Here is a 57,671-nt window from a genome sequence, read left to right on the forward strand (position 1 = left end):
ATGCTGAATGCCGCAGGTCTGGTACCGAGGCGAGCGCGCTTCAGCCCGCACGACGCGTCATACGACCTTCCGCGCCCTTGTCACCAGCGAGGCAACGCGCTCATTACTCGTTTGGCCCGATGCCAACCTGCTCCTCGCCGCATAGTGGGGCCGGGTCACGGTTCTGAACAGGCCCAAGCCTGCACTGGCACATTTCACCAGCCGCTTCGGTTGGCCGATGGAGTCTGCGAACCGTCGTCTTGATCGCGGCGCAGGTGTCTTGCCTGTGCAGGTTTGGTCCCAGCGGCAAGAGTGACCTGAGCACAGCACGGCGCGAAAGCCCGGCCGCCTGCCCCCGCTCACACGTCGGATCCGGCCGGGGCTGTGATGCGGCAAGATCACCGTTGTGACGCTGACGATTCCCTGTGTCTGTTGCGGCCATCTGACCCTGAGCGAGCCGCCCGGCTCGTACGAGATCTGTCCGGTGTGCTTCTGGGAGGACGATCGTGTGCAGCTGCGCTGGCCAGACTGGACTGGCGGAGCGAACAGGCCATCCTTGATCGAGGCCCAGGTGAACTTCACAGACTTCGGGGCCTGCTAGGAACGGTTCGTGACCAGGGTCCGGCTGCCTCAGGACGACGAGCCGCTGGATCCCAACTGGCGCCCCATCGCTCCGGGGCGAGACCGCTTCGAACCCCATGGCAGACAGGAGGCACCCTGGCCAGACGACTGCGCGGTCCTGTACTGGTGGCGCTATCGAGACGCTGGATCTTGGCGGCGCAGCAGCTGAGATGGCCAGCCGGCTTCGCCAACCAACCGTCTGAGGAATCCGTCGAGGATCTGCTCGCGCGACCTGTTTCCTTGGCCGCCGCGTCGTCTCGCTCGCGGCCGGGGGTGCGCTGGAATTCGATCCTGGTGACGAAAAACGTGCATCACTCACAGATCCACTCGACGCGGCAGTCCATCTCAACGGGATGAGCACGGTAGCCGCGGCTCACATCGGCTAACGCTGGCTGGCGTCCCTGCTCACGGCCTGAGCCGGTTGTGCTGCGGGTCGAAGCAGATCAGCCCCATGGATTCCGCTACGGCTGCCGCGTAGGCCGACGCTTCTGCGGCCATGTTCCACCGTATGGGGAAGTAGATCAGCGGGCCACTGGCTTCGCTGATCAACGGCCCAGTCGACCAAGGCGAGGTGTCTTCCTCGTCCTCGATGAGTTCGCACCACCGCTCAAGCAGCGCGGCAACATAGGCCGCTATACGTTCGGACGGAGGCTCATCCACCTCGCCGCCTATGTAACGGTCGTACAGGTCGTTGAAGAATCGGGCGGCGGCCCTGTCGTCCGCCGGCCTCTCGCCTTCCCAGACGGCCAGGTCGTAGCTCATGCCCCGGACATTCTCACACCGCACTGACACCCATCTGCCCGGTCATCGGCACAACCTCCAACCACAGGAAACGACCTATTAGGTCCAACGGTCGGCCGTCTCAGGACTGCGGATCTTGTCAAAGTCGTTCGGTGTTCGCCTCGGTGCCTGACGACTACACCAGACCGGCTTCGGGTTGGCTCCGCTGGGAAGGTGCTCGACGTCCGGGTGGACTGTCCCTTGATGATGGGAAGTGGCGTCGGCTGCGGCTCAGAACGAGCGGTGGGTGACCTTGAGGTGCAGCCGCTCCCAAGGACCGGGTGGTGGCAGTGCCATAGAAGCGTTTATCGGCTGCGCCGCCCGGCGGGTGCTTCGGGTGCTGGGCTGTCCGAAGACGAAGGTGCCGCCGTGGCTGCGGTAGACGGCCCCCGGTCTGAGGCTGCCGCGAGGGTACAAACCTGTGCAGGACGCGGTCCAAGCGGCTGGCTAGCACCTGCACCGGCAAGTCCCGCAGAACGTGAGCCAGCCGGTGCGCGTCGTGCCCAGCGTCCGCGATGACAAAGCCGCCAAGCTCTCCGGTCTGCCCCCTGACCTAGAGTGATCAGCCGCCAGACCAGCGCGCCCAACTCTCGGGCGATGACGTAGTGGTGCGTTCCCCGAGTACCAGGCGAAGCACGTCCAGAGGTGGGGCCGTGCCCGAGCGCACAGACGGATGTGTCACCAGATCCGCTGCAGTGACACGTGAACGTCCGGCCACAGTGAGCACGTGACATAGCCGGCCAGGAGCAGCCAGCTGTCCGCCGACCGGGGCACGGGCGGGCCAGGGCTCGCCGCAGCCGGTCTGTGTCGAGCCGGCCTTAGGCGACCGTGAGCAGAGGCCCCTCTGCGCGCGGCGCTGTTCGCCCACCAGTGACAGCGCGGCCAGTGATCTCACCGATCCTGTACAGAACTGCGAGCGCGAGGCAGAGCGTTCGAACGCGTGGTGAGGGAGGAGAAGTCTGCGCCGCAGGCCATCGGACATCGGACGTGGATGCCTTTGTTGACCCAGAGCGGTAGTCAATCGCGCATGTAGCTCTAGGGACTGGGCCCCTCCAGCAGAGATGGCTGGTGCTGGGGCAGCTCCCGTACCCACTGCTGAACCATCGAGGGATCGGCCACACGTCCATTGGCCATCCCTAGTCGCTGCGATGGCAAATGTCAGTGATGGCGCAGTGCGCAAGGCAATAGGGGGCTGAGCCTCGACTGACAAGCTCACCGCCTGGCTGTCCCAGAAGGAATCCGTTGTCACCTCACGCCGCTTACATTCGCTGAATCGTTCCACAAAGCAAATCGACGATACAGGCTATGCCTTCAGCTCCGTTCCTGCAGCTTCCAGTGAGCGGCCAGTGAACTCGGTACGTTTAGGAACGTGTTGGCGATGAGTCGGGCAGACATAGGAGGGTGCGGCCACGTTCGGCTGCGGGATCCTAAAATGTCGAATCGTACCCATCCTGCAAGCACGCGGTCGTGTGGGCTTCAAGGAGATGCGCCAACATGAGCTGGATCGACGACCTCCGACATTCTGATCCGGACGGACAGCCCGCGTACTCAGAACCAGATGACGGCGATCCGCGCATGCAACGCCCGCCGCGACCTGCGGCACGGATCGTACCAACAGGGGGCAGGGGAATCTCTCTCGACCGATTGCGAGTAGCCACTTCTTATGGCACGCGCTACGCGTCATCTAGGAGCATCGCGACTGCCGCGCTTGAGTCCGGGCGGCTGGGGAACGGATTGCAAAATAGCCGTGATACGCGTTTCAGTATCACGTCAGACTTGGCGAGTCTGCATCTGTACTTGACCGGAGAGTGGCAATGGCTCGACGCTGCAATGTCGGAAGGGAAGGAGGGCGCGCATATTTCGCTCGCCCGGTGTGTGGCCTCAGGGCTCTGCAGACTTCCTCAATTTCGCGGCCTCGCTGTGGTCCCCACTCCGACTGCGCAAGTGGCGGACTGGTACAAGAAGCATCGATACGTGACTGAGCGTGGATTTTGGTCAGCGTCTGCGTCTGCCGTCAGCAATATTGCATCCGGATTCCTCATATGGTCGCTCACTGCGCGAAACACATCAGCGGTTGACCCGAGTTCCCCGGACCGGGTGGTTTTTATGCCAGGCACTCGATTTAAAGTGCTGCAAGTAGGACGCGGGCGCCATCCCGTTGTTCTTATCCGTGAACTCTTTCCACAGGAGGCGCACGATACCTTCGACCGTGACAATACCGCACTCACCGCGCTGGATGATGGTATCGCAACCGAGATAGCCAGCAGAATAGGTGGGGTGAATGTCGCTGCCTCAGAAACTGTGGCACAAGGCGGCCCTCCCGCGCGAGCTCCCGGGATGAAAGTGGCACTTGCTCCTGCGGACCCCATTTAGCGAGTGGGGCCGTAGTGTCACCATGGCCATCAAGGGAATCCCGGTATTGCTGCCCCTCACGGCAAGTCAGCACCCTGTATGCGTCCGGAGCGGTGAACGTCAGTGCTGTCAAGCAGCACTGAAGAGAGGGTCCGCGTATAACGGTGAGCCTCGCCGAAGTCGCATATCACCTGAAATGTAAAAATACAAATTTTCATGCGAAAAATCCATTTTGGGTCATTTATACTCTTTCGATCCGATTGAGTGCGGCTGTCAAGAACCTGAATCGCAGCCCAACGAGCCCGGCCGACTAAGCGGGCACCAAACGGACATTCGTGAGAGAGATTCGGGCGGTGCGATTTCTCGCGAACCCACCTAAGGTTTCTCTGACGCAGACCCCTGTCAGGGCCTGCGGATGGAAACCACCGTCTCTGGATGAGGATCTGGTTTCCAACGTCACACCCTCGCCATGATCTGGCGTCGGGGTGACACAGATGGCTGGACACTGCCCGCACTGGATGCAAGGCGGCAGTTGCCCCAGCCTTGCACTGGGCGTGGGGGCCCGTGTGCGAGTGGTCTCCCGGGCCGGCACGTGATGCGACGTCCGGCCCGGGAGCTGCCGCAGAACGCGCGCTTAGGTGATCTCGCTTACAAAAGGGTGTTAGGCGTTCAAAGGAAGCCTCGGCAGTCCCGCGTCCCTCGCTGTAAGGCAGCCCTTTGCCGCAAACAGGCGATGAAAATGCGGTGCTTGTGCTAATCGAGAAGCGATTGGCTTTCTTGTGGACACGGTTTCCCTGTGTTGATGCTTTGAGTTCATAAGGGACGAGTGTAGAGCGCGATCGGTCATTGGAGCTGTATGTCGGAAGCAAATTCTTCGGCGCCTGATTGGTCGAACGAAAAGCGGCTGACTAGCGGGGACTCGATGAAATCGTCCATGCAATCGGCAGAAGATGCAGATTCGAAGGATGTAATTGCGTCTGAAGAGTCCGCTACCCGACGTCGATGGAGCGCCGGTCTGCCCAGAGTGGCCACTGTTCATGTTCGTGGCGAGGATGCCCTGACACGGGCAGGCTTGTCGCGCCATCTCGTGCTGCTGCCGTGGCTGATGGAGATAGAAGCGGACGTAACACAAGCTGCTGATGTCTGCGTCTTCGGAGTGCGCGGAACTGGAGAATCTCTTCCTACTTCATTGAAGCGGATTTCGTGCGGTCCAAAATGCCGCTTTGTGCTCCTTGTTGATGATGCGTGGGAAACGGATATATCTTCTGTCGTCCACCTAGGAGTGCGTGCAGTGCTGTGGCGGTCTAAGTTTTCGCCAAGAGGCTTCGAATCGGCGATAAGGTCAGCCGTAGAAATGTCAGACCTCACCGATTCTTCCCGCGATGCTCTTGTGCGTAAAATATCGCAAACGCGGCGCCAAATGCTAAGTCCCGGCGATGGCGTCACTGGGTTTACCGCTCGAGAGATTGATGTCCTTCGATTCCTTGCTGCGGGCATGGATCTGGAAAAGATATCCGCAGCGATGTCGTACTCGGAGCGAACTATAAAGAACATACTCTACGGGGCCATGAAAAGGCACAAGCTGCAGAATCGAACGCATCTTGTCTCTTATGCTATTCGGGCGGGTCTTATATGACTCTCGACGCATGAAAGCAAGGTGCATAGTTGCGCCTTGCTTAGACCGTGTGCTATGTGGTGAGGCGTCGTTGAACTCGACATGGCGCGGGGTACGTGGAGTTGGATCCGGACTGCCTGTGGGAGATCGCGAAGCCGCTGATCCCACCGTCGAAGGTGCGGCCGCAGGGCGGCGGAACGCAGGGCACCCCTGATGAGACGCTGTTCGCCGCCGTCATCTACGTCCTGGTGTCCGGCTGCGCCTGGCGGGCGTTGCCACCCTGCTTCGGGATATCGAAGCCGACCGCCCACCGGCGGTTCCTGATCTGCTCGCGAGCCGGTGTCTGGGGCCGCCTGCACGAGGCCGTGCTGCACCGGCTCGACGACGTCGGCCTCCTCGACGTCACCCGCGTCGTCCTCGACACCGCCCACGTCAGGGCAAGAGAAGGGGTGAACACACAGGTCCGAGCCCCGTGGACCGGGGCAAGCCGGGTTCCAAGATGCACGTCCTGTCGGACGCGAACGGACTGTCCCTCCTCGTCGGCGTCTCCGCCGGCAAAACCCACGACAGCGAAGGACTGAAGCCGATGGTGGAGGGTCACCAAACGAGACACGACCCCCACCGCGGCTGCTACTTCAAGCCCCGGCGCCTGCACGTCTACAAAGCCTACGACCGTGCCGACCTGCGCAGATGGCTCCGCGGGAAGCCCATCGGCGTGCGCATCGCCCGCAAAGGCGTTGAGTCCGGCGAGCGATTGGGGCGCCGCAGATGGGTCATCGAGCGGACGATGTCCTGGCCGTCCGGCTACCGCCGCTTGAGCCCTCGCTACGAACGCGATCCCCGCAACTACCTGGCCTTTCTCGGCCTTGCCGCCACCCTGTGCTGCTACAAGCGACTCATCCGCCTCACCACGTAGGACACGGTCTAGGACCGGTCCCGTCCGGCAGAAGCTCTGCCGGGCGGTCGAGCCCGAGATGTGGCTGATCGACGACGTGTCGTATCCCAAGTGGGGTACGGCTTCGGCCGGCGTGGCCCGGCAGTACTGCGGGGCGCTCGGGAAGCGGGCGAGCCAGGTCGCGGTCAGTGTCCATGCCGCCACCGACAAGGCATCGTGCCCGCTGGACTGGCAGTTGTACTTGCCGCGGGAAGGGCGGACGAGCCGGACCGCTCCCGCCCGGCGGGGGTGCCGGAGGAAGCCGCGTTGGCCACCGGGAGAAGTGGCGCCTGACTCTCGGCGCCCCCTGGACACGCTCATATGGGCTTCACCACGGCGACTACCTGTGGGCTCTCAGCGACGTCTACCCGATGCCAAAGCCCACTACTGGTGGCGACGTGACGACCACCTGGACTGGCACGCCGCTGGCCAGCGCAGTCCGTTCAACCGGACGCTAGGCCAACTCCACCGCTGCCTCAGGACGCCGCCTGTTCGATCAGCACACCGTGTTCCCGGCGCGGCGCGCCCCAGCACCGGCAGGGGCGTAGGCGCTCTCGCTCACGACTCACCGCTACAGAAGGTTGCTTTGCAGAGTGCATCAATCACAGGATGATCGGCTGGTCCGCACTCCACGACGCCTACGGTCCGGAACTTGAAATTCCCGGGCTGCTGGACAGAGCCATCGGTCGTGACCAGGAGGCCGTTGAAGGGCTTTGGGGGCGCTTGTGCCACCAGGGGGCGATTTACCCCGGCGAGCATCGTCGCGCTACCGCACCTGGCGGGTATAGCCAAGACCGAGGACGCCGGAGACTCGGCGCTCGATCTGGCTGGAGCCATAGCGGGTGGCCTCCTTCAATCCCACGGCGCCGACGAAGAAGTCGCCCGCTGTGCGACGGCCTTGGCCGAGCTGAGCGCCACGGCCGCCGCGCGGCTGCGGACTGGACTTGACGGGAAGACTTACCTGAGCCGGCTGCGAACCATCCTTGCGTTCGACGGCCAGCCCTTGTGGTTCGAGGGCCTGGATGACTTCACAGATTCCTTCGTCTGCGTCGCTTGTCCGCATTGCGACGCACTGGTGACGATCGCGGTCGGCGACTACGGCTGCTACTCCTCGATTCGGGACTGGAATCTCGGGGATGTCCATCAGGACCCGCTCCGGCCAGCCGTCCCGCGCGAGCTCACCGGCACCGGGAGGATGTTGCATGAGTCGGCCGTACGGGATGGCCAGCAACGGCTCGCCTGGGGCCTGACGCACCTGTTCGGTCGGGCGGAATGCCCAGGATGCGGGAGTGCCTTCGGCATCGCAGACGAGTACGCAGCCGCCAATGCACTCGCCCTAGGGGACTTCGCCCGAGACCACATCAAAGACGCATTCTGATGACCACTTGCGGGAGTCTTGGCATGGAAATGTGAGCTCGGGCCGCTGTACCAACTTGACGGCTCGGCGCCGTGAGGTGTCTGAATGCCCCGCTTCCCTGGTTCAACCAGGACAGTTCGGCAATCTGGTGACCCTTCCGCGGCGCGGGGGCGCGGAAGCGCTCCGCAAGAGTCGCCCCTGGAGCCGGCCGCTGGGGGACTGTGCACTGTTGGTCGCGACGTACAGACCCGCGAACCTGACCATGCGACGGCTCAAGCCACTGTTCAGGGTGTCAACCGCGGTTGACCGCATGATCGACCACCCCGGGCAAGTGCTTACGCTCCCGCCTCGCAAGCGGTTCACCAGAGACACGGGGCTTCATCGTGAAGGGCAGCCTGCCACCACCACACCGCTGCACAGTCAAGGTTCTACCGATTTCCATCAACCTTCAGGGCGCCATCGACGTCGACATCGCCTGGTCGTCTGGCCGCTCGCCGGGAAGCGTCGTGGCTGCGAGGTATGGGAGGGCTCCGGCGCAAGGCCGCGATCTGCCAATCCTCACGATCGCCGACGGAAGCTACCCGGGCACCGAACTCATCGTTGAGCACCGTTGATACCGCGGCCAGACCGAACTCCTGGACCGGAAAGGGTACGCAACACGTCCCCACAAGCAGGTCGGGACCGTGTCGAGCACGTCTTCGCCTGCATGAAGATCTGCCGCGAGTGCCGTTTCAGAGGCGATGACCTCCACCACGTCATTTCACATGTTCAGCCGAAGGCCGGCGACACACCGCAGTTGCCGATCCGAGTGACCAGGTGCGCCCGGGCGTTCGGACCCACTGCTCATCCGTCAGGTCCGACGGATATCCACCCCAGGGCCATGCAGGCGGAGCCGGACGACCGGATCAGCTATGGGACACGGCAGATCTCAAGATCAATCTGAGGGAGCTGTGGGATCGGGCTTGCGGGGAATCAATCAGTCCGCTTGGGGACGTGCCTATCTCGGAGCTCTTTCGCTCAAGTGGCCCTCAGATCTAGATAACGAAAGCATAAACGCTGAAGTCGTGATCACCCCACTATGTCCGCTAGAGGGTGATTTTCATGTGGCCCAGGACACACTTTTTCCGGAACGCCGACTGATCGGCCCTGGTAAATCAAATCCTCACAGCGACCCGGGGGAGCACTCTCTTCCTGTCATCCGGGAGCCATCTGATTCCGGCGGGATTGCGTCGGGTTACATCCAGCCAAAATCCGAAAGTGAATCCCGCAGCGTCTCTAGATCGGACGCTGGTCGGCAAGGAGCAGGAGGGTACGGGACGTGACATCAACGCTAACGGGTCACAATCATGACGAGGGGAAAGGGAAAAGTTCCCCCATGCCTGACGAGGGCTATGAACGCGGACTGAGTAGTCGGCAGGTCCAGATGATCGCCATAGGCGGTGCCATTGGTGTCGGGCTCTTTCTGGGGGCGGGTGCAAATATCGCCAAGGCCGGACCGAGCCTCATTCTCATGTACGCTCTTGCCGGCGTGATTGTGTTCTTCATCATGAGGGCACTTGGTGAACTTCTGCTGTACCGTCCCGTATCTGGCTCGTTTGCTGAATACGCGCGTGAATTCATGGGTCCGTTCTTCGGGTTCGTGACCGGCTGGACCTACTGGATGTTGTGGGTCGTAACCGGAATGGCAGAGCTGACTGCCGCGGCGATATATGTGAATTTCTGGTTCCCTCAGGTTCCACAATGGGTTACGGCGCTCGTTTTCCTGGCGACCTTGTACCTCGCGAATCTGATCTCTGTGAAGCTCTTCGGTGAGATCGAATTTTGGTTCTCGATGGTGAAGGTCACCGCCTTGATAGGCATGATCGTGATCGGCCTTGGGGTTGTCACTTTCGGATTCAGTCAGGCCGGAGAAACTGCAGCAGTCTCCAATATCTGGGGGCACGGAGGGATCTTCCCCAACGGAATCGGTTCAAGCTTGATGACGCTGCAGGGTGTGATGTTCGCTTACCTTGCGGTTGAACTGGTTGGTGTGACTGCTGGTGAGTCAGAAGATCCCGAGAAAACTCTTCCCAAGGCGATCAACACGCTGCCCTGGCGAATCATTGTCTTCTACGTCGGTGCACTCAGCGTGATCCTCATGGTCGTGAAGTGGACCGAATTTCAGCCGGGAGTGAGTCCGTTCGTGGCCGCCTTCGCGAAGATCGGGATCCCGGCGGGAGCTGCCGTCGTTAACTTTGTTGTGCTCACGGCCGCACTTTCGTCGTGCAACTCAGGAATGTACTCGACGGGGCGCATGCTCCGTGGACTTGCAGAGAGCTCTGAAGCACCCAAGATGCTCGGCAAACTCAATGCCGCTAAGAGTCCGGCGCTTGGTATTACCTTCTCTGCAGCGCTGATGGGAATCGGCGTGGTTCTCAACTACGTCGTCCCGGAGAAGGCATTCGGCTACGTGACATCAGTCGCGACGGCAGCCGGAATCTGGACTTGGCTCATGATTCTGATCAGCCATATCTTGTATCGGCGCGCGGTAGACGCTGGTCGGCTGCACGCATCTTCCTTCCCTGCTCCAGGTGGCACCATCTGCAGCTGGATTGCCGTCGCCTTCCTCCTGATGGTCACGCTGCTGATTGCCCTTGACGACGACAGTCGAATTTCCCTGTACGTGGGAGCCGGATGGGCAGTGTGCCTGACTATCGGATGGACAATCCTTAAGAGGCGCAACGCTCAGCTTGTTGATTGAGCAACGCGAAAGTGGGATCCGGCGCGATGGCGAGTGTCCGTTTGGTCGCAGCGTAGTGCCGGAACGATAAGCGAGCGACGGTGGGGCACCCGATTGTGAATTGGGTGCCCCACCTGACAATTTTCTGCCAGCCGCATCGAAAATCGGTAACGTCTGGAAGGTGCCTATTATGAAATCTCTTCTGGGGCTGCAGGTTCCGAGTTTCTCGCCTGGATAGGAAAGCCTCCTTCAGCGAGGAGGGCGGGCGCGGCCGCCTACGGCAAGGGAGACGTGATCACTGATGACAGGGCCGGCTTGCCTCGTTCTGGCACGCGCGGCTTGACGTGTCCGCCAGCCACGAGAAGTGGTGCGAGGAACGTCATGGGGCAGTCGCGTGACGTCCTCGGTGCCATTCAGCAATCATCCCCCCGCGAGGTTCCCTGGATCTTCATTCGGCTGCCACTGTGTGCAGAGATGCGTGTACGGCCATGCAACGTGCGGCCACAACACAGTGCGGCGACGCCATGATTGGATTCCCGATCCATAGCACCCGGATGACTCCTCTTGTACGGACGCACCGGGTCCCGAAACGTCGCGACGCAATTTTCTCCTGACGGTGCGGATTTTGGAAACACTGCCCTAGAGAGGGAGCCGTGATCGAAATTTCAGATCAGGAGCCAAACGGCAAAGAGAGACCAGACGAAGAATTCATGCAGAGTCTGTATCGAGAGCATGCAGGGCCGCTGCAAAGCTACGTCATGGGTCTAGTGGATGGCGACCGTCACCGAGCAGAAGATGTTGTGCAGGAGACGCTCGTAAGGGCCTGGCGCAATGCTGGCCAGTTGGACCCTGCGAACCGCTCCGTCCGGCCGTGGCTCATAACCGTTGCCCGTCGCATCGTCATAGACGGCTACCGAAACCGCCAAGCACGCCCCCAAGAGGTCGACTCCTCACCCTTGGAACTCATGCCAGCAGAGGATGAGATGGACAGGGCGCTGTCCATCATGGTGATCACTGAGGCCATGAGTGCTCTCAGCGAGGCACACCGAGAGGCTCTAGTAGAAACGTATATCAAGGGACGCACGTTGAACGAAGCCGCCGATATTCTGGGTATTCCCAGTGGGACGATCAAATCGCGCATATTTTACGGCCTGCGCTCCTTGAAGCTTGCGCTTGAGGAAAGAGGGGTGAAGCAGTGACGGCGCGAGAGGTTTCTTCGGCGCACGAGGCTGTGGGGGCGTATGCCCTGGGTGTGCTGGATGTGGTGGAGGCAGCGGCTTTTGAGCAGCATATGGCTGGGTGCGATGCCTGCGCGGAGCAGTTGGAGGAGTTTATGCGGCTTGAGCCTCTGCTTGGCATGATGGTGGAGGCTGCTCCGGCTTCGGACTGGGAATCTTCCAGGTTGTATGCGCAGCCGGATGCGCGCGTGCTGGACCGGCTGGTCGATGTGGTGGTGACGGAGCGTCGGACCAAGCGCCGGCGTGGTCTCTATCTCGTTGCTGCTGCGGCGGCGCTGATCGTCGGTGGGCCGTTGGCCGCCACTGCCATTACTTCTGAGGATGCGGGTAGCAGCGTGGCTCTGCCGCATGCTCACTCGACGAGTCCGGCTGAGGACGCTTTCTTCAATCACATGGATCGCAAGACGGCGGCTACCGACCCGGTGAGCAAGGCCGTCGCGACGGTGGGCACCGAGACCAAGTCCTGGGGAACGCATGCCGTTCTGGAGCTGAAGAACGTCAAGGGGCCCCTGAAGTGCAGTTTGATTGCTGTCTCCAAGACCGGTAGCGAGGAGGTGGTGACCTCTTGGTCCGTTCCGAAGTGGGGCTACGGGTTGCCGGCCAGCACAGACGAGAGGGGCAAGAACCCGCTCTACGTGCACGGCGGCACGGGCATGGCACCCAACGACATCGACCACTTCGAGGTACGAACCTCCGACGGCAAGCAACTCGTCAGGGTCGATGCTTAAGACCGTGTCCTACGTGGTGAGGCGGATGAGTCGCTTGTAGCAGCACAGGGTGGTGGCAAGGCCGAGAAGGGCCAGGTAGTTGCGGGGTTCGCGTTCGTAGCGAGGGCTCAAGCGGCGGTAGCCGGACGGCCAGGACATCGTCCGCTCGATGACCCATCTGCGGCGCCCTAATCGCTCGCCGGACTCAATGCCTTTGCGGGCGATGCGCACGCCGATGGGCTTCCCGCGGAGCCATCTGCGCAGGTCGGCACTGTCGTAGGCTTTGTAGGCGTGCAGGCGCCGGGGCTTGAAGTAGCGGCCGCGGTGGGGGTCGTGTCTCGTTTGGTGACCCTCCACCATCGGCTTCAGTCCTTCGCTGTCGTGGGTTTTGCCGGCGGAGACGCCGACGAGGAGGGACAGTCCGTTCGCGTCCGACAGGACGTGCATCTTGGAACCCGGCTTGCCCCGGTCCACGGGGCTCGGACCTGTGTGTTCGCCCCTTCTCTTGCCCTGACGTGGGCGGTGTCGAGGACGACGCGGGTGACGTCGAGGAGGCCGACGTCGTCGAGCCGGTGCAGCACGGCCTCGTGCAGGCGGCCCCAGACACCGGCTCGCGAGCAGATCAGGAACCGTCGGTGGGCGGTCGGCTTCGATATCCCGAAGCAGGGTGGCAACGCCCGCCAGGCGCAGCCGGACACCAGGACGTAGATGACGGCGGCGAACAGCGTCTCATCAGGGGTGCCCTGCGTTCCGCCGCCCTGCGGCCGCACCTTCGACGGTGGGATCAGCGGCTTCGCGATCTCCCACAGGCAGTCCGGATCCAACTCCACGTACCCCGCGCCATGTCGAGTTCAACGACGCCTCACCACATAGCACACGGTCTCAGACTTTGGTGACCGCACGCGTTGACGGACGTGGACCGGCTTGTTGAGCAGTTGGTGCCAGACGAACTGGGAGAGCTTGTTCGGCGGGTGGTACCGCCGACGGTGGTGCATCGGCCGCAGAGTGGGGGACGTCAGCGCGCCGGGGACCGTGAGGTGCTGGCCGCGATCGTGTTCGGGGCAACGTCGGGCTGTACCTGGCGGCAGCTTCCGCCGGTCTTCGGGGCTTGCTGGCAAACGGTGTACAAGCGGCTCGCGCGTTGGAGCCGCGCGTGTGGGCCCGTCCCAACCGTGTCATCCTGGACCAACTCGGCTCACGCGGGCAGCTCGACTGGTCCAGGCGCGCGATCGACTCGGTGGAATCCGAGCCCTCAAAGGGGGCATCTGACGGGACCGAATCCGGTCGATCGCGGCAAGAAGGGATCGAAGATCCATGTTTCTGCGATCGCACGAGCTGGCCGATCTCACTTGCGATCTCGGGCGCCGACATCTACGACAGCCAGGCGTTGGAGCCCTTGGTTCGCGGCATCCACCCATCCGCTCGCGCCGTGGACCGCGTCGGCGTCCCCCGGCCAAACTGCACGGTGACAAGGGCTACGACTACGACCATCTGCGGCGGTGGCTGCGCAAGCGCGGCCTCGTGCCACGGATTGCCCGCCGCGGCATCGAGTCCTACCAACGCCTGAGCAGCCATTGCTGGGTCGTGGAAAGCACGATGTCCTGGCTGGCCGGCTGCCGTCGCCTGCACCGGCGATAGGAGCGCAAGGCCGAGCCCTTCCGCGCATTCTCGGGTATCTCCGCGGCCCTCATTTTCCACCGCCGTCTCGTCCGTGCGGACACGTAGGGCGGGTCAGCGTGAGGCGGCTCAAGCGGTGCTTGCCCAGACCCGGATGGGCACCGCCTCTCGCTCGGCCGCAGTCAGCTCCGAGTGGTTCTGCACGCCTTCCAGGCACGACCAGCCCGTGACACCCGGTTCGCTATCGGCCAGAAACCCCTCGATGATTGGACCGAGGTCGTCGGAAAGTTCGTAGGCGCCGCCGAACGGCAATGCCTCCGCGGACACCGATCCCGTCGAGCACCGCAGCTGACCGGCCTGTCATGCCACACGTAGAAGGTCGCCACCCCGGGAAAGCCCAGCTCGCGGATTCGGACCTGTATGGCTGAGGCAGTCCGGTCGAATGCGGCGACCACTGCGGAGACGGACAACGACCTTCTGTCCTCGTTCTCCGCGCTCAGCCACCAGGTGTTGGTCTCCCACTCCACCCGACGGTTGGTCGGCTCCAGCACCAGGGGCTCGTCCGCCACCTCAGAGATCCATGTCAACAGCACCACAGCAGTATCCCTGCATGGCCTGTGGCCCCGGGAACCGCCATGAGAAGCGACGTCTAGAATCCTGGCAGCTTCTCCGCGGATCCCGGGTCAATTCCAACCGCATGACCGCCGAGGGCCTGTGACGGCAACTCATGTACAAGGGAGCGGTCATCGGTCCCCGCCTCGAGGACGGCGACGGAACCTCCCCGTACCTGGTGGTCGACGGCCGCCTCCCGCTCGTCGCGCGCGCCCCCTGCATCACGGCGCCCGACAGACGCGAGCGGCTGTGCCGCCCCCTGCCGTTCCCCTGATCCGACACTCGCGCGAGCGGAGGCCGTCGCCGCCGCGCACCTGCGGTCAGGCAGTCCATCGATCGCAGGCGCCGCATGCCTCGCCAAGTCCCGCGCGCGCCGACAGACCGGCACGAGTCGGCCCAGAAGCCTGCGGCAGACCCTTCGAAATGAACGAGGGCATCCGGTGGAGCCGTGACAGGATGTCGAGTTTTCACCGTTCCGCTAGATGTGGTTAACTTAGTGGAAATATAGGAAACATGACGATATTTCCGCGGCATGCAGCCTCTCAAATCCGCGATCGTGCCGAGCAGGCGATCCAGGAGTACCGGACGGCCTACGAACGAGGGCTCGCCGCCGAGCAGAGTCAGGAGCCGGCACAGGCGCTGGCCGAGTTCACGCGGGCGCAGCACGCTCTGGACCGTTTGGACGCCGCCTCCCCGGACCTGCCTGAGATTCCCCAGGCCAGAGCGGGGCTGCTCTACGCCATGGGACGGGCCAGGACCGATGTCGGAGACGTGGCCGGTGCGGTCGCGGCCCTGGACCAGGCCGAGAAGCTGTACCAGCGGATGGAGTCGGAGCAGCTCGCCATCCGGAAGGAGGTTGAGCAGCAGGGGGGCCGGCAGGAGACGGGTCCCGTCCCGGCGGTCCTGCTGACGGCCGATGTCGGGCTGCGAAGGGCCCGGGCCTATGCCGAGTGGGGCCGTCCCTTCAGCGCCCTGAGCGATCTGGACATGGCGATCGGTGGGTACATGCGGGCGGGAGCCTTCACTCCCCTCTCGGACCGGTGCGGGGACGCGGCCCGGATCCTCGCCGTCGGGGCGGGGATTCAACTGCGGGCAGGGGACCATGAACTGGCCCTGGAATGCGGCCAGGCATCCCTCGCGCGATACCGGGAGATGGGCGGGGTCGGCCCCGAGGCGATCCCGTACGCGATCGGTTTCGCCGCCCCGGTCGTCTCCATGCTGGAGGCCGCGCGTGGGCAGTGGGACGCGGCGCTGGCCGTGGACGGCCTGATTCTGGAGGCCGCAGAACTCGGCCGAGACGGGAGTTCCGGGGCTCATGCCCGGATCGGTGTCCACCTGCGAGAGGCCGGGCGGGACGCGGAGGCGGCCGGACATCTGGCCATGGCCGCCCGTGGGTCGCATGATCGGATCGCGGAGATGGAGCGGGAGTTCGGGTCGGTGCCGGCGCCGAGCCTGCGGGAGGCACTGCTGGAAGCGGAGCGGACGGAATCCACCAGGCTCGCAGGCGGTGTGCGGGCCGATTTCTTGGATCCGCTGGAGATCCGGACGCTGCGACTTTCCCTCTGCGGCGGGGACGGAGCCAGGTTCTCGGCCACCGGCCGGATGAACGTGGTCAACGCTGTGCCACGGCAGGTGACGTCACTCGCCCGGGTCGGCCACCAGCTGATCGCATCCGACCGCCTTCCCGCGGCACTGCGCGTACTCTGGGAGGCACTGCTCCTCTGCGATGCCGCCCGCCGCTGGACCACCTGGAACACCGGCGACTCCACCGCGACCGTGCCGCTGCGCGAGGCCGAGGAGACCGCCTTCGCCGGAGCGGCCGTCCTCGTCGACACACTGGCACGAGCCGGCGGTTCGGCAGGTGTCTGATTGGTGTGGTCACCCAGAGGCCGGCGCTGCTGTGGGCGCGGCCGGCGAGTACGGGGACGCCCTGGCCTTAGCAGATCCCGTAGCAGTCCCAACTGCTTGATCCTCATCGCCAAAGCCGTCCTCATCCTGGAGTCGCGGCGCTGAAGACGCTCACGGAACCGTGGACGGAGGCGGAAGTGACCGCGACGGCGAGGAGCAAGCCGTGGTTGTTAGGGAGTCAGGTACCTTGAGCTCTTTGATCTTTAGTCGGCGCCAATGCCCTGACTGGCCTCAGCCAGGTTGCTCGGGGTCGTGAAGCTCTGGGCATTGGTGACGGCCGCGGACGGCTGTCCACGGTGGTTATCCGGCATCAAGTCGTGCCCGCAGCAAGTCGTGCACTTGCTCGATGGTGCCGTCAACCTCCCATTCTGCGACGGAGTCATAGATCGTCGTGTGCTGGGGAAGCGGTCGGCAGCACTCCCGCGCCATGCCGGTTCGATCCACATCTGCGCTCGCCCCCAAGTGGAGAACACCCGTTCGATCAGGGCACGTCAGGCGTCGGAGGCGATGCTTCGCCACAGCCGGCGTGGGCTCATGCCTTGAGCCAGCGGACCTCGACCCCGGACGTCGCCAAAGCATCCCGAACTACCGACCACCTAGATCAGATGCCCTCATAGCCCGTCGCTGGGTGCATTTGCCGTGGAGCTAGCCTCGCGCTTTCATGAAGCGGGCTGTCCGACGGGCGGTCAGGTAAACGAGAAGTGCCTCTGACCAGCAAGAATGAGGATTGTCGAGGTCCTTGTTCCTGCCATGCCGGAGGCACTTCCCAGGTGAAGAAGCGTATCGGGTCCTATCCACGCGTCCGCATCGAGGGCGGTGGTCGCGGAGTGGTGTCCCAGGCCGGGGCCGTGCTGCTGGTCGAGACCGCCCGCAAGGCCGGGCTGGACCAGGCGATATCGACGGCACTGACGCCGTGGCGACGTTCACGGGCAGTGCACGATCCAGGGAAGATCCTGCTGGACGTGGCACTCGCGGTCGCCCTGGGCGGGGACTGCCTCGCGGATGTCGGGATGCTGCGGGCCGAGCCGGCCGTGTTCGGGCCGGTGGCGTCCGACCCGACCGTCTCCCGGCTCGTCGACACCCTCGCCGCCGCCGGGCCGAAGGCCCTGTCCGCGATACGGGCCGCGCGGGCCGAAGCCCGCGAGCGCGTCTGGAGCCTGGCCAAAACCGCGGCTCCTGACGCGGGCGGGCAGGTGATCGTGGACCTGGACGGGGTCCTCGTTCTGGCCCACTCCGAGAAGCAGGACGCCACCGCGACCTGGAAGAAGACCTTCGGACACCACCCCCTGATGGGGTTCGTCGACCACGGAAGCAGTGGCAGCGGGGAGCCGGTGGCCGGCCTGCTCAGGCCCGGCAACGCAGGCAGCAACACCGCCGCCGACCACATCACCACCACCCAACTCGCCCTGGCCCAGCTGCCGAAGAAGTACCGGCGCGGACGCCGGACGCTGATCCGTACCGACTCAGGAGGCGGCACCCACGAGTTCGTCGCCTGGCTCGCCCAACGCGGCCGGTGGCTGTCGTACTCGGTCGGCATGACCATCACCGAGCAGATTCACCAGGCCGTCCTCAAGGCCCCCGCCTCGGCCTGGACGGCGGCGACCGAGCCCGGCGGCGAGATCCGGGACGGGGCCTGGGTCGCCGAACTGTCCGGCGACTGCCTGAAGGGCTGGCCGAAGGGAATGCGGCTGATCGTGCGGAAGGAACGGCCTCACCCCGGCGCCCAGTTGCGGATCACCGACGCCGACGGCCTGCGGCTCACCGCGTTCGCCACCAACACCACCGGCATCCCGATCGCCGCACTCGAACTGCGGCACCGCCGGCGAGCCCGGGCGGAGGACCGCATCCGTGCCGCTCGCGCCACCGGCCTGCGCAACCTGCCCCTGCACGACACCAAGCAGAACCAGATCTGGCTGGAGATCGTCCAGATCGCCCTCGACCTCCTCGCCTGGATGCCCATGCTCGCCCTGACCGGCGAAACCCGCAGGTGGGAACCCCGCCGCCTGAGGCTCCGCCTCTTCTCCGCCGCCGCCCAGCTGGTCACCACCGCCCGCCGCCGGCACCTGCGGTTCGCCCGCCACTGGCCCTGGACCCACATGATCACCGACGCCCTGGCACGACTCGAAGCCCTCCCGAACCCCGGCTGACCAGCGTGTTCCCGTCCCTGCGAGCAGCACCACCCCCGCCGGAGCCGTGGAACCCGGCGCCCACCCGACGCGACAGCCGGGCCATCAGCCTGACCACCACCAGCCCGAACAACCGAAACGGCCCGCCGAAGAAACCCACGGACCGTCACGAAAGATCGAGGCTAGTCAGTAGTGGTTTGTCACGGCCCAGGTTTTCGCTTTCTTCGGTGAGCCAGCCCAACCCGTTCCAGCGATGCTGAGATGGATGGACTGTGATGAGTCCACTCGAAAAGGCATCCCTCCATTTCAGAGTAGGAGACAAAGGGCCTGTTTCAGTGACTGATCTCAAAATCTCGCGTCCCAGTAAGAATGGTCCGCTGATGTCCGCAGCGTTCTGCCGTGGCGCCGCGAATCGCATTGCCTGTGCAGGGTCGTGAGGGTCGCTTAGATTAGCGAGGACCTGCCGGAGGAACGGGGAGCCGGCGGGAGCGACAATGAGATTGTTATTGAATCGGCCGCGAGAAAGCTGCCATTCGGCAACCTTTGCTAGACTCTCTTCCTCGCTCAGCTCCGGTTTTCTGGCATCCGCGCCACCGTCTAGCGGTTTCGTGAAGTTCATCTCTCTGGCGATGGCGTCGAATTGAGAACGATTGCGTATCTGAGGTGCGAGGAAAGGGATAGCGCTGTGCCGCATATTTATCCCGGAAGCTGGGAGTTGAACGCTTCCCGGCGTCAGGTCAACATCCAAATACACCCCACCCACCAGGTAGAGAAGAGCGTATCGTGTGACGTCCGATGCCAACTCCCAAGCTTCTTTCTCCATGGCGTAACGGAACAGTTTGCTAGGCCTGGAAGCTACCGTGGGATCCAGTTCCAGAGTGTTGTCCTGTCTCAGTGACTCAAAGAATTCTTCGTCTACGGATCGGATCTGTATTTCTGGGGCATCCTGCAGTTCTTGATAGAAACTACTATTTGCTGCCATGGCTCCAGCGTCCGACCAGATGTTCATCTGCCATCCAGAATCCTGGATGCGCCGCTTCCAGGCTTCCAGGTTGAGCTTCGCACCTTCTCGCATCTCGCCGCCAAGCCAGATGAAGTGCATGACCCGTGCAACGGGCCGCACTCCGGCGGTGGACGAGGCGCCCTCGTTTCCCAGCACGACAGGCTGGTGATGATAAGACACCTCAACTATGGCGGTACGCCTGGCACTTGCCATCTCACTCGGATTCGAGTCCGAACTTTCGGAGTCAGAAGAAGGGGACTGTCGGCCTGCCGAATTTAGGTAAACTGCGAGGTCGCTTACGGACAATTGTGGGTCGTAGGTTCCTCTCAGATCATCGAGGCTGCGAGCAACACTTTCACGCAAAGCAGTGCTTGCCGAGGTGGCTCGCTTCAATCCGGTATTTTGGGCTCGCTGTGACCGGGAAAGAGTGGAGAATTTGGCGCCGTTGCCATATCCGGTGATGGATATGCGAGGGAGAGGAAGGCCGGCGCGGGCGTTTCGGTATGCTTGCAGTACGACTATCTTTGCCAATTCATCGAGCTTGGCTTTTTCTGTACCGCCAATCTCCTTGCTGTTCTCCTCGAAAGAAACTTTCACTTCCAGGCGTCGGGTTCTAGTCGACTGGAGGAGGGGGCCCTTGTCGTTCGAGCCTGCGGGTGCCGGAGTGGCAGGGCCCAACTGGTCGAAGCGCCCCGATCCGGTGGCCGCCTCTGGTGCTGACACAGTCGTCAGCTTCCGGAGTGCCCTATGTCGTTCGGCCATGCCGTCTTCCACTGCCGTATGGGGATCGAGATGTCGATCTCCATCAGTAGTCCAAGAGCCCGTCACGCCTAGTCCCGTGCTGATGGGTGACGGTCGCCTGGCATCGTCGACAGCATGCTTTCCCCCTCCACGAAGGCGGTTGCGTTGCGTTGTGTGGGCTTGGGCGAGAAGACGGGAGAGCTCGAGAGCGGCTCCGGCTCCGTTGCGGTGGTACTCCGCGGCTACGAGTGCGGTGACGCCTTCGCGCAGCGTGTGGCGGCGAGTTCCGCGCAGGACTGATGGGTCGTGGAGGTTGTGCTGGGAACGGATCAGATTCTCGGCTTGGTGCACGATTCGTTCCCGCTGTGCTTCGGAAAGCGACTGTGCGGCGAGGTAGGCCATGGCGCCGTCGACCAGGGGTGGGTGCGATTCTCCGGAGCCTATCGAGCGCTGTGTAGTGAGTGCCTGTTCGAGAGCGCCCACCATGCGCACCAGCACCGCGGGGAGGACTGCCGGCATGTCCCGGGCCACGCGTTCGGCATTGCGTACGCCCAACATCGTGGTCGCGAGATCCGCGATCCCTGCCGACAACCCAGCAATTTCCTGTGGTCTGCCGTCTGCTGCCCTTTCGGCCCGTTGCTCAGTCTGGTGCCTGATGACTGCGGCGACTAGCCGCCGTGCACGGTCCACCATCATCGCGGAAGGCTGGCGCACACCGAACCATTCGCCCGCTAGAGAGTTGGTGTCGAACGCCGTCCCATCAACCCGTGAGAAGTGAGAAGCCGCGGAGCTCCCTGACTTGCTAGAGGGGACTTGCCCTGACACAACAGCCGGAACCATCGCCGAAGCATCTGCGCTAACCAGGCTGAGCGGCTTTGGTTGCCCGAAAGCATCATCTGTAAGTTGTTTCGCAACATTTGATGTGAATGTGCCTTGCGCATGGATAAGCCCGGAAAGCCGCAGCGCGACTTGATCGCCAATTGACTCGGTCTGACCATCCGACCGCGGGGTTGGTGCGTGAGCCTGTCCGAGCGCCGTCGACGCCTGATGCGGCGCGCTGGCAATTGGTGAGATTTCAGCGTCGTAGCTGCGGGAGGGGGTGGGAACTTCTTGCGGTGCAGCCTGAGCCGTACGGGGCATGGTGGGCACCCCGCCTGACTCCATCGGCGTTGTCGCTGAATGAACCACCTGCCCCTGCGCGTAGCCAGTGTCCGGTGCGGCAAAGCTTGTTCTGGACATGCCTACGGGCTGTTGCATCCAGGTCGGTATCGCAGGCGACATATCCGAAGCGTGCAGCCCATCCGGGGGCGGTGAGGCCAGGGCATGCCCGGCGGGACTGTGTACGGAGGCGCGGTCGCCTGCCGCTTCGGACAGCCTCCACCCCTGCCGGTCACTCTCCTGTGAGTCCGTTGTTTGAACATCTGCCAGAGCAACTCCAACGGGAGCTGCATCTTGCCAAGTCTTCATCGTGGCTGGCAACTTGGCCGCATCAGCAGGGTCGGGTGGGGACAGTGCAGGGTCGCCCTGTGCAGTACCCACTCGGGGACTTGCTCCGCTGCTCGATAGGTGTGGAGTGGCCGGCGCATAGAGGGGCCTCGAAGCTGCTGGGGTGTTCGTCGTCGGGTCCGCGGGATTCTGGGACGCAGCCCGGTTCGACACCGTTTCAGCGGCAGATCCCATGCCCGGCACACCTCGGGCGGAAGACTCCACATCGGTACCGACCGCACTCAGCGTTAGCCGTTCTTCCCGTGCCCGAGGCCCCGGGGTCGGTGCTGTCTGATCTGTGGTGCCTGGCGCGCGGTGATCGATGTCGGCGTCGGAGGTTGGCACCGCACGCGGAGTCGATGCGGTCCCGCCTGTTGCGGCGCCTGGCACACCAGGGGGCGCTATGTCCGCGCTAGGCCTCATAGTGCCGGTGCTTGCCTGCGTGGCGGATCCGGCAGCTGAGGTTGTGCCGACATCGGTGCCGACGACGGTCGTACTGGCCTGGCCCGCGGATACATCCAGGCCCTGTATGTCATTCGTCCCAGTGACGCTGAAATTGCCGAGCGCAGCGCCCTTGGTATGAGTCGCCACGTGATGGTAGGCGAACGCGGCGGCGACGACGCCGGCGGTGAGGACGCCTTCGGTGACACCGCTGATCCCGGCGCCGTAGAACGTGGACGCCTCGACCTTCCACCGGCCGTCGAACAGACCGTTGGTCACGAACTCCGCACCGGCTTCCGCGGCCCCCTCGGCCACGAACGCACCCGCACCCGCACCCACCGCCCGCACCCCGTTGCCGGCCGTGAACACCCCCCGCGGCGCAACCTTCACCGCCACGTCCCCCGACACATCCTTCACCAACGGCCGCCCCAACCGGCCCGTCAACGCCTTCCCGACCGTCCCCGACAACACCCCGTGGAACGCACCCGCCAAACCACCCACCACAGCCGACCGGGCAATATCCCCCAGATCGAACCCCTTCGGACGACGCCCCTCAGGCCCCGCCACCATCAACGCCAGACGCACCGCAAACGTCTGGAACGCCTCCTCGAACGCCTCACTCAACGACGGCATCAACCGCGTCCGACTCAACAACGCATCCAGCACCGTCAACAAAAACACCCGCGACCGCAGCATCGCCACCGCCTGCTGCCCCGCCGACAAACCCCCCGAGAAGAACGCCATCGCCGCCAACACCGCCAGCTCGATCAACAACCGAACCAGCTCAGCGACCAACTGCCACTTCGACTCCGTAACATTCATCGACGTCCGGACCCGACCATCAGCAATCCGGTCCAACTGCCCCGCAAACTCCCCCAAAGCATTACGGCCGCCATCATTCACCAACAACCGCATAGCCCGCACATACGCCGCACCCGCCTCCCCCGGCAACGCACGACCAATCCCACCAACCGAGCCCTCAATCGTCCCCGACAGATCCCGCGCCCGCCTCGCCAGACGAACATAGGGATCATGACTCGCATAGCCACGATCCTCGTCCGCCTCAAGAAACCGCTCACCGGTCAGGACAAAGATCAGCCGCTGCAAATCCTCAGAGGGCTCAATCGCCATACACGCTCAGCGCCTTGCTCATGTTCACTGTTGAATCCGTACTAGTTGAGAGTGCTTCAAGGGCTGGCCTTTCTCCATCTGCCGCCGACGTGCACTCCCCGGCCTGTTGCCTGCCCGCCTACCAGGCCTGCTTCCAGGCTCGTCCGTCCCGGAGCGGGAAGTGATGCTCCTACTTCCCGCCCCTGTTTGACGTATATTCCGCAACGTTAGTGCTGACTAGTTGAAGAACTGGCCACGCACAGCTCCGTCGGGAAATTCTGAGGTGTGAATGTTGGAGTAGTAGTTCTGCGGGTTCTGTCGAACGCGCTTCACCACATCAGGGTTCTGCCCTTCGAGTCGTCCTGAGATCGCAAAGATTCCCTCCGGGACCGGCCTATTGAGCAGATCGAAGACCACATCGCCGTTCTCGCCGAATCGACCCTTGTGGATGTGCCCCTTCGAGGGGCTCTGGATATTTACCCAAGCCAGAGAGTAGTCCACAGAAGTACCCCTAGGGCGAAGGAAAGAGACTGCAAATCCATCTGGGTCACCGACCTTCGAAGTCTCGTCCTTCGGGACCTCTTGTGATCCGCTCGAGAACGCTCGCAGGCTTCCCCCCTTGATGACCTCCAGTGGGTTTACGTTGCGCGCAAGAGGCTTGAGCTGGCCGCGTACAGCACCGCCGGGAAACTCCTTGCTGTGAAGATTCACATAGAAACTAGAGGCATTCGTGCGAATGCTCTGTGCAAGCGCAGGGTCCGTCACGCTGACTTGGCCGGCCGCGGAGTGGACTGTGTCGGGCATCTCCGTGCCGAAGAGAGGAACCCTGACCTCACCATTCCGGCCCGCTGCCCCTTCGTGAATGTGGCCAAGGCTAGGTGTGAAGCCCTTCCAGCGCAGTGCGAACGTGACACGGTCACCCTTCACCTTGACGAGCGCTGCCGCCCTTGCGTCAGGGTCATTTACGGCCGGGCCTCCCGGGACAGGCACCTCGTTCGCTCCAGAAAGATCCGCCGCGAAGGAGAGTGCCCGTCCACTTGAGTCCACGGCACCAGCCGCACCGGCGCCTGCCGAGCCGTGCTGATGGGCATGGCCGGAGCCGGTGGGGCCATGCGTGGCCATGGCGGTGCCTGTCGATACGACCGCCGCGAGACCGACTGACATCGCCGTGACTGCAACGGTAAGTGTTCGCTTCTGCATGGCTTGGCATCCTTCTGTCTGGCCCGGCCGTGTGGCAGGGGCTCGCCGAGGGGTACGGGGGAGACAGAGTCGATAGTTCAAGCTTGGTCTTCTTTTTCTGAGGTGAACCTTGGCGGGGTCGCAGGCGTAGTAGGTAGCGAAACCCATGCCCGCCAGACCTACTGAGGACTTATCATGAAGGCATTTCCCATAACGCGTCGCGGAGTGATGCGCGTCTCTCTCCCGCTAGGTTCAGCGGCGCTCCTGTTTCTCAGCGCCTGCACTTCTCCTTCAGAGCCAAACAAGGCCGAGCCGGCTACTGCCTCCGCGCCAGCAACGGCGACCGTGACAGTGCAAGTAGCTGACTCGCCGGTGGGGCAGATCCTCGTTGATGGGTCAGGCCGAGCGCTGTACGGATTTACGAAGGACGAACCCGAGAGCCAAAGCGCCTGCGATGCCGACTGTATCGCTGTCTGGCCAGCACTCACGTCGAGTGCAGACGTCGCGGCGGGGAACGGTCTGGATGCAGCCAAGCTCGGCGAGATCAAGTTTACGGAGGGAGCTGAGCAGGTCACGTATGGCGACTGGCCCCTCTATTACTATGTGGGAGACACATCGCCGGGTGATGTTAACGGGCAAGGCCTCGATGATGAGTGGTTCGTCATCGGGGTGGACGGGAAACTGATCAAGCAGATGCCGAACTAGAGTCTGCTTCGCATCCACTTCCCGTGGCTTCCATTAGTCCCCAAGACGGCCAAATTCTGGCGCAGCGTCGATCGCCTTGACTTACGTAGGTGATCTTGGTCTGCCGTGATCCGCGCCATTGCACGTGTGATCACGGCGTCCGAGTCGTCAGGAAGGGAGCTGGTGGCTGGCGTTGCTCCGCTGCCAGTTCAGCCGGGCGCGTGCGCTGCGGCGTGATAACGCCGTCTGCTCGGCGAGGGGCCGCTGTCGGGGACAAACGCGCTGGAGGGCTCGGTGTTGTTGGTGGCCGCACACGTGCCTATCACGCGACGCCATGTCAGTTCGCACCGCTCTTTGGTGTCTGGAAGGGCCAGCCACCTCGTCAAGGCAGCTCAGCCTTCTTCTCGCATTGCGGCTCCGGAAGCAGCTTCGCAAGGCCACCGTGCCCATCGGGCGGCACCGAGGTTCCCGCCCCGCGACTACGCGATGACGGAGTGATCGATCCAGGAGTTGCCGGTACGGGGCGAATGACCATGTGGTCGTGGGGTAAACGATCACCCGATCGGTGGTCGTGGTTGCTGCCCGTTGCCACTGCTGGAATGGCATGGGAACGAGCCGAGGCGAAGGCCGTTGTAGGGAGGGCTACAGTGATCGCCGTCGTGAACTCCCGAGGCAGCGGGCGTCCCACGCAGCCTCGATCCTAGGCAGGGCAAACTGCTTGCCTGGAAGGCAGACCACATTCGACAGCTGACCGGTGTCGTTGGTCGTGTGTGGTGGGGGTTGAAGCACGCAGGTTGATCATGGCGGAGCCTCGCGTCACGAGGCTTTCGACGCCCTCATTCGCTGATCCGTGTGGCAGAGTTAGGGCAGATTGGCAGGCCGAAGAGATGGCGCGCTGGCTGATCGTCCGCGTCGTCGGGCTGTGGGCGCGGGTGCGAGGCACAAGCCGGTCGTCGTCGACCAGCTGCTGGCCACCCTGGTCTCGATTTGGCACGTTGTCACTCACGACGCCCTTGCCAGCTGGTTCGGTGTCGATCGCTCCACGATCACTCGCGGGGCTGGCGAGATCAGGCCTTTCCTGGCCGACCGAGGCTGCCGCATCGAGGGCGGCCTGCGTCTGCGAACGCTTGCTGACGTCATCGCGCATCGCGGCACCACTGGCCAGACAGCCCTGATGGACGCTAGCGACATCCGGGTCCGCCGGCCATCAGCACGCCGCGGCGGACACAGCCGTTTCATCTCCGGCAAGAGCTGCATCAACGCGATGGAAGCCCGCGTCTTCACCGACGAACGCGGACGCCTTCTGTTCTGCGGCGAGGTACGAGCGGGATCGGTTGCAGACATCACCCGAGTCCGGGATGCCGACCTGGCCGATCTTCTCGCCGCCTCGGGCTACCAGGGCCTGGCAGCACAGATCTACGGCTTTTCGTGGCTATCGTCGCGGATCTCTCCCCCCCCGGACCCGCAGGCGGTTGAAGCAGCGCAGAGAGCAGATACACGCTTAAGAACCAAGCGTCGAGCGCCGAAGTCTAGGCCGTGCTCATTGTCCCGGCGGGCTATGACCGGCTTGACAGGGAGGCGCCGGCCGAGGCGGCGACACTCATGATCGTAGTCGCGGTCACCAAGCACCGCGTCCTGCTGAAGCCGAGGTCGTCCCTGCTTGCCCCGCACCGGCGGCACAACTCGTAGGAGCGTTCCCAGTTGGTTGACGGCCGTCCACTCTACGTTCCCCGGGTACATGCACGGTGCCCGCATGGCAGGGCTGTGGCGAGGAAGTCGACGACCGCGTCCTGGACCACTTCTGGATGCGACAGGGGAACCTCGTGTGTTGCTTCCTCGATGTCTACTCGCGTCACGGGGCTATCGACGAGTTGGGTTACTGCGTCAGCCTGCGCACTACCAGCAGCGTCCCTCTGCCCGTGTATCACCAGCACGGGTAGCGTGATCGAGTTGAGCAGGTCCGTGACGCTCCAACCGCAGACATCGTCCGATGTCCAAACGTCATGCCAGCCACGGAAGGCTGCTTCGGGGTCATTGTGGAGGAGAGCAAGCTTGGGACTCAGGTTTCCAGCGTCGAACTCGGATCTCGCGACGTGGATGCTCTCGATGACGTGATCATCAACAGCGAGAATCGGTGCCACTAGCGCCAGCCCGGCGTAAGCCTGCTTGCCGTAATGCGCCGCATAGAGGAGGGCGATGGCGGCGCCTTCCCCGTGCCCTACCAAAACGGGCCGTGCGATGCCTAGTTGCTCAAGGACGTCGCGCAGTACGACAATCGCTTCGTGCTCTAGATGGTCTGCCGGCCGGGGGAGCGGCACTGACGCTGAGTCCCCATAGCCGTGCCGTGTATAGGTCAGAGTACGTCTGTCCGTTTCCGTGGCAATGGATGTGTGCACCCCGAACCAGCTGCCGATCGATCCCAGACCTTGGTGTAGAAAAACCAGAGGAGCCAAGTCGGATGATCCTTCGGTCAGCACGTAGTCGATAGCTCCGCCGACTACCTCAAGCCGAGACATGGCGTGTCCCCTGGCGCATGTGTTGCGGCGCTGCAGTGGTGCCCGTCGGCGGCCCCGGTCTGACACCGCTCGGTCTCCATCGCGATGCTGCTGAGATTCGGCGGGATGCAGTGGGCAGAATGACTCGCTTCATGATCATAGGTGCCTTGCGCGTTGTACTCGAGGTTGAGTGGGCTGCTCGCTACGTGGCCGCACCTCGACGGAATCGAGCGGTCTACAGTCCACGCTGGCTACTCAGCACCTTGCGATTCGGACACTACCGTTAGGATTTGGCGCAAGAGTACCTGGCTGAAAATCGATGCCCCTTCGATCTTCGAGGCATGTATCAATGTGCACGGCTGGCGCCTACCGCAGGCTGACTAGCGAGTTGACGCCGTGCTTCAGCAGGATCGTCTGGGGCCTGCCGCACGATCGGTTGGCTGCGCGATGCGGGGCCCTGATGGTGGGCCGTTCTGCCTGGCGGTTTTGCCGGGAGAACCGCCGGTGACGTGTGTTCCGCAAGAAGTGCGGCGAGTGCAAGAAGGCCGGCCCGCCAGTGCCAGAGGACTTCGTCCGCCGTGATTTCGTCGCGGAAGGCCCGAACGAGCCGTGGCGCGCCCGGCCCTTGTCCACTTCATCCGGCATGTCGGCGTGATCTGCAAGAGTGGTCAAGGCTTGCTAGAAACAAGTCGTGGCTTCCGGCTGTGGGGCTCGTTGGTCTGGTAGGGGGAGACCGGAGGGGATCAAGGCCGTTCTGGCGGCACAATTCCAGGCGTTGTTGAGGCATCTGGATGAGCGTCAGCGTCGGCTGGCTATGGGGCCGAAGCACTGTCGCTGGGGGCGGCATCAGGATCGTCGCCGCTGTAGCCGGGTCCGGGAGGCCACGGTCTCGCGGGGGCGCAGCTGAACTGGACTCCGGTCAGGTCCCGTTGGGGCGGGCGCTTCATCCCGGGGGAGGGCGGAAGATGGCGGCCGAGCTGGACTCTGGGCTGCGGCTGGCACTGTTGGCGCTGGTTGAGCCCGACGAACGGGGCGCTCCGATGTCGCCGCTGCGCTGGACGACGAAGTCGACCCGGCAGCTGGCGGCGGAGCTCACCCGCCAGGGGCACCGAGTCTCCGCCGACACCGTCGCCGGCCTGCTGCGGGAGGAAGCCTTCAGCCTGCAGGCCAACGCCAAGACCATCGAAGGTGCCCAGCACCCCGACACGGATGCCTAGGGCTTGCCGGGAAACAAGTCGTGGCTTCCAGCTGTGGGGCTCGTTGGTCTGGTATGGGGAGACCGGAAGGGATCGAGGCCGTTCTGGCGGTGAAGTTCCAGGTGTTGTTGCCGCATCTGGACGAGCGTCAGCGTCGGCTGGCCATAGGGGCGGAAGCACTGTCGCTGGGGCATGGCGGCATCAAGATCGTCGCCGCTGCAGCCGGGGTCCGGGAGGCCACGGTCTCGCGTGGGGCGGCTGAACTGGACTCCGGTCAGGCCCCGTTGGGGCGGGTGCGCCATCCCGGTGGAGGGCGGAAGAAGGCGGCCGAGCTGGACTCTGGGCTGCGGCCGGCACTGCTGGCGCTGGTCGAGCCCGACGAGCGGGGCGACCCGATGTCGCCGTTGCGCTGGACGACGAAGTCGACCCGGAAGCTGTCGGCGGAGCTCACCCGCCAGGGGCACCGGGTCTCCGCCGACACCGTCGCCGGTCTGCTGCGGGAGGAAGGCTTCAGCCTGCAGGCCAACGCCAAGACCATCGAAGGTGCCCAGCACCCCGACAGGGACGCCCAGTTCCGCTACCTCAACGAGCGGGCACGAGACCACAGGGACGCCGGTGACCCGGTGATCAGCGTGGACAGCAAGAAGAAGGAACTGATCGGCGACTACAGGAACGCCGGGCACGAATGGCAGCCTGCAGGACAACCCGTGAGGGTCAAGACGCACGACTTCCCCGGCCAGGCCGCCAAGGCGATTCCCTACGGAATCTACGATATGACGGCGAACACCGGCTGGGTCAGCATCGGCACCGATCACGACACGGCGGCGTTCGCCGTCGCCTCGATCCGCCGCTGGTGGCAGGCGGTCGGCCAACACGACTACCCCGGCGCCCGCCGGCTGCTGATCACCGCTGACGGTGGCGGCTCCAACGGCTACCGCACCCGGGGTTGGAAGACCCAGCTCGCCGATCTCGCCGCCGAGACCGGCCTTGAGATCACGGTGTGCCACCTTCCGCCCGGCACCTCGAAGTGGAACAAGATCGAGCACCGGCTGTTCTCCCACATCACCATGAACTGGCGAGGCAGGCCCCTGACCAGCCACGAAGTCATGCTCCAGACCATCGCCGCGACCACCAGCCGCACCGGCCTCACCGTCCGGGCCGAACTCGACAGCGGTGAGTACCCCACCGGCATCCGCATCAGCGACGACGAGATCGCCGCCCTGCCCATCACCCGCCACCGCTTCCACGGCGACTGGAACTACACCCTCCACCCCCAGCGACCGACGGACACGGCGACCACCACCAGCACACAAGACGAGACCCTGGCGGACGGACCGGCCCGCCTCACGCAGCGTTCGTTACAGGACCCGCAACTGACCGGGATGACCCGCCAGCAGTTCAACGAACTCATCGACGTACTGACTCCAGCGATGGAGATTCAACGCGAGCAAGTGCTCCGCACCCGCAGGGGCCACGAACGCCTGGTGGCCCCCGGCACAGGCGCCAAACCCAAGCTCACCTCAGCCGACCGAGTCCTGGCCACCGTGCTCCACCTGCGGAAACTCGCGACCATGGACCTCCTGGGCCAGCTCTTCAACACCACCGCCATGACCATCAGCCGCGCAGCGAAAGATGTCCGCCCGCTCCTGGAAGCCCACGGAATTCACATCCCCGCCTCGACCGCCCGCTTCCGCACACCGACTGACATCGAGAGATTCCTCGACCCCGACAAGAACAAGATCAAACCGACGTGTTGATTCCCGGCAAGCCCCTAGTAGGGCTTGGTCATGTTGGTGCAGGGTCCGGTATGTCGCGGTGACAGGTGGGGCAGGCGCCGGTCCAGGTCGCGAGGAGTATCTGCAGCTCGCGGACGACTCGGTAGAGGCTCAGGCCGGCGCCGTCTCTTTTGGGGATCGGCTCAGTCGCTGGAGGGTGCAGAAGGCGTGGGCTACTGAGACAAGGGTGACGTGGTGGTGCCAGCCTGGCCAGGTCCGGCCTTCGAAGTGGGCCAGGCCGAGGGCTTGTTTCATCTCGCGGTAGTCGTTCTCGATGCGCCAGCGGAGTTTCGCCGTGCGCACGAGGACGGGCAGCGGGGTGGTCTCGGGCAAGTTGGAGAGCCAGAACTGCACGGGCTCGTCCTGGTCGGCGGGCCATTCGGCCAGCAGCCAGCGGACCGGAAGCTCGGCGGTGGTCGCGGCCTTGCGGATCTCACGTCCGGCGGGCCGGATCCGCAGGGCCACGAAGCGCGAGTACATGCGCTTGAATCCGCTGCGGCCACTGCCCGGCCGTGATCCTTCCCTCCACTGCACCGGCCGTGCAGAGGATTTGCCGGCCGCGATGACCAGGTCTTTCACTCGCTGTGCCGACTCGGGGTATGCAGGGACCGGCCGCCGGCCCCTGCCGAGGTAGGCCGGGGTCGTAGGCTGTGCGTCCTCGGGGTGTGCGGTGGTTGTGGTCGAGATGCCCACCACGTAGTCGAGTCCGCGTGTCTCAAGGCCGAGCCGGAAGGCGGCGGTGTCCCCGTAGCCGCCGTCGGCGATGACCTGGGGCACTTCGATGCCCCAGGATCGAGTCTCATCGATCATGTCGAGGGCCAGCTGCCACTTCTCGACATGGCCCACCTGGGCAGGGATGGCGCACTTGTTACGGCGGGCGACCTTGGCCGGATCGGCTGTCGGTGAGGCGGGATCCCAGCTCCCTGGCAGGAACAGACGCCAGTTCACCGCCGCGGAGGCGCTGTTGGAAGCCAGGTGGAGCGAGACACCGGCCTGGCAGTTGGTGACCTTGCCCGCAGTGCCGGTGTACTGCCGGGTCACGCACGCCGACGCGTCCCCGTCCTTGAGGAATCCGGTGTCATCGATGACCAGCGCGATGGGCTTGATGACCGGCTGTATGCGCCAGGCCAGCCGGGCCCGCACATGCGCCGCATCCCATGGGCTGGAGGTCACGAAGTGGGCCAGGGCCTGCCGGTTACCTTCCTCGCCAAGGCGGGCGGCCATCGGCTCCACCGACTTGCGGCCGCCGTCCAGCAGCAGCCCCCGCAGATAGACGCCGCCCCACCGGCGCTGATCCGCCCGCGCGAACGGCTCGAACATCTCCGCCGCGAAGTCCTCCAGATCACACCGAACCGCGGCCAACTCCTCGCTCAGCACATCCAGTCAACGACACGGCCGATCAAGAAGACACGCCATGGCAAATCGCACATGACCAAGCACTACTAGTTCCGCTACCTCAATGAGCAGGCACGAGCGCATAGGGACGCCGGGACCCGGTGATCAGCGTGGACAGCAAGAGGAAGGAACCGATCGGCGACTACAAGAACGCCGGGCACGAATGGCAGCCCGCAGGGCAGCCCGTGCGGGTCAGACGCACCAGTTTCCCGGCCAGGCCGCGAAGGCGATGCCGTACGGAATCTACGACATGACGGCGAACACCGGCTGGGCCAGCACCGGCACCGAGCACGACACGGCGGCGTTTGCCGTCGCCTCGATCCGCCACTGGTGGCAGGCGGTCGGCCAGCACGAATACCCCTGCGCCCGCCGGCTGTTGATCACCGCTGACGGTGGCAGCTCCAACGGCTACCGCACCCGAGGCTGGAAGACCCAGCTCGCCGGTCTCGCCGCCGAGACCGGCCTTGAGATCACGGTGTGTCACCTTCCGCCGGCACTCAAACAACGGCTTTGGCCCGGCACCTCGAAGTGGAACAAGGTCGAGCACCTGCTGTTCTCCCACATCACCATGAACTGGCGTGGCAGGCCCCTGACCTGCCACGAAGTCATGCTCCAGACCATTCCCGCGACCACCAGCCGCACTGGCTTCACCGTCCAGGCTGAACTCGACAGCGGTGAAGTACCCCACTGGCGTCCGCGTCAGTGACGACGAGATGGCCGCCCTCCTATCACCTGCCACCGCTTCCAGGGCGACTGGAACTACACTTTCCATCACCAGCGCCCGATGGACACGGCGACCACCACCAGCACACAGGACGAATCCCTGGCGGACGGACAGGCCCGCCTCACGTGGCGTTCGCTACAGGACCGGAACTGACCGGGATGACCCGTCGGCAGCTCAACGAACTCATCGACGTGTTAACTCCAGCGATGGAGATTCAACGAGATCAAGTCCTGGTGGCCCCTGGTACAGGAGCCAAACCCATGCTCACCTCAGTTGACCGGGTCCTGGCCACCGTGCTCCACCTGCGAAAACTCGCAACCATGGACCTCCTGGGCCAGCTCTTCAACACCACCGCCATGACCACTAGCCGCGCAGAGAAAGATGTCCGCCCGCTCCTAGAAGCCTACGGGGTTCACCTCCCTGCTCGACCGCCCGCTTCCGCGCACCGACTGGCATCGCGAGATTCCTCGAACTCGACAAAAGGAAGAGCAAACGAAAGTGTTGATTCCCGGCAAGTCCTTACAGTAATCGGCTATCTGCCCAGGTCAGGGTGGTACATGGCACCCATCAGGCATCGATGCTGACGAGTTGCTTGCCGTCGGAGGTTCGTACCTCGAAGTGGTCGATGTCGTTGGGTGCCATGCCCGTGCCGCCGTGCACGTAGAGCGGGTTCTTGCCCCTCTCGTCTGTGCTGGCTGGCAACCCGTAGCCCCACTTCGGAACGGACCAAGAGGTCACCACCTCCTCGTTACCGGTCTTGGAGACAGCAATCAAACTGCACTTCAGGGGCCCCTTGACGTTCTTCAGCTCCAGAACGGCATGCGTTCCCCAGGACTTGGTCTCGGTGCCCACCGTCGCGACGGCCTTGCTCACCGGGTCGGTGGCCGCCGTCTTGCGATCCATGTGATTGAAGAAGGCGTCCTCAGCCGGACTCGTCGAGTGAGCATGCGGCAGAGCCACGCTGCTACCCGCATCCTCAGAAGTAATGGCAGTGGCGGCCAACGGCCCACCGACGATCAGCGCCGCCGCAGCAGCAACGAGATAGAGACCACGCCGGCGCTTGGTCCGACGCTCCGTCACCACCACATCGACCAGCCGGTCCAGCACGCGCGCATCCGGCTGCGCATACAACCTGGAAGATTCCCAGTCCGAAGCCGGAGCAGCCTCCGCCATCATGCCAAGCAGAGGCTCAAGCCGCATAAACTCCTCCAACTGCTCCGCGCAGGCATCGCACCCAGCCATATGCTGCTCAAAAGCCGCTGCCTCCACCACATCCAGCACACCCAGGGCATACGCCCCCACAGCCTCGTGCTCAGAAGAAATCTCTCTCGCAGTCATCGCGTCTCTGCTCCTTCCTCAAGCGCATGCTTCAAGGAATGCAGACCCTCAGTGCTATGGACAATTATAGGAACGCCGCCTACTGCATAGCCGGAGATCTCATTTCCGTCATTATCGAGTGACCCAGTGATCTGATGGTTCCTCACGGAAGCTCCCTTCGTGCGTATCGTCTGCCCTCTTGGGCCAACCCTCTCGCCGGGGAATACGGGAGCAGTCCGTGAAGAGTTCAGTGTCTCGTCTGTGCGCGACTTTGGGGTTACGTTCGGTCGCGTGCGCCGCCCCGTAGGGGCTCACACGCTGACGGCCCGTGCGAACAGCCCGTCGCGGAAGAGTGTGGGCAAAGCGGCGCCTTGATCAACTCCTGCGGCGCTCCTTCCCGCGGCAGAGGCCGGGTGGGTCGCCATGTTACGGCGAGCCGGCGGATCCCCCTTGGGGCCTGGTCCACCGGCGGCTTCTCCTATTTTCGAGGACCGAGGGGGCGACCGTGGGTGCTCGGTGCTTTGCCTCGGTGCCAGGCTCTCGGAATCAGCTCTAGCCCGTCGCTGCTCGAGGTGGGGAGGACATGATTCCTCGATGCAGCGACGGGCAGACCCTGGTGCCCGGGGGCGGGACGCCAGGGAGATTTCTCGCGGAAGCGGGAGGGATGGGAAAGGTGATCGCGCGGAAGCTAGTCAAATTGAGGTACTGCCTACCAGGATTGTGCTATGCCCAGGGATTCATGCTCTGACTTCTTGGTGAACTATACAGTTGACGGGCTGGGAAATTCAGGCATGGCCATCGGCTCGAATGTCCCAGGGATTAGGCGCCGACGGTGCGGCAGTCGCATACGCTGACGCACTGCGAAGGAATCATCAGCTGGCCCAGAGCGTGTGAGGTGGGAGTCCTAGCAGACAAAGGCGTCGGTATTGCGGGTCGGCATTGGCAGGGGGTGCCCGGATCCCTTTCCGTGGGAGCTCTCCAGGCTGCGGGCTTGCAGCGACTGATGCGTAGCGCGACGGGGCGCGTGTGGTGTCTGTGCTCGTTGCCCCGCGCCTGCGCGGTGTGGGACGCAGGGAGGCTGCCGCGTATTGCTGCCACTTACGCACGCTTTCCGGTCGCCCTCCGCCTCATTCGGGCACGAGAGTCTTTCTGCGGCTGGGTTTGTCGTGTTGGGCCGCCGGAGGGCTGCTCCCAGCTAGTGCTCTGTCCAGGAAGGCCTGCGGGGTTGCTCGCACGATCTGGCTGCCGTGCTGATCCCTGAGCTGGCTGGGTCTGGAGGGCCTGGGATGATCGGCGACATGACGTGCGATGTGTGCGGTGGCGAGTCGGCCGGTGCCCCCGATTCGATTCCGCCGAGTTCGGATGCCGGAATGTGGGTTGTGTGTGGGCAGTGTCTTGCGACCGTTGTCGTCATGGACTCCGGCGAGGTCCTCCGTCCGCCGTATCGACCCACCTCAGGCCGGTGGTGTGCCGCTGTGGACGAGTCCTGCACGCCTGAGATTGAGCATGCTGTCGTGACGAGGACTCTGACGTTGTGTGGAGCGGACATTGGCCGAGAAGGGTTCATCGGGTACGGCTACTCGTGGTCGCCGCTGAGGCAGACGGCCTGCGCAAAGTGCCGGTCGGTCGCCGTCAAGGTGGACGAGCGGTGGCCGGCCGGCCACCGCGGACGTGGGGCAGGCACCCACACCAGCTGTTGACAGGGCGGTGCCCGGATGGCTCCCGGCTTGGCAACTTCAGGTTGCCGTGGGGAGGGCGCGTACTCCCCATCGGATGGCTTTCTCGCTGCGAATGCGAGCCCCCTCGCGTCGTTGGGCAGCCAGCACGTCCGGGTGCCGGGCGTTGGTGTTGAGCTGACGCAGATAGGCGTGCAGGGCCCTGGTCTGGACGGGGTGGTCGAAGTTGGCGATGGTGAACTGCCGCAGCGGTACGAAGTGGGCTTCGATCGGATTGGCCCAGGACGCGTAGGACGGGTGAAGCACAGTTCGACCCCGCTCTTCCTGGCCCAGCGTCGGATCCGCTCGCCTTTGTGGGCAGACAGGTTGTCAAGGATCACTGGTGACATCCGATCTGACCGTTGGGGGGTGCATGCTCAGGAAGGAGAGCCCCGTCCGCCTTACTGCCGCGGCTGGGCGCCGAGGATGTTCGCGGAGGGTCCCCTGCCGGCGGCTGGGTTCGCTGCGTAGTCGACCGAGTAGGAGTGTTAACCGTTCAGCTCTATTGTCTTCGCTGGACCGCGATGCCAGGGTTGCCGATCGTGTCTGTCGCGGACGGTGATGTGCGCGGTGTCCGCGACGATCAAGCTGTGGTGCGTGCCGAGGCGCGTGGCCGTTGCCGCCGCAGAGGGGAATCGACTTCTGGCGCCAGGGCCGATGCCGGTCTGTGGCTCGGGTGGGGTGCTGGGGTGTCGTCCTGGAGGAGATGTGCCAGCCCAGGCTGTCCTTGTTCGCCGGACACGAGGTGGATCTGAGTGATCCGGTCTTCTGGGCGTCGCCCGGTGCCTGTTCGTCCGGGGCGTTCGGGCGGTGGCCCTCAGCGTCGGTTCGGTGGCTGCCTGTTGGTTAGATCTGGCCCGGTTCGGCAAGCCCGGCATGTGGTAGAGGCGGGGGCTCCGCATCTTCGATGGCAGTGAAGTGGGCATCTGAGAGGCAGGATGGTGGATTTCACGACACGGGTCGCACTGCAATCATTTACCGCAAGATGATCACGAAGGGCGGGCCCTAGAAGGGTCCTCGCGGGGATATTGGGGTTGAGCCCCAATGACCGGCTCCGGTGACCAAGTTGTCCTGTTAGTGGCCTTGGCCCCTTGTCGAACGTCTGCAGAGACCACAATGACCGTTTCGGCCGAGCATGCAGTTGCACCGGCAGTGGCCCTCGCGCCGTGAGCACCGTTGATTCCTCGCTGGCGCCGTGGATGCACGCGCCGAGCTCGGGAGGGTCCGATGGGTGAGACGCAGTTCCCTGGGAGCGAGTCGAGTCCGATTGCCTTCAGCGAGGCTGGAGGGGCAAGCGCGACTGTGACGGGTGTGCGGCTGCCCCACCTGCCGCAAGCGTCCAGTGCTGCCCGTGCGATTACTGCTGCAGCCCTCGCTGACTGGGGGGTGAGTGGAGAGGTGGCTGAAGCGGCCATTCTGGTGGTATCGGAGTTGGTCACGAACGCGATCGAACACGCGAGACCCCCAGTCGTGCTCAACCTGATCTGTGACCGAAGTCGTCATCAGCTGCGACTGGAAGTCGTCGATGGCGGGCCTTCTCCCCGTGCGGGTAGGTGGGTCGCTTCCTGCGAGTCCGACGAACACGGGCGTGGCTTGGGAATCGTGGGTGCCCTTGCGAAAGCGCACGGTGTGCACCCCGGCGCCGGGTCTACGACTCATTGGGCATGTCTGCCCACCGAAGGCTCAAGCTGAGGGTGGGCCAGACGCGAACCGGTGAACGTGCCAGGTGGTGCTGCCATGCGGGCCTGCTGATGGCCTGGGTTCGCTACGCGCACGGGCCGGCGAGGGTTCACTCAGATTAGAGAAATTTCGTTTTGAACAATCCTCGGGCTGGGGTGCGTACTGACTGGTGTAGGTCGAACTTTACGGCCGAGCACATGCCGGAGGGCGAAGGCGATCGAATCGCACCCCTAGCGGCACTCGTCAACAGCATGTACTCATCAATCTCCCTCGCTGAGTGCGAGGGAGCGGAAACGGAGATCGTCATGATCAGCGCAGCCGATCGCTACCGCCAGGAGTGGGCGACCAAGACGGGACGCAACCCGGTTGATGTGTACGTTCCTGCCGCTCTCCTCAAGGAGAAGGGGCAGGAAGTGGGTAGTCTGCACGAGATGCGGACAAGGCAGCGCATGCCCATGAAGCTTGCGCTCCTGTCCTCTGCCCGCGTGGCCGCCTGACTTCCCTGAGGCAGGGGACTGCGATCCGTACGCCTCGTGACACCTTGTCGTGACGCGGCCCCGCCCCGAGTCCCACGGATTGGGGCCTCGGCCGTGATCCCGAGGAGCTCAGACGGAGAGTGGGAACCGAGAGAAGTCGATGTTCCGGTTGCGCAGAGGTGGTTTGCAGTGGGCCAGGCCGCGCGTGCCGAAGGATGCGTGATTGGGGTCTGCGGATGCCCTTCGCGGAGCCGCAGCGTGACTCGTTTCTTGACTCACAAGCCCTCAGATTTCTTGTCTCCGGAACTCTCTCCGGCTACAAGCTACGACTGTCGACTGTCGCCCGGCATGAATGCTGTGTAGACGAGGGGCATTTCGTCCTCGGGCATGGGTTGGGTGCTCAGCTGACGATCTGCTTCAAGCCCACTTGCGGCCCTCGGTCCTGCCTGCTCAATGCAGCTGCGTCTCCTGTCGGCACTGCGCGGGACCCTGTAGGTAAGGGGCGAACACTGGGTGGTCGTGGCGGCTCGGGGTGGTGCGTGCGCTTTCGTTCAATGAGGTGCATTCGTCGTCCGGAGCCGTTCGGGAGGTACGGGGCAGGCCCCCGGCACGGGGGTGCGGGGGCCTGCCTGGTACCGGTGTCACGTGCAGCGCCGGTGTCGGCCGGCGGTGGCGGGCGTGATCAGTAGCGGTAGTGGTCGGACTTGTAGGGGCCCTCGACCTTCACGCCGATGTAGTCCGCCTGCTCGGGACGCAGGGTGGTGAGCTTGACTCCCAGGGAGTCGAGGTGGAGCCGGGCGACCTTCTCGTCGAGGTGCTTGGGCAGCACGTAGACGTCGGTCGGGTGGTCCTGCGGCTTGGTGAACAGCTCGATCTGGGCCAGCGTCTGGTCCGCGAACGAGTTGGACATCACGAAGGAGGGGTGGCCGGTCGCGTTGCCCAGGTTCAGCAGGCGGCCCTCGGACAGCACGATGAGGACCTTGCCGTCGGGGAACGTCCAGGTGTGGACCTGCGGCTTGACCTCGTCCTTGACGACGCCGGGGAGCTGGGCGAGGCCGGCCATGTCGATCTCGTTGTCGAAGTGACCGATGTTTCCGACGATCGCCTGGTGCTTCATCCTGGCCATGTCGGAGGCCATGATGATGTCCTTGTTGCCGGTCGTGGTGACGAAGATGTCGGCCGTCTCGACGACCTCGTCCAGGGTGGTGACCTGGTAGCCGTCCATCGCCGCCTGGAGGGCGCAGATGGGGTCGATCTCCGTGATGATCACCCGGGCGCCCTGGCCGCGCAGGGACTCGGCGCAGCCCTTGCCCACGTCGCCGTAGCCGCAGACGACGGCGGTCTTGCCGCCGATGAGCACGTCGGTGGCCCGGTTGATGCCGTCGATCAGCGAGTGACGGCATCCGTACTTGTTGTCGAACTTCGACTTGGTGACGGCGTCGTTGACGTTGATCGCCGGGAACAGGAGGGTGCCGTCGCGGTGCATCTCGTAGAGACGGTGGACACCGGTCGTGGTCTCCTCCGTGACGCCGCGGATCTCGGACGCCAGCTGCGTCCACTTCTGCGGGTTCTCGGAGAGGGTGCGGTTGAGCAGGCGCAGGATGTGGCCGTACTCCTCGCTGTCCGCGGTGGACGGGTCCGGGGCCGCGCCGGCCTTCTCGAACTCGACGCCCTTGTGTACCAGGAGGGTGGCGTCACCGCCGTCGTCGATGATCATGTTGGGGCCGCCGGTGGCGGTGTCCGGCCAGGTCAGCGCCTGCTCGGTGCACCACCAGTACTCCTCCAGGGTCTCGCCCTTCCAGGCGAAGACGGGGACGCCCTGCGGGTTCTCGGGGGTGCCCTCCGGGCCGACCGCGATGGCGGCGGCGGCGTGGTCCTGGGTGGAGAAGATGTTGCAGGAGGCCCAGCGGACGTCGGCGCCGAGGGCGACCAGGGTCTCGATGAGGACGGCGGTCTGCACGGTCATGTGCAGCGAGCCGGTGATCCGGGCGCCGGCCAGGGGCTGGGCGGCCGCGTACTCCTTGCGGATCGACATCAGGCCGGGCATCTCGTGCTCGGCGAGCGTGATCTCCTTGCGGCCGAAGGCGGCGAGGGAAAGGTCGGCGACCTTGAAGTTCGGGGTGCCAGGCTCCGGGAACATCTGTGACTCCTGAGTGATGGAAGAAAATTCAGTGGTGCTCATGCGAGTTCGCGCTGTAACAGGCGGTGGGGATGTGCGGCAGCCCCGGCGTGCCGGTGCAGTTGCTTGCCAGTGAGCGGCTGCTGTGTCAGGTGCGAGTAGGAGTGTGTTGACGAGTGGGTCCCGGGGGTGAGCGCAGTCGAAGTGCTTGCGATACCCGCATGAAGGCAGCGGCATGCGTGCACGTCAGGGCACAGGCGAAGCAGGGGCTCTGTCGACTGACCTGACTGATCGTGGGCCTGTACCTGTGGGTCCCGACTGGCAGTGTTTCGCTCGGAAAATGCAGCAGTAGCAGTGTGTTGATCCGTTGGCAGATACTCATGAGCGACGACCCGCGTTGAAATACTTGGCTTCGGGGTGGTGGATGACGATCGCGTCGGTCGACTGCTCGGGGTGGAGCTGGAACTCCTCGGAGAGCTGCACCCCGATCCGCTCGGGCTCCAGCAGGGCGGCGATCTTCGCGCGGTCCTCCAGGTCGGGGCACGCCCCGTAGCCGAGCGAGAACCGTGCGCCGCGGTACTTCAGCGCGAACATGTCCTCCACGTCCGCCGGGTCCTCGCCGCCGAATCCGAGCTCGGAGCGCACCCGGGCGTGCCAGTACTCGGCGAGGGCCTCGGCGAGCTGGACGGACAGTCCGTGCAGCTCCAGGTAGTCGCGGTAGGAGTCGGCCTCGAAGAGCTTGGCGGTCGCCTCGCCGATCCGGGAGCCCACGGTGACGACCTGGAGGCCGACGACGTCCGTCTCGCCGGACTCCTCGGGCCGGAAGAAGTCCGCGAGGCACAGCCGGCGCCCGCGCCGCTGGCGCGGGAAGGAGAAGCGGGTGCGCTCGGCGCCGTCCTCGCCCAGCAGGATGAGGTCGTCGCCCTTGGACACGCAGGGGAAGTAGCCGTAGACGACGGCCGCCTCCAGCATGTTCTGCGTGTGGAGCTGGTCGAGCCAGCCGCGCAGCCGGGGCCGTCCCTCGGTCTCCACCAGCTCCTCGTAGCCGGGGCCGTCGCCGGCGCGGGACTGCTTGAGCCCCCACTGGCCCTTGAAGAGGGCGCCCTCGTCGAGCCAGGAGGCGTACTCCTTGAGCTGGATGCCCTTGACCACGCGGGTGCCCCAGAAGGGCGGGGCGGGCACCGGGTTGTCGGTGGCCACGTCGGAGCGGGCGGCGCCCTCCTCGGGGCGCTCCTCGACGACGGCGGTGGCCGCGGGGCGCACCCGGCGCTGCTTGAGCTCGGGCAGGGTGGCGCCGGGGACGCCGCGCTTGACGGCGATCAGGGCGTCCATCAGCCGCAGGCCCTCGAAGGCGTCCCGGGCGTAGCGGACCTCGCCCTCGTAGATCTCGTGGAGGTCCTGTTCGACGTAGGCCCGGGTGAGGGCCGCGCCGCCGAGGATGACCGGGTAGTCGGCCGCCAGCTTGCGCTGGTTCAGCTCCTCCAGGTTCTCCTTCATGATCACGGTCGACTTGACCAGCAGGCCCGACATGCCGATCACGTCGGCCCGGTGCTCGTCGGCGGCCTCCAGGATCGCGGAGACGGGCTGCTTGATGCCCAGGTTGACGACGTTGTAGCCGTTGTTGGACAGGATGATGTCGACGAGGTTCTTGCCGATGTCGTGGACGTCGCCGCGGACGGTGGCCAGCACGATGGTGCCCTTGCCCTCGGCGTCGGACTTCTCCATGTGCGGTTCCAGGTAGGCGACCGCGTTCTTCATGACCTCGGCCGACTGGAGCACGAACGGGAGCTGCATCTGGCCGGAGCCGAAGAGCTCGCCGACCACCTTCATGCCGTCGAGCAGGGTGTCGTTGACGATCTCCAGGGCGGGACGGTCGCGCAGCGCCTCGTCGAGGTCGCCCTCCAGGCCGTTCTTCTCGCCGTCGATGATCCGGCGCTTGAGGCGCTCCTCCAGCGGCAGCGCCAGCAGTTCCTCCGCCTTGCCGGCCTTCATCGACTTGGCGGTCGCGCCCTCGAAGAGCGCCATCAGCTTCTGGAGCGGGTCGTAGCCCTCGGCGCGGCGGTCGTAGATCAGGTCCAGCGCGGTGGTGACCTGCTCCTCGTCGAAGCGGGCGATCGGCAGGATCTTGGAGGCGTGCACGATGGCCGAGTCCAGACCGGCCTTGACGCACTCGTCGAGGAAGACGGAGTTCAGCAGGATGCGGGCGGCCGGGTTGAGGCCGAAGGAGATGTTCGACAGGCCGAGCGTGGTCTGCACGTCCGGGTGGCGGCGCTTCAGCTCGCGGATGGCCTCGATGGTGTTGACGCCGTCCTTGCGGGACTCCTCCTGACCGGTGCAGATGGTGAAGGTGAGGGTGTCGACGAGGATGTCCGACTCGTGGATGCCCCAGTTGCCGGTCAGGTCGTCGATGATCCGCTCGGCGACGGCGACCTTGTTCTCGACGGTGCGGGCCTGGCCCTCCTCGTCGATGGTGAGGGCGATCAGCGCGGCGCCGTGCTCCCGCGCGAGGCCGGTGACCTTGGCGAACCGGGACTCGGGGCCGTCGCCGTCCTCGTAGTTGACGGAGTTGATGACCGCGCGGCCGCCGAGCTTCTCCAGACCGGCCTCGATGACGTCGACCTCGGTGGAGTCGAGCACGATCGGCAGGGTGGAGGCGGTCGCGAAGCGGCCGGCCAGCTCGGCCATGTCGGCGACGCCGTCGCGGCCGACGTAGTCCACGCAGAGGTCGAGCATGTGCGCGCCCTCGCGGATCTGGTCGCGGGCCATCTCGACGCAGTCGTCCCAGCGGCCTTCGAGCATGGCCTCGCGGAACTTCTTGGAGCCGTTGGCGTTGGTCCGCTCGCCGATCGCCAGGTACGCGGTGTCCTGGCGGAAGGGCACCGTCTGGTAGAGCGAGGCGGCGCCCGGCTCGGGGCGCGGCTCACGGGCGGTGGGGGCGAGGCCGCGGACCCGCTCGACGACCTGGCGCAGGTGCTCGGGGGTGGTGCCGCAGCAGCCGCCGACGAGCGACAGGCCGTACTCGCGGACGAAGGTCTCCTGGGCGTCCGCCAGCTCCGGGGCGGTCAGCGGGTAGTGGGCGCCGTCCTTGCCGAGCACCGGGAGGCCCGCGTTCGGCATGCAGGAGAGGGGGACGCGGGAGTGGCGGGCGAGGTAGCGCAGGTGCTCGCTCATCTCGGCCGGGCCGGTGGCGCAGTTCAGGCCGATCATGTCGATGCCGAGCGGCTCCAGCGCGGTCAGTGCCGCGCCGATCTCCGAGCCGAGCAGCATGGTGCCGGTGGTCTCCACGGTGACCGAGCAGATGAGCGGGAGGGTGGTGCCGGTCGACTCCAGCGCGCGGCGGGCGCCGAGGATGGCGGCCTTCGTCTGGAGCAGGTCCTGGGTGGTCTCGACGATCAGCGCGTCGGCGCCGCCGGCGATCATGCCCTCGGCGTTGCGCTGGTAGGCGTCGCGCAGGGTGGCGTAGTCGGCGTGGCCGAGGGTCGGCAGCTTCGTGCCCGGGCCCATCGAACCCAGCACCCAGCGCTGCTGCCCGGTCGACGCGGTGAACTCGTCGGCGACCTCGCGGGCGATCCGGGCGCCGGCCTCGGACAGCTCGTGGACGCGCTCGGGGATGTCGTACTCCCCCAGCGCCGCGAAGTTGGCGCCGAAGGTGTTGGTCTCGACCATGTCGACGCCGACGTCGAAGTAGGCGGCGTGGACGGAGCGCACGATGTCGGGGCGGGTGATGTTGAGGATCTCGTTGCAGCCCTCGAGGTTCTCGAAGTCCTCGAGGGTGGGGTCCTGGGCCTGCAGCATCGTGCCCATCGCCCCGTCCGCCACCACCACCCGGGTGGCGAGTGCCTCGCGCAGTGCGTCGATCCGGGTGTTAGTCACGGTTGCTCCGTCAGTCCGGAGGCGAGCTGCCGGGCTGCTGCGAGACCGTAAGTGCTCTTCGCAGTGCGAAGCAGTTGGGCGGTGTCCACCTCGTAGGACTGGGACCCAATCGCGCCCAGGGCTTCTGCGGCCAGGACACAGCCCAGGCGGGCAGCGGATGTCAGGTCAAGACCGCGGCCGATGGCCGCGATGAATCCAGCACGGAAGGAGTCACCGACGCCAGTCGGGTCGGTCACCGGCGCGTCCTGGACGGCTGGCACGATCAGCCGCTCGTGGCCAGCGCGATCGATACGTACACCGGCGCTGCCGAGCGTGGTGACCCACGCGCCGACTCTGGCCAGGACTTGGCTGTGCTGCCACCCGGTGCGTTCCATCAGCAGTGCCGACTCGTATTCGTTGGTGAACAGCCAGCGGGCTCCTGTGACGAGGGCGCGTACATCGGCGCCCTCGAGACGTGCCAGCTGCTGGGAAGGGTCGGCAGCAAACGGCAGGCCAAGATCTCGGCACTCTCCGGTGTGGCGCAGCATCGCTGCCGGGTCGTTGGGGCAGATGAGAACGAGGTCGGGCAGGGCGGCTCCTCCAGCGACCCATGGCCACAGCTCGATGTCGCGAGCCTCTTGCATGGCTCCCGCATAGAACGCGGCAATCTGGTTGGCGGCCTGGTCGGTGATGCACATGAACCGAGCTGTCTGGTGCTCGGAGGAGATCACGACAGCGTTGGTGTCGACACCGTGCTCCTTCAGCCAGACTTCATATTCGGCGAAGTCACTGCCGACAGCGCCAACGAGCAGTGGTCTGAGGCCGAGGCTTCCGAGACCGAAGGCCACATTGGCTGCCACCCCGCCCCTCCGGACTTCCAGCGCGTCGACGAGGAAGGACAATGAGACGTGGGCAAGCTGGTCGGCAACGAGTTGGTCGGTGAACCGGCCAGGGAAGACCATCAGGTGGTCGGTGGCGATGGAGCCGGTGACGATGATGCGCACGGTCGGGTCTCCTCAAATCATCCGGGTAGTCAGAGCCCGGCCGCCGCGCGGAGGGCGTCGACGCGGTCGGTGCGCTCCCAGGTGAAGTCGGCGAGCTCACGGCCGAAGTGGCCGTAGGCCGCGGTGCGGGCGTAGATCGGGCGGAGCAGGTCGAGGTCGCGGATGATCGCGGCCGGGCGGAGGTCGAAGACCTCGGCGATGGCCTGCTCGATCTTCTCGACGTCCGTGGTGGCGGTGCCGAAGGTCTCGACGAAGAGGCCGACCGGCTCCGCCTTGCCGATCGCGTACGCGACCTGGACCTCGCAGCGGGCCGCGAGACCGGCCGCCACGACGTTCTTGGCGACCCAGCGCATGGCGTACGCGGCGGAGCGGTCCACCTTCGACGGGTCCTTGCCCGAGAAGGCGCCGCCGCCGTGACGGGCCATGCCGCCGTAGGTGTCGATGATGATCTTGCGGCCGGTCAGACCAGCGTCGCCCATCGGACCGCCGATCTCGAAGCGCCCGGTCGGGTTGACCAGCAGGCGGTAGCCGTCGGTGTCCAGCTTGATGCCGTCCTCGACGAGCTGCTTCAGCACGTGCTCGACGACGAACTCGCGGATGTCCGGTGCCAGCAGCGAGTCCAGGTCGATGTCGGACGCGTGCTGCGAGGACACCACGACGGTGTCCAGACGGACCGCCTTGTCACCGTCGTACTCGATGGTGACCTGGGTCTTTCCGTCGGGACGCAGGTAGGGGATGGTGCCGTTCTTCCGGGCGTCGGACAGCCGGCGGGACAGCCGGTGGGCCAGGTGGATCGGCAGCGGCATCAGCTCGGGCGTCTCGTCGCACGCGTAGCCGAACATCAGGCCCTGGTCGCCGGCGCCCTGCTTGTCGAGCTCGTCCTCGTCGCCCTCGACGCGCTTCTCGTACGCCGTGTCGACGCCCTGCGCGATGTCCGGGGACTGGGAGCCGATGGACACCGAGACGCCGCAGGAGGCGCCGTCGAAGCCCTTCATGGACGAGTCGTAGCCGATCTCGAGGATCTTCTTGCGCACGAGGGTCGGGATGTCCGCCCAGGCCTTGGTGGTCACCTCACCGGCGACGTGCACGAGGCCGGTCGTGATCAGGGTCTCGACGGCGACCCGGGAGGTCGGGTCCTCCTTGAGCAGGGCGTCGAGGATCGTGTCACTCACCTGGTCGGCAATCTTGTCGGGGTGGCCCTCGGTCACGGACTCCGAGGTGAAGAGACGGCGGGACATGGTTCTCCTGGATATGTGCAGTCGGTTGGACGGTCGATCAACGGCAGGTGCCGCCTGAGGAGTCCACTGAGGGCTGGTGCCTCAGAGGCATACGGCAAGCAGGGGATCAGCTACACCACCGCGCACATCCCCAGTGCCGCTCGACGTGAACGCACTGCGGGTCGTGGCCACCTGGCGCCGGTTCTCCTGTGTACGGCCGGCGCCAGGCATGCCACCGCATGACGCTGGTGTTCACCCTGGTCGGCACCCGCCCGGCAGTGCCGCGCCCGATGGCAGCCGCCGAGGCATGGCTGTGGGGTGTCCGGCCGACGCTGCCCTTGCCTTAGCAGCAGCGCACTGAGCACGTTGGCCGGGGCCGTGCGCACACACTGCCCCTACGACATGCGTCATGGTCCGACGCTTGGAACCTGGCCGTGGTGCGATTGAGCACGATTGACCGGGGAAGCCCCGTGCGAACCCGACAACGCGAGCGGCTTGCTTGAATAGAGAAGAGAGCTGTTCGCCCATTCCCGTCCTCCTGGGTCGGGCACGTGGCGTCACGCGTCACATGTGCGGCTGGATGCGCATGCACTGAATCCGGCCAGATGGCCAAAGCAAAATTGACCCCTTCGCGTGCAATGTGTCAAGGGTGAGCCACGGAATAGGGCGCATCGCGCTCCCTCAAGTGCCTTCCGGGGATAACCAGAGGTACTTGGTGGCAACGGCAACGCGACAGCAGGGGGTGTCCCCTCGGTGCACCAGGGCCCCGCAGCCAGTGGCCAAAAGGCCGCTCCTGCAGGCGCACCCTGACGGCTGGTCACTGCCATGGCAACAGTCCCGCGCCAGGGCCAACTGGTCAAATTCCCTGCCAGCGCGGAGCTGACCCGCTGCACAACTGAAGCCCCGCTGGCGCACGGCCACACGTCACATCGTGACAGGCGAGTCGACCTCGGCGGAGGGCTTGTGCCAGGTCAGCCCCCTCAACCACCCCGCTCGACCTTGAGCAGGTGTCTGGTCGTAACCGGCGCGAAATCCCGATCAGATGACGGCCAGCTGCGTGCTCTGGATGCAGCGGAGGGGCCGACATGCGGCCTTGTCCTGCCTGTGCAGGAGCTGAGCGCAGGGGCAAAGGAGGCAAGAGTCTTGCACATCATGTGCACCGTCTAGGCAGGCTCGTTTATTTCTTGCGGCGAGAGGAGTTGCATGCATATTGCTTCGCCGGGATCGCGCTGCCGATTGCAGGACCGACTCATGGGACTGGCCGCGTGGTTACCCCCACCATTGCGAGGCGTCGAAAAGCTCACGGAATGTTCGGAGGACAGCATGGTTGAGCGTAGTGTTCAGACGGACCTGCCGGGCGAAACGCCCATCCTTTTGATGCAACTCACCACAGGGTTTTGGAGCTTCAAGAGCTTCGCCGCAGCCGTCGAACTCGAGCTGTTCACCCAGCTCTCCCTTCAGGGCCCGTCTACTCTTCAAGAAGTGGCCTCGGTACTCGAACTGGAGGAACGGCCGACGGACCTGCTCCTGGCAGCCTGTGCTTCTCTGGGCCTTCTCGAGAAGACCGGAGACCGCTACCGCAACGCGACCGTCGCTGAAGAGTTCCTTGTCGTAGGGCGGCCCTACTACTTCGGGGGCTTCGTCCGCTACTGCGACCAGCGCGAGTACCCCGCGTGGCACCGTGTCGTGGAGGCGCTGCGCACGAACAAGCCCACCACCTGGGACCCGAAGGTTCAGGACTCACCGTTCGCTGCTGAGGACCCGGTGATGATGGCCTTGTTCTGGGAGGCCATGCACTCCATCTCGACCTTCACCGCTCGCTCACTTGGCGATGCCCACGACTTCGCAGAGTCGAGGCGGATCCTTGACGTCGGTGGAGGATCTGGTGCCTTCACGATCGAACTCTGCCGGCGGCACCCCCACCTCACTGCCACAGTCTTCGACCTCCCGCATGTCTGCGGTATCGCCAAGGGCAAGATCACCGAAGCTGGCCTGGGCGATACCGTCGACACGACAAGCGGAAACTTCCTGAGCGACGATCCGCTTCCGGACGGCTATGACGTCATCCTGCTCAGCATGATCCTCCACGACTGGGATGAAGAAACGAATCGCCAGATCCTCGACAAGTGCTATGCGGCTCTCCCGCCTGGCGGCGCTCTGATCGTGTGCGAACTCGAACTGAACCCTGAACGCACAGGCCCTCCCGCAGCCGCCCTGATGGGAATGAACATGCTCATCGAGACGACGGGTGGGAAGAACTACTCGCAGACCGAGTACGAGACATGGCTCGTCGACGCCGGGTTCGAGCACCCCAGTCACATCCCGCTCGAAGCGGCTGGCGCCAACGGTGCACTCATCGCGGTCAAGGCATAGAGCCATGGTTACCGTCTCCCGTCCAGTCGTAGGACTGCCACCACACGTCCTGGAACAGAGCGCCGTCCTGGACCATGTCACACACAGGATGGGGGACAACCCCAAACTGCCGGCCATCCGTCGACTGCTGGAGAACACCACCGTGCAGTCGCGGCGGGCGGTCCTGCCGCTCGACGAGATCGTCACCTACACCGGACTCGGCAAACGCAATCGCCTCTATCTCGAGCATGCCGTCGCCATGGCGACCAGCACTGCGTTCGAAGCGCTAGAGGCCGCGGACTGCCGGGCCGAGGACATCGATGCTCTCGTGGTCGCCAGTTGCACAGGCCACGCCCTCCCCGGGATAGACGCCCACTTGGTCAACTCCCTGGGACTGCGGCCTACAGTCCGGCGCACCCCTATCGCCCAGATGGGGTGCGCCGGAGGCGCCTACGCACTGGCCCAGGCAGCACGCAACATTGAGGCGCACCCCGATGTACGCCATGTACTCGTCGTCGCCGTCGAACTGCCCTCCTTGTCCTACCAGGCCAATGACGTCAGTATCTCCGGGCTCGTGTCTAGCGCTCTCTTCGGTGACGCCTGCGCAGCTGCCGTGGTCTCCGGCGACAACCGTGCCGGCCTGCGGCTCGGCGAAGTCTGGGAGTACCTTTTGCCGGGGTCTTTGGACGACATGGTCTACCACGTTGATGAGGAGGGATTTCATTTCGACACCCTGCCGTCTGTCACCGACTGCATTGCCCGGACGGTGCCCCACCTGGGAGCATGGTTGCAGGCCAGCAGCCCAGACACCGATGCGTGGTCCCCGCAATTCTTGGTGGCCCACACCGGCGGACCCAAGATCATGGACACTCTCAGAGACGGTCTCGGCTGCTCTGAGGACCTGCTCCGCCACTCTCGAGCCAGCCTGCGGGAACTGGGTAACACTGCGAGCGTTGCCGTCCTCGACGTCCTGGCCAGGACGTGGCAAGAGGCGACCACATGTCCAGAAGCACCCGGACTGCTGGTCGGCTTCGGGCCAGGCGTCACGACGATCGCCATCCGTGTCACTTGGGCACCAGGCGACCCATCTGGCCAGCAGGAAGCCAGCGTGGAAGTCATGGCATAGGAGTCGGCGCCTGTTGCGTCGTTGAGTGCTGAGGGGTGATGCCACAGTGCCCAGTGCGCAGCAAGTGCCCGCTGCTCGGCACCTGGCTTCGACGCCATCGCGTCAGGAAGGCTCCGGCCGGTGCAAAGGCTCGAACAGTCGGAGTTGTTGCGGTCGAGTCGAGCATCCTTTGCTGAGGGTCAATGCAGGCCATTCCCGTGGGGTGATTCAAACCGTTGGCATGGGTGGCGATTGCCTCCTGCCGAAAGGCGACTGCCCAGCGGGCCGCAAGGCGCCTGACCTGCTGAGCGGCCTGTCAGGCAGGTGCGCCGAACCGGTGACCGGGACGTCCGGCGCATGGGGCAACCCACGCCCATGCCAACGGGTTAGGGGGTGGGGATATGGCGGATGCCGCCGGACTGTTCGCTGCAGACAGCGCGAGGGCGCGACTGCATGGATTGCTCTCGCTGCGGGAGCAGGCGGAGCGTGGCCCGAGTGACCGGGCGACCGAGGCGCAGCATGCCAAGGGCAAGCTGACGGCGCGTGAGCGGATCGCGCTGCTGCTGGACGAGGGGTCGTTCCGTGAGGTCGAGCAGTTGCGGCGGCATCGTGCGTCGGGGTTCGGTCTGGAGGCGAAGAAGCCGTACACGGACGGTGTGGTGACCGGCTGGGGCACGGTGGAGGGCCGGACGGTCTTCGTGTACGCGCACGATTTCCGGATCTTCGGGGGTGCGCTGGGCGAGGCGCACGCGACGAAGATCCACAAGATCATGGACATGGCGATCTCGGCGGGTGCTCCGCTGGTGTCGCTGAACGACGGTGCGGGTGCGCGGATCCAGGAGGGCGTGAGCGCTCTGGCCGGGTACGGGGGGATCTTCCAGCGGAACACGAGGGCGTCGGGTGTGATCCCGCAGATCTCGGTGATGCTGGGCCCGTGCGCGGGCGGTGCGGCCTACAGTCCGGCGCTGACGGACTTCGTGTTCATGGTCCGTGAGACCTCGCAGATGTTCATCACCGGTCCGGACGTGGTGAAGGCGGTGACCGGCGAGGAGATCACGCAGAACGGTCTGGGCGGTGCGGACGTGCACGCCGAGACCTCGGGCGTCGCGCACTTCGCGTACGACGACGAGGAGACCTGCATCGCGGAGGTCCGCTACCTCCTGTCCATGCTCCCCTCCAACAACCGCGAGAACCCGCCGACCACCACCGGCGACGACCCCGCCGACCGGCGCTCGGACGTCCTCCTGGACCTGGTCCCCGCCGACGGCAACCGCCCGTACGACATGCACAAGGTCATCGAGGAGCTCGTCGACGACGGCGACTACCTGGAGATCCACGAGCGCTGGGCCCGCAACATCATCTGCGCGCTCGCCCGCCTCGACGGCCAGGTCGTCGGCATCGTCGCCAACCAGCCGCAGTCGCTCGCCGGCGTCCTCGACATCGAGGCGTCCGAGAAGGCCGCGCGCTTCGTGCAGATGTGCGACGCCTTCAACATCCCGATCGTCACCCTCCTCGACGTGCCGGGCTTCCTGCCGGGTGTGGACCAGGAGCACGGCGGCATCATCCGCCACGGCGCCAAGCTGCTCTACGCCTACTGCAACGCCACCGTGCCCCGGATCTCGCTGATCCTGCGCAAGGCCTACGGAGGCGCCTACATCGTCATGGACTCGCAGTCCATCGGCGCCGACCTCACCTACGCCTGGCCCACCAACGAGATCGCCGTCATGGGCGCCGAGGGCGCGGCGAACGTCATCTTCCGCCGCCAGATCGCCGAGGCGGAGGACTCCGAGGCCATGCGCACCCGCATGGTCAAGGAGTACAAGGCCGAGCTGATGCACCCCTACTACGCCGCCGAGCGCGGCCTGGTCGACGACGTCATCGACCCGGCCGAGACCCGCGAGGTCCTCATCAGGTCCCTCGCCATGCTCCGCACCAAGCACGCCGACCTCCCCCTTCGCAAGCACGGCAACCCCCCGCAGTAGCCATGAAGATCTACGACAACGTCCCCCTATTGCGGGTCCAGCGCGGGAGTGCCAGCTACGAGGACATCGTGGCCATCGTCGTGGCGTTGGGCATGCTCAGCGGATCTAGCAGACACCAGCCTGAGGCACCAGGCTCCACAGCCACGCCCGCACACGCATTTCGCCCGTGGCTGCGTCGTTCTTGGCGGCCCACACACGCTGTTCCGTGGAATGAGCACGCGTGCTGGCCTCCAGCACGCTGTGAATGGTCGCTTGGATCGTGCTCGTGAGGGCCGAGTACCGCCAACTTCGGCCGTCGCTTCTGCGGAAATGCGCCGGGCGCGCAAGCTACGGATCCTCGGCAGTCCGTCGAGCATGCCATTTGCCGACCCGGTGAGCCCGCGTCCGAGCCAGACTCCAGATCGTGGATCCGCCTCGCGAACTGTGCCCTGTGCCGGCGGTGTCGTCCGCGCCTTTGGTGCGAGTGTCGGGGCAGTCGATCGGGTCGGGGTACGAGGCGAGCTAGGCTGCTGAAGGCGTCCGAATGCCGGGCCATCTGGCCTCTGACCTGCAAAGAAGCAAAGTGCAGCGAGACGATGCCATGGTCGCCCGTAGCTCACGGACGTCGCTCTACGTAGGACAGCGGATGCCCGCCGGTAAGTACGACCTGCTGCTAGCGGGGTGGGCTGGGGTGGGGCGGGGTCGCCACTTTAGGGGTGGGCCCTAATGTCTTGGATGTCTGATTGCTCTGTTATTGGAGTAAGCGGTCTATGGAAGACCGAAGTGCGGAGATCTTTCCGGATGTGATTGTTATGTACGTCACTGCACAGGACAGCGCCTTTAGCCCCACTGCCAATGCGGCGGGGAAGATCCCAGCCCCGCGCAGGCCCGCCGAGGATGATGAAGTGACGCAGGCCCTGGAGTGTCGTCCAGAAGCGGCAGGCCAGGCCCGGCATACCGCAGAGGTGGCCTGCCGTGCCTGGCATGTGGACGGGGAAGCAACCGACGCGGTGCTGCTCGTGGTCTCCGAACTAGTCACGAATGCCGTTGAGCACGCGCAGCCCCCTGTCACGCTGAACCTGCAACATGACCTGGCAGATGGAGGGGTGTGGGTGGGCGTTACTGATGGTGGCCCAGCGGCACACGACGGTCCCTGGATCTCCTCGTGCTCGGGTGACGAACACGGCCGGGGCATGGACATTGTGGATGCCATTGCCGAGACCCACGGAACGCACTGCCACCAGGGTGGCACGACGCACTGGGCTCACCTCTCTGCTGCGTGAGCACAGTGAGATCGCGGAAGACAACGCCGAGGCACACGGCGGGCGCGGACGCCACATGCCTCTCGTTGGCAGGCGACGACGGATGTCTGCGCGCTGCCGAATCTCTGCGGTCAGTTGCTCTGGCGCCTCGACTCGCCGATCACCTGATCCTGCTTTCAGCGGGCCCTCGACCGTCTCCCGTCGCACTCGCTGCTACGGCTCCTGGCGTGGACAGCCATCCTTGGCCGCGAACGTAGATAATCAGCCGTCGCCGACAATCGGCTCCATGATGCGGGCGCACCACCAGGGGCCCGTCTTGAAAGGCATCTCGTTTAGCCTCGCGCTTTCATGAAGCGGGCTGTCCGACGGGCGGTCAGGTAAACGAGAAGTGCCTCTGACCAGCAAGAATGAGGATTGTCGAGGTCCTTGTTCCTGCCATGCCGGAGGCACTTCCCAGGTGAAGAAGCGTATCGGGTCCTATCCACGCGTCCGCATCGAGGGCGGTGGTCGCGGAGTGGTGTCCCAGGCCGGGGCCGTGCTGCTGGTCGAGACCGCCCGCAAGGCCGGGCTGGACCAGGCGATATCGACGGCACTGACGCCGTGGCGACGTTCACGGGCAGTGCACGATCCAGGGAAGATCCTGCTGGACGTGGCACTCGCGGTCGCCCTGGGCGGGGACTGCCTCGCGGATGTCGGGATGCTGCGGGCCGAGCCGGCCGTGTTCGGGCCGGTGGCGTCCGACCCGACCGTCTCCCGGCTCGTCGACACCCTCGCCGCCGCCGGGCCGAAGGCCCTGTCCGCGATACGGGCCGCGCGGGCCGAAGCCCGCGAGCGCGTCTGGAGCCTGGCCAAAACCGCGGCTCCTGACGCGGGCGGGCAGGTGATCGTGGACCTGGACGGGGTCCTCGTTCTGGCCCACTCCGAGAAGCAGGACGCCACCGCGACCTGGAAGAAGACCTTCGGACACCACCCCCTGATGGGGTTCGTCGACCACGGAAGCAGTGGCAGCGGGGAGCCGGTGGCCGGCCTGCTCAGGCCCGGCAACGCAGGCAGCAACACCGCCGCCGACCACATCACCACCACCCAACTCGCCCTGGCCCAGCTGCCGAAGAAGTACCGGCGCGGACGCCGGACGCTGATCCGTACCGACTCAGGAGGCGGCACCCACGAGTTCGTCGCCTGGCTCGCCCAACGCGGCCGGTGGCTGTCGTACTCGGTCGGCATGACCATCACCGAGCAGATTCACCAGGCCGTCCTCAAGGCCCCCGCCTCGGCCTGGACGGCGGCGACCGAGCCCGGCGGCGAGATCCGGGACGGGGCCTGGGTCGCCGAACTGTCCGGCGACTGCCTGAAGGGCTGGCCGAAGGGAATGCGGCTGATCGTGCGGAAGGAACGGCCTCACCCCGGCGCCCAGTTGCGGATCACCGACGCCGACGGCCTGCGGCTCACCGCGTTCGCCACCAACACCACCGGCATCCCGATCGCCGCACTCGAACTGCGGCACCGCCGGCGAGCCCGGGCGGAGGACCGCATCCGTGCCGCTCGCGCCACCGGCCTGCGCAACCTGCCCCTGCACGACACCAAGCAGAACCAGATCTGGCTGGAGATCGTCCAGATCGCCCTCGACCTCCTCGCCTGGATGCCCATGCTCGCCCTGACCGGCGAAACCCGCAGGTGGGAACCCCGCCGCCTGAGGCTCCGCCTCTTCTCCGCCGCCGCCCAGCTGGTCACCACCGCCCGCCGCCGGCACCTGCGGTTCGCCCGCCACTGGCCCTGGACCCACATGATCACCGACGCCCTGGCACGACTCGAAGCCCTCCCGAACCCCGGCTGACCAGCGTGTTCCCGTCCCTGCGAGCAGCACCACCCCCGCCGGAGCCGTGGAACCCGGCGCCCACCCGACGCGACAGCCGGGCCATCAGCCTGACCACCACCAGCCCGAACAACCGAAACGGCCCGCCGAAGAAACCCACGGACCGTCACGAAAGATCGAGGTTAGATGCGCTGAAGGACCGCTGCCTCCAGCAGATGGAAGGCCTGTCGCATCTGGAGGCATGTTGCAACACGGGTGGATCGGCAGAACCAGGATTGAGACCGATGGGTCAAGCTGAGCGCGGACTGGCCGCAGTGAACGGTGGCAAGCAGGGCGATCTCGAACTCTTCTGCGATCATTGAGTGGGTGGACGCCCGGATCGTGGCCGGCTTCGGGACATCCGTCGGCACGCCATCCCCGGGCTGCTCGCCGACGGCGCGTTGGGCCTGCTCAAGACGCTGCGCGAGAGTGATCCGGAGTTCGTCCCGCTGGACGCACCCCCCGCCGCATGCGACCGCAAGGGCGACAGCGGAGCCGACTGTTCGGCCAGGCACCACTGGCACGGCGTGAACGTTCAGGTCGTCACCAACTCCGCTGGCGAAGTTTGGTGGACTTCTCCCGCGCTGCCAGGCTGCATCATGACCTGACCGTGGCCCGCACCTACCACACCGTCCGCGGGCGGCAAGCTCACCCTCACCCAGTGCACCGTCAACCGGGCCCCTGGCCGCAGTTCGGGCACCGGTCTAACGCGGCATCGCAGGGCTTAAGTCCTGGCAAATCTTCCACAGATCCCGCATCAGCCCGAACCGCGAGGCAGCCATCGCCAAAGCTGTCCTCGTTTTGGAGAGGCAGAGCTGAAACCACTCAGTGCGGGCTGTGTACCACCATTGCCGTCCGTGAGCACACCTCTGGGCGCCGCTGCAGGATCAGGGCGAGTCGAAGAGGCCTCGGGGACAGCGCACGGCCGCTGGTCGTCTTCTGGATCATCATCTGTTTGGGCGTGGCGCCCGCGTCGGTGGTGGGCCTTGTGTCTGGCCCAACGCCTCGGGAAGCTCCTGCCGACGCGTAATACCAAGCTTCCGGAAGACAGCGCCGAGGTGGACCTCGACGGTTTTGACGGTGACGTGCAGTTGCTCGGCGATGTCGGAGTTGCTGTGCAGAGCGGCGGCCAGGAGCGCGATCTCGTACTGGCGGGGCGTAAGGGGCTGCGCGATCTTGCCGACGTTGAGGAGCGGTGTCCGGGCGCCCTCGCAGCGGGATGCGAGGCTGGTAGCCCGCTGCGCTGCCGCTGCTGCTGGCCGACCTTGTCCTGCTTTGGTCAGGGCTGCTCCCGCTGCATTGGCTGCCTCAGCGGCCATGAGGTCGGCGCCGAGTGCTTCCAGCTCGTCTGCCGAGGCGAGGAGCTGGTCAGGGGCGTTAGCGGCGAGTGCGGCGGTGAAGGCGGCCCGGGCCGGCGTCAGCGCCCCCTGGCTCTGTATCGCGAGCTGCGCGAGGCGGGTCATGACCTCAGAAGCACCGCCAAGGCGGGCGATGTCGGTGAGAAGTCGTGCTTCGGCCGGTAGGTTCTCGGCCTCTCGGGCAACCTTTACTCCCTCAGCGAGGACTTGTCGTGCTTTCGCCAGGTTTCCTTGGGATGCAAGCAACCACGCACGCCCGATCCGGTCTTCACCGTGCAGATGGACCATGGGCGTATACGTCGTGGCTTCGGCAAGTGCGTCTTGTGCCGCTCCCTCGTCGCCCAGCAGGGCTGCCGCACAAGCCAGCCCGTCCAGAATCTCGGGAAGCATGTGATGGAAACCGTAGGTGCGAGTCAACGACGCGGCTTCGGCATACCAGCCGCGGGCGGTCTCGGGGCGGCCGGCCATCAGTTCGGACCGGCCGAGGAACGCGGCGATCCAGGCAGAGGGGATCGGTGAGGCGCGAGCAGTCATCAGCTCCGTCAGTGCACCCTCTGCGGTCTTCTGGTTCTCGGTGAACTGTCCAGCGTCGGCGAAGGCCCGGATCGCCGGAATGAGCTGCGACGCGGCATGGACCGAGTGGGTTCGTCCGGAGTTCACATCCCGTAGCTGGGCAGTGTAGGCGTGCACAGCCCATTCGGCGCCTTCAACGCACCGGCCGAGCCGAACCAGTGCCACTGTCCTTGTGGTCGCTGCCATGTCCCATGTTCCGGCATCGAGTGCGTCTGCTGGATCGTCCTCCAGATCCAACAGCAGAGGCATGCCCGGGGTCGGGACTTCGACGAGGTAGCGCACCCACGCGTCGTTCAGTTCGACGACACGCCGCCCCGCGTCGCTCGTTGCGCGGTCCCGAGCCGCGTTGACTACTGCATACGCTGCCTCGGTGCGGGATTGAATCCAGTAGAAGTTCCGTACACGCATCGACATGATGGCGAGCAGGTCCTCTTCCGTGTCCGACATGACGTCAGCTTCGGCGAGAATGTTTTCCGCTTCTTGGCACCGGCCGAGCAGGGCCAGCGCCTCACCATGGATGAGTTGCGTCGCGGCGGTGCGGGCGTCGGATGGCAAAGCCGACATGAGGGTCAGTACCTGCTGAACATCGGTGGCGTGACGGGCCAGATTGGCGGCTCTGACCAGCAGGGCCGGGTCCGCGGTTCCCGTTGCGGCCAGACGCCATGTGGCCACTTGAAGAGCATCGTCACGGCGCCGCGGCCCGTACGACTCCACGCGCTCGGCCTGCTGCAACAGCATGACGCGGCGGCGCAAATGCGGAATCTGCTCCCGGAGTACCTCTCCGTACAGAGGGTGCGTCAGGCTCATTGTGGTGCGCCGCCACTCGGCGCTGACACGTACCAAGCCGGCCTGTTCCAGGTTGATGAGCACCTCGACCGGTGCGAGTGCTTGTGCATCTGACAGGCCGATGGACCCGCACAGCGCCAGGAGTTCCAATACGGGGCGGGCCGGTGCGTCAGCTACGGCCAGGCGGGCTTGGATGACCTCGATCAGCTTCGATGTGCCCACCGGGCGGTCGCCTGTCAGCTCCCAGAT

At 65.0% G+C, this 57,671-nt stretch carries 31 protein-coding genes and 9 pseudogenes (1 of these 40 only partly in view); 26 read left to right on the forward strand and 14 right to left on the reverse strand.

The window, feature by feature from the left end:
- The first annotated feature begins 385 nt into the window (after positions 1 to 385).
- Positions 386 to 580 (forward strand): CPCC family cysteine-rich protein, encoded by a 195-nt coding sequence (locus JE024_RS42220; protein WP_307840745.1) that lies wholly within the window; start codon positions 386 to 388, stop codon positions 578 to 580.
- A gap of 425 nt (positions 581 to 1,005) precedes the next feature.
- On the opposite strand, the gene JE024_RS38910 is transcribed toward JE024_RS42220, so the two are convergent.
- Positions 1,006 to 1,362: a hypothetical protein gene (locus JE024_RS38910; protein ID WP_205378701.1), complete on the reverse strand. Its 357-nt coding sequence runs from the start codon at positions 1,360 to 1,362 to the stop codon at positions 1,006 to 1,008.
- A gap of 3,292 nt (positions 1,363 to 4,654) precedes the next feature.
- Here JE024_RS38910 and JE024_RS38915 point away from each other — a divergent pair.
- From JE024_RS38915 to JE024_RS38950, 8 genes and pseudogenes are all read left to right on the forward strand, one after another.
- Positions 4,655 to 5,368 (forward strand): response regulator transcription factor, encoded by a 714-nt coding sequence (locus tag JE024_RS38915; protein WP_205378702.1) that lies wholly within the window; start codon positions 4,655 to 4,657, stop codon positions 5,366 to 5,368.
- A gap of 81 nt (positions 5,369 to 5,449) precedes the next feature.
- Positions 5,450 to 6,263: pseudogene (locus JE024_RS38920) on the forward strand (IS5 family transposase).
- A 58-nt stretch (positions 6,264 to 6,321) separates the two neighbouring features.
- A pseudogene (locus JE024_RS42630) lies at positions 6,322 to 6,580 on the forward strand (transposase); the annotation flags it as partial.
- A gap of 389 nt (positions 6,581 to 6,969) precedes the next feature.
- Positions 6,970 to 7,659 carry a hypothetical protein gene (locus JE024_RS38930; RefSeq protein ID WP_205378703.1) on the forward strand — a complete coding sequence of 230 codons (690 nt, stop codon included), beginning with the start codon at positions 6,970 to 6,972 and terminating at the stop codon, positions 7,657 to 7,659.
- A 55-nt stretch (positions 7,660 to 7,714) separates the two neighbouring features.
- Positions 7,715 to 8,398: pseudogene (locus JE024_RS38935) on the forward strand (IS5/IS1182 family transposase); the annotation flags it as partial.
- Positions 8,399 to 9,013: 615 nt separating this feature from the next.
- On the forward strand, positions 9,014 to 10,378 hold the full coding sequence (locus tag JE024_RS38940) for an amino acid permease (protein WP_205378704.1): 1,365 nt from the start codon (positions 9,014 to 9,016) through the stop codon (positions 10,376 to 10,378).
- Between the two features lie 689 nt (positions 10,379 to 11,067).
- The gene (locus tag JE024_RS38945; protein WP_205378950.1) at positions 11,068 to 11,556 is read left to right on the forward strand and encodes a sigma-70 family RNA polymerase sigma factor; all 489 of its coding nucleotides are present in this window, start codon (positions 11,068 to 11,070) and stop codon (positions 11,554 to 11,556) included.
- Positions 11,553 to 12,323, forward strand: a complete 771-nt coding sequence (locus tag JE024_RS38950) for an anti-sigma factor family protein (RefSeq protein ID WP_205378705.1) — start codon at positions 11,553 to 11,555, stop codon at positions 12,321 to 12,323. The genes JE024_RS38945 and JE024_RS38950 overlap by 4 nt, the downstream gene beginning before the upstream one ends.
- A 9-nt stretch (positions 12,324 to 12,332) precedes the next feature.
- Here JE024_RS38950 and JE024_RS38955 read toward each other — a convergent pair.
- A pseudogene (locus tag JE024_RS38955) lies at positions 12,333 to 13,146 on the reverse strand (IS5 family transposase).
- A 70-nt stretch (positions 13,147 to 13,216) separates the two neighbouring features.
- Here JE024_RS38955 and JE024_RS38960 point away from each other — a divergent pair.
- Positions 13,217 to 14,027 (forward strand): annotated as a pseudogene (locus tag JE024_RS38960) (IS5 family transposase).
- A 21-nt stretch (positions 14,028 to 14,048) separates the two neighbouring features.
- On the opposite strand, the gene JE024_RS41700 reads toward JE024_RS38960, so the two are convergent.
- Positions 14,049 to 14,246, reverse strand: coding sequence for a hypothetical protein (locus JE024_RS41700; RefSeq protein ID WP_244883706.1), 198 nt, complete (start codon positions 14,244 to 14,246; stop codon positions 14,049 to 14,051).
- Between the two features lie 400 nt (positions 14,247 to 14,646).
- Between JE024_RS41700 and JE024_RS38970 the strand changes: the two genes are divergently transcribed.
- From JE024_RS38970 to JE024_RS38980, 3 genes are all read left to right on the forward strand, one after another.
- Positions 14,647 to 14,805, forward strand: coding sequence for a hypothetical protein (locus tag JE024_RS38970; RefSeq protein ID WP_205378706.1), 159 nt, complete (start codon positions 14,647 to 14,649; stop codon positions 14,803 to 14,805).
- 239 nt (positions 14,806 to 15,044) lie between these two features.
- On the forward strand, positions 15,045 to 16,400 hold the full coding sequence (locus JE024_RS38975) for a hypothetical protein (RefSeq protein ID WP_205378707.1): 1,356 nt from the start codon (positions 15,045 to 15,047) through the stop codon (positions 16,398 to 16,400).
- Between the two features lie 809 nt (positions 16,401 to 17,209).
- Positions 17,210 to 18,586, forward strand: a complete 1,377-nt coding sequence (locus JE024_RS38980) for an IS1380 family transposase (protein WP_205377879.1) — start codon at positions 17,210 to 17,212, stop codon at positions 18,584 to 18,586.
- A gap of 145 nt (positions 18,587 to 18,731) precedes the next feature.
- On the opposite strand, the gene JE024_RS38985 is transcribed toward JE024_RS38980, so the two are convergent.
- Positions 18,732 to 23,366 (reverse strand): glycosyltransferase, encoded by a 4,635-nt coding sequence (locus tag JE024_RS38985; RefSeq protein ID WP_205378708.1) that lies wholly within the window; start codon positions 23,364 to 23,366, stop codon positions 18,732 to 18,734.
- Between the two features lie 216 nt (positions 23,367 to 23,582).
- On the reverse strand, positions 23,583 to 24,545 hold the full coding sequence (locus tag JE024_RS38990) for a CHRD domain-containing protein (protein ID WP_205378709.1): 963 nt from the start codon (positions 24,543 to 24,545) through the stop codon (positions 23,583 to 23,585).
- Between the two features lie 174 nt (positions 24,546 to 24,719).
- Between JE024_RS38990 and JE024_RS38995 the strand changes: the two genes are divergently transcribed.
- A complete protein-coding gene (locus JE024_RS38995; RefSeq protein ID WP_205378710.1) occupies positions 24,720 to 25,229 on the forward strand; it encodes a COG4315 family predicted lipoprotein in 510 nt (169 codons plus the stop codon).
- Between the two features lie 901 nt (positions 25,230 to 26,130).
- Complete coding sequence (locus tag JE024_RS39000; RefSeq protein ID WP_205378711.1) at positions 26,131 to 26,814, forward strand: helix-turn-helix domain-containing protein; 684 nt, start codon at positions 26,131 to 26,133, stop codon at positions 26,812 to 26,814.
- A gap of 115 nt (positions 26,815 to 26,929) precedes the next feature.
- Here JE024_RS39000 and JE024_RS39005 read toward each other — a convergent pair whose 3' ends face one another.
- A complete protein-coding gene (locus JE024_RS39005) occupies positions 26,930 to 27,685 on the reverse strand; it encodes an alpha/beta fold hydrolase (protein WP_205378712.1) in 756 nt (251 codons plus the stop codon).
- Between the two features lie 760 nt (positions 27,686 to 28,445).
- On the opposite strand from JE024_RS39005, the pseudogene JE024_RS39010 reads away from it, so the two are divergent.
- Positions 28,446 to 28,914 (forward strand): annotated as a pseudogene (locus JE024_RS39010) (ISAzo13-like element transposase-related protein); the annotation flags it as partial.
- A gap of 59 nt (positions 28,915 to 28,973) precedes the next feature.
- Entirely contained in the window at positions 28,974 to 30,656 is a 1,683-nt protein-coding gene (locus tag JE024_RS39015; RefSeq protein ID WP_244883465.1) for an ISAzo13 family transposase, read from the forward strand.
- A 129-nt stretch (positions 30,657 to 30,785) separates the two neighbouring features.
- Here JE024_RS39015 and JE024_RS39020 read toward each other — a convergent pair whose 3' ends face one another.
- A complete protein-coding gene (locus JE024_RS39020; RefSeq protein ID WP_205374336.1) occupies positions 30,786 to 32,051 on the reverse strand; it encodes an IS701 family transposase in 1,266 nt (421 codons plus the stop codon).
- Between the two features lie 128 nt (positions 32,052 to 32,179).
- On the opposite strand from JE024_RS39020, the pseudogene JE024_RS39025 reads away from it, so the two are divergent.
- A pseudogene (locus tag JE024_RS39025) lies at positions 32,180 to 32,775 on the forward strand (ISAzo13 family transposase).
- Between the two features lie 585 nt (positions 32,776 to 33,360).
- Here JE024_RS39025 and JE024_RS39030 read toward each other — a convergent pair.
- Positions 33,361 to 34,131 (reverse strand): anti-sigma factor family protein, encoded by a 771-nt coding sequence (locus JE024_RS39030; protein WP_205378714.1) that lies wholly within the window; start codon positions 34,129 to 34,131, stop codon positions 33,361 to 33,363.
- Positions 34,132 to 35,846: 1,715 nt separating this feature from the next.
- Positions 35,847 to 36,166: pseudogene (locus tag JE024_RS39035) on the reverse strand (transposase); the annotation flags it as partial.
- An 886-nt stretch (positions 36,167 to 37,052) separates the two neighbouring features.
- On the opposite strand from JE024_RS39035, the gene JE024_RS39040 reads away from it, so the two are divergent.
- Together JE024_RS39040 and JE024_RS39045 are read left to right on the forward strand one after the other, a co-directional pair.
- Complete coding sequence (locus JE024_RS39040) at positions 37,053 to 37,517, forward strand: ATP-binding protein (RefSeq protein WP_205378715.1); 465 nt, start codon at positions 37,053 to 37,055, stop codon at positions 37,515 to 37,517.
- Positions 37,518 to 37,810: 293 nt separating this feature from the next.
- The gene (locus tag JE024_RS39045) at positions 37,811 to 38,002 is read left to right on the forward strand and encodes a hypothetical protein (protein WP_205378716.1); all 192 of its coding nucleotides are present in this window, start codon (positions 37,811 to 37,813) and stop codon (positions 38,000 to 38,002) included.
- A gap of 661 nt (positions 38,003 to 38,663) precedes the next feature.
- Here JE024_RS39045 and ahcY read toward each other — a convergent pair.
- From ahcY to metK, 4 genes are all read right to left on the reverse strand, one after another.
- Positions 38,664 to 40,121 carry an adenosylhomocysteinase gene (ahcY, locus tag JE024_RS39050; RefSeq protein ID WP_205378717.1) on the reverse strand — a complete coding sequence of 486 codons (1,458 nt, stop codon included), beginning with the start codon at positions 40,119 to 40,121 and terminating at the stop codon, positions 38,664 to 38,666.
- A gap of 357 nt (positions 40,122 to 40,478) precedes the next feature.
- Positions 40,479 to 43,973 carry a methionine synthase gene (gene metH / locus JE024_RS39055; RefSeq protein ID WP_205378718.1) on the reverse strand — a complete coding sequence of 1,165 codons (3,495 nt, stop codon included), beginning with the start codon at positions 43,971 to 43,973 and terminating at the stop codon, positions 40,479 to 40,481.
- On the reverse strand, positions 43,970 to 44,956 hold the full coding sequence (locus JE024_RS39060; protein ID WP_205378719.1) for a carbohydrate kinase family protein: 987 nt from the start codon (positions 44,954 to 44,956) through the stop codon (positions 43,970 to 43,972). The genes metH and JE024_RS39060 overlap by 4 nt, the downstream gene beginning before the upstream one ends.
- A 29-nt stretch (positions 44,957 to 44,985) precedes the next feature.
- On the reverse strand, positions 44,986 to 46,194 hold the full coding sequence (metK, locus tag JE024_RS39065) for a methionine adenosyltransferase (RefSeq protein ID WP_205378720.1): 1,209 nt from the start codon (positions 46,192 to 46,194) through the stop codon (positions 44,986 to 44,988).
- A 1,302-nt stretch (positions 46,195 to 47,496) separates the two neighbouring features.
- Here metK and JE024_RS39070 point away from each other — a divergent pair.
- The 6 genes and pseudogenes from JE024_RS39070 to JE024_RS39095 form a co-directional block, all read left to right on the forward strand.
- Positions 47,497 to 48,546: a methyltransferase gene (locus JE024_RS39070; protein WP_307840746.1), complete on the forward strand. Its 1,050-nt coding sequence runs from the start codon at positions 47,497 to 47,499 to the stop codon at positions 48,544 to 48,546.
- 4 nt (positions 48,547 to 48,550) lie between these two features.
- Positions 48,551 to 49,651, forward strand: coding sequence for a type III polyketide synthase (locus tag JE024_RS39075; protein ID WP_205378721.1), 1,101 nt, complete (start codon positions 48,551 to 48,553; stop codon positions 49,649 to 49,651).
- Positions 49,652 to 50,031: 380 nt separating this feature from the next.
- Positions 50,032 to 51,612 (forward strand): acyl-CoA carboxylase subunit beta, encoded by a 1,581-nt coding sequence (locus JE024_RS39080; RefSeq protein WP_205378722.1) that lies wholly within the window; start codon positions 50,032 to 50,034, stop codon positions 51,610 to 51,612.
- Between the two features lie 749 nt (positions 51,613 to 52,361).
- Entirely contained in the window at positions 52,362 to 52,874 is a 513-nt protein-coding gene (locus JE024_RS39085; protein WP_244883708.1) for an ATP-binding protein, read from the forward strand.
- 436 nt (positions 52,875 to 53,310) lie between these two features.
- The gene (locus JE024_RS39090; RefSeq protein WP_205377879.1) at positions 53,311 to 54,687 is read left to right on the forward strand and encodes an IS1380 family transposase; all 1,377 of its coding nucleotides are present in this window, start codon (positions 53,311 to 53,313) and stop codon (positions 54,685 to 54,687) included.
- Positions 54,688 to 55,038: 351 nt separating this feature from the next.
- Positions 55,039 to 55,524: pseudogene (locus JE024_RS39095) on the forward strand (transposase family protein); the annotation flags it as partial.
- 128 nt (positions 55,525 to 55,652) lie between these two features.
- Here the strand turns inward: JE024_RS39095 and JE024_RS39100 are convergent.
- Positions 55,653 to 57,671: the 3' portion of a LuxR C-terminal-related transcriptional regulator gene (locus tag JE024_RS39100; RefSeq protein ID WP_205378723.1), read on the reverse strand. It continues 681 nt past the right edge of the window; the window shows 2,019 of its 2,700 coding nt (coding positions 682-2,700); its start codon lies off the right edge, out of view — the gene reads right to left on this strand; its stop codon occupies positions 55,653 to 55,655.

The organism is Streptomyces zhihengii (assembly GCF_016919245.1).
Classification (GTDB): domain Bacteria; phylum Actinomycetota; class Actinomycetes; order Streptomycetales; family Streptomycetaceae; genus Streptomyces; species Streptomyces zhihengii.

What these genes read in the sequence shown, in the direction of transcription:
- JE024_RS38910 (WP_205378701.1), bottom strand. Translation starts at nt 1,362, where the DNA reads ATGAGCTACGACCTGGCCGTCTGGGAAGGCGAGAGGCCGGCGGACGAC.
- JE024_RS38915 (WP_205378702.1), top strand. Translation starts at nt 4,655, where the DNA reads ATGAAATCGTCCATGCAATCGGCAGAAGATGCAGATTCGAAGGATGTA.
- JE024_RS38940 (WP_205378704.1), top strand. Translation starts at nt 9,014, where the DNA reads ATGCCTGACGAGGGCTATGAACGCGGACTGAGTAGTCGGCAGGTCCAG.
- JE024_RS38945 (WP_205378950.1), top strand. Translation starts at nt 11,068, where the DNA reads ATGCAGAGTCTGTATCGAGAGCATGCAGGGCCGCTGCAAAGCTACGTC.
- JE024_RS38970 (WP_205378706.1), top strand. Translation starts at nt 14,647, where the DNA reads ATGTACAAGGGAGCGGTCATCGGTCCCCGCCTCGAGGACGGCGACGGA.
- JE024_RS38975 (WP_205378707.1), top strand. Translation starts at nt 15,045, where the DNA reads ATGACGATATTTCCGCGGCATGCAGCCTCTCAAATCCGCGATCGTGCC.
- JE024_RS38985 (WP_205378708.1), bottom strand. Translation starts at nt 23,366, where the DNA reads ATGGCGATTGAGCCCTCTGAGGATTTGCAGCGGCTGATCTTTGTCCTG.
- JE024_RS38990 (WP_205378709.1), bottom strand. Translation starts at nt 24,545, where the DNA reads ATGCAGAAGCGAACACTTACCGTTGCAGTCACGGCGATGTCAGTCGGT.
- JE024_RS38995 (WP_205378710.1), top strand. Translation starts at nt 24,720, where the DNA reads ATGAAGGCATTTCCCATAACGCGTCGCGGAGTGATGCGCGTCTCTCTC.
- JE024_RS39015 (WP_244883465.1), top strand. Translation starts at nt 28,974, where the DNA reads ATGGGGAGACCGGAAGGGATCGAGGCCGTTCTGGCGGTGAAGTTCCAG.
- JE024_RS39030 (WP_205378714.1), bottom strand. Translation starts at nt 34,131, where the DNA reads ATGACTGCGAGAGAGATTTCTTCTGAGCACGAGGCTGTGGGGGCGTAT.
- JE024_RS39040 (WP_205378715.1), top strand. Translation starts at nt 37,053, where the DNA reads ATGGGTGAGACGCAGTTCCCTGGGAGCGAGTCGAGTCCGATTGCCTTC.
- JE024_RS39045 (WP_205378716.1), top strand. Translation starts at nt 37,811, where the DNA reads ATGATCAGCGCAGCCGATCGCTACCGCCAGGAGTGGGCGACCAAGACG.
- ahcY (WP_205378717.1), bottom strand. Translation starts at nt 40,121, where the DNA reads ATGTTCCCGGAGCCTGGCACCCCGAACTTCAAGGTCGCCGACCTTTCC.
- metK (WP_205378720.1), bottom strand. Translation starts at nt 46,194, where the DNA reads ATGTCCCGCCGTCTCTTCACCTCGGAGTCCGTGACCGAGGGCCACCCC.
- JE024_RS39070 (WP_307840746.1), top strand. Translation starts at nt 47,497, where the DNA reads ATGGTTGAGCGTAGTGTTCAGACGGACCTGCCGGGCGAAACGCCCATC.
- JE024_RS39075 (WP_205378721.1), top strand. Translation starts at nt 48,551, where the DNA reads ATGGTTACCGTCTCCCGTCCAGTCGTAGGACTGCCACCACACGTCCTG.
- JE024_RS39080 (WP_205378722.1), top strand. Translation starts at nt 50,032, where the DNA reads ATGGCGGATGCCGCCGGACTGTTCGCTGCAGACAGCGCGAGGGCGCGA.
- JE024_RS39085 (WP_244883708.1), top strand. Translation starts at nt 52,362, where the DNA reads ATGGAAGACCGAAGTGCGGAGATCTTTCCGGATGTGATTGTTATGTAC.